The 56,224-nt window shown below is 70.4% G+C and carries 56 protein-coding genes and 5 pseudogenes (2 of these 61 running past the window's edge); 31 read left to right on the plus strand and 30 right to left on the minus strand.

Going from position 1 to position 56,224, the window contains the following annotated elements:
* Positions 1–236 carry the 5' end (the start) of a transposase gene (locus JD77_RS13385; RefSeq protein ID WP_170286440.1) on the minus strand. It extends 778 nt beyond the left edge of the window, so only the first 236 of its 1,014 coding nucleotides appear in the window; the start codon lies at positions 234–236; the stop codon falls past the left edge of the window.
* 115 nt (positions 237–351) lie between these two features.
* On the opposite strand from JD77_RS13385, the pseudogene JD77_RS13390 reads away from it, so the two are divergent.
* The 3 genes and pseudogenes from JD77_RS13390 to istA all read left to right on the plus strand — a co-directional run.
* A pseudogene (locus tag JD77_RS13390) lies at positions 352–639 on the plus strand (transposase); the annotation flags it as partial.
* A gap of 647 nt (positions 640–1,286) precedes the next feature.
* Positions 1,287–2,168: a reverse transcriptase domain-containing protein gene (locus JD77_RS13400; protein WP_145774692.1), complete on the plus strand. Its 882-nt coding sequence runs from the start codon at positions 1,287–1,289 to the stop codon at positions 2,166–2,168.
* Between the two features lie 57 nt (positions 2,169–2,225).
* Positions 2,226–3,017: an IS21 family transposase gene (gene istA, locus JD77_RS13405; protein ID WP_246140622.1), complete on the plus strand. Its 792-nt coding sequence runs from the start codon at positions 2,226–2,228 to the stop codon at positions 3,015–3,017.
* On the opposite strand, the gene JD77_RS13410 is transcribed toward istA, so the two are convergent.
* Entirely contained in the window at positions 3,006–4,412 is a 1,407-nt protein-coding gene (locus JD77_RS13410) for an IS4 family transposase (protein WP_145773096.1), read from the minus strand. The genes istA and JD77_RS13410 overlap by 12 nt on opposite strands.
* A gap of 113 nt (positions 4,413–4,525) precedes the next feature.
* Here JD77_RS13410 and JD77_RS13415 point away from each other — a divergent pair, with 113 nt between their 5' ends.
* From JD77_RS13415 to JD77_RS13435, 5 genes are all read left to right on the plus strand, one after another.
* Positions 4,526–5,191 (plus strand): Mu transposase domain-containing protein, encoded by a 666-nt coding sequence (locus JD77_RS13415; protein ID WP_246140623.1) that lies wholly within the window; start codon positions 4,526–4,528, stop codon positions 5,189–5,191.
* Positions 5,188–5,949: an IS21-like element helper ATPase IstB gene (gene istB, locus JD77_RS13420; protein ID WP_013289162.1), complete on the plus strand. Its 762-nt coding sequence runs from the start codon at positions 5,188–5,190 to the stop codon at positions 5,947–5,949. Before JD77_RS13415 ends, istB begins: the two co-directional genes overlap by 4 nt.
* The gene (locus JD77_RS13425) at positions 5,949–6,209 is read left to right on the plus strand and encodes a hypothetical protein (RefSeq protein WP_145774161.1); all 261 of its coding nucleotides are present in this window, start codon (positions 5,949–5,951) and stop codon (positions 6,207–6,209) included. The genes istB and JD77_RS13425 overlap by 1 nt, the downstream gene beginning before the upstream one ends.
* Positions 6,210–6,341: 132 nt before the next feature.
* Positions 6,342–6,902 (plus strand): group II intron maturase-specific domain-containing protein, encoded by a 561-nt coding sequence (locus JD77_RS13430; RefSeq protein WP_211372554.1) that lies wholly within the window; start codon positions 6,342–6,344, stop codon positions 6,900–6,902.
* A 141-nt stretch (positions 6,903–7,043) separates the two neighbouring features.
* Positions 7,044–8,780 carry an IS1182 family transposase gene (locus JD77_RS13435; protein ID WP_145777570.1) on the plus strand — a complete coding sequence of 579 codons (1,737 nt, stop codon included), beginning with the start codon at positions 7,044–7,046 and terminating at the stop codon, positions 8,778–8,780.
* On the opposite strand, the gene JD77_RS13440 is transcribed toward JD77_RS13435, so the two are convergent.
* Positions 8,709–9,050 carry a hypothetical protein gene (locus JD77_RS13440; protein WP_145774694.1) on the minus strand — a complete coding sequence of 114 codons (342 nt, stop codon included), beginning with the start codon at positions 9,048–9,050 and terminating at the stop codon, positions 8,709–8,711. The two genes, JD77_RS13435 and JD77_RS13440, sit on opposite strands and share 72 nt — an antisense overlap.
* On the opposite strand from JD77_RS13440, the gene JD77_RS13445 reads away from it, so the two are divergent.
* Positions 9,033–9,257: a hypothetical protein gene (locus JD77_RS13445; RefSeq protein WP_145774695.1), complete on the plus strand. Its 225-nt coding sequence runs from the start codon at positions 9,033–9,035 to the stop codon at positions 9,255–9,257. The genes JD77_RS13440 and JD77_RS13445 overlap by 18 nt on opposite strands.
* A 265-nt stretch (positions 9,258–9,522) precedes the next feature.
* Here JD77_RS13445 and JD77_RS13450 read toward each other — a convergent pair whose 3' ends face one another.
* The gene (locus tag JD77_RS13450; protein ID WP_145774696.1) at positions 9,523–9,849 is read right to left on the minus strand and encodes a helix-turn-helix domain-containing protein; all 327 of its coding nucleotides are present in this window, start codon (positions 9,847–9,849) and stop codon (positions 9,523–9,525) included.
* Positions 9,846–10,922 (minus strand): tyrosine-type recombinase/integrase, encoded by a 1,077-nt coding sequence (locus JD77_RS13455; protein WP_145774697.1) that lies wholly within the window; start codon positions 10,920–10,922, stop codon positions 9,846–9,848. The genes JD77_RS13450 and JD77_RS13455 overlap by 4 nt, the downstream gene beginning before the upstream one ends.
* A 281-nt stretch (positions 10,923–11,203) precedes the next feature.
* Between JD77_RS13455 and JD77_RS13460 the strand changes: the two are divergent.
* The 6 genes and pseudogenes from JD77_RS13460 to JD77_RS13485 all read left to right on the plus strand — a co-directional run.
* A pseudogene (locus tag JD77_RS13460) lies at positions 11,204–12,025 on the plus strand (IS5 family transposase); the annotation flags it as partial.
* Between the two features lie 209 nt (positions 12,026–12,234).
* The gene (locus JD77_RS13465) at positions 12,235–13,077 is read left to right on the plus strand and encodes an IS5 family transposase (protein ID WP_145773437.1); all 843 of its coding nucleotides are present in this window, start codon (positions 12,235–12,237) and stop codon (positions 13,075–13,077) included.
* Between the two features lie 515 nt (positions 13,078–13,592).
* On the plus strand, positions 13,593–20,819 hold the full coding sequence (locus tag JD77_RS32840; RefSeq protein ID WP_211372555.1) for a hypothetical protein: 7,227 nt from the start codon (positions 13,593–13,595) through the stop codon (positions 20,817–20,819).
* 758 nt (positions 20,820–21,577) lie between these two features.
* Complete coding sequence (locus JD77_RS32065) at positions 21,578–21,754, plus strand: hypothetical protein (RefSeq protein ID WP_170286309.1); 177 nt, start codon at positions 21,578–21,580, stop codon at positions 21,752–21,754.
* The gene (locus JD77_RS13480) at positions 21,751–21,960 is read left to right on the plus strand and encodes a hypothetical protein (RefSeq protein ID WP_145774698.1); all 210 of its coding nucleotides are present in this window, start codon (positions 21,751–21,753) and stop codon (positions 21,958–21,960) included. Before JD77_RS32065 ends, JD77_RS13480 begins: the two co-directional genes overlap by 4 nt.
* 288 nt (positions 21,961–22,248) lie before the next feature.
* Positions 22,249–23,070 (plus strand): annotated as a pseudogene (locus tag JD77_RS13485) (IS5 family transposase); the annotation flags it as partial.
* A gap of 130 nt (positions 23,071–23,200) precedes the next feature.
* Here the strand turns inward: JD77_RS13485 and JD77_RS13490 are convergent.
* The 6 genes and pseudogenes from JD77_RS13490 to JD77_RS35140 form a co-directional block, all read right to left on the minus strand.
* On the minus strand, positions 23,201–24,043 hold the full coding sequence (locus JD77_RS13490) for an IS5 family transposase (RefSeq protein ID WP_145773437.1): 843 nt from the start codon (positions 24,041–24,043) through the stop codon (positions 23,201–23,203).
* Between the two features lie 40 nt (positions 24,044–24,083).
* A complete protein-coding gene (locus tag JD77_RS33590; protein WP_246140653.1) occupies positions 24,084–24,290 on the minus strand; it encodes a helix-turn-helix domain-containing protein in 207 nt (68 codons plus the stop codon).
* 160 nt (positions 24,291–24,450) lie between these two features.
* On the minus strand, positions 24,451–24,816 hold the full coding sequence (locus JD77_RS13500) for a type II toxin-antitoxin system RelE/ParE family toxin (protein ID WP_211372556.1): 366 nt from the start codon (positions 24,814–24,816) through the stop codon (positions 24,451–24,453).
* A 30-nt stretch (positions 24,817–24,846) separates the two neighbouring features.
* Positions 24,847–25,770, minus strand: a complete 924-nt coding sequence (locus JD77_RS13505) for a nucleotidyl transferase AbiEii/AbiGii toxin family protein (RefSeq protein ID WP_145774699.1) — start codon at positions 25,768–25,770, stop codon at positions 24,847–24,849.
* Positions 25,770–26,417, minus strand: coding sequence for a type IV toxin-antitoxin system AbiEi family antitoxin domain-containing protein (locus tag JD77_RS13510; RefSeq protein ID WP_145774700.1), 648 nt, complete (start codon positions 26,415–26,417; stop codon positions 25,770–25,772). Before JD77_RS13510 ends, JD77_RS13505 begins: the two co-directional genes overlap by 1 nt.
* Before the next feature lie 473 nt (positions 26,418–26,890).
* Positions 26,891–27,269, minus strand: a pseudogene (locus tag JD77_RS35140) (tyrosine-type recombinase/integrase); the annotation flags it as partial.
* A gap of 244 nt (positions 27,270–27,513) precedes the next feature.
* Between JD77_RS35140 and JD77_RS13520 the strand changes: the two are divergent.
* Positions 27,514–29,592: a helicase-associated domain-containing protein gene (locus JD77_RS13520; RefSeq protein ID WP_145774701.1), complete on the plus strand. Its 2,079-nt coding sequence runs from the start codon at positions 27,514–27,516 to the stop codon at positions 29,590–29,592.
* 158 nt (positions 29,593–29,750) lie between these two features.
* On the opposite strand, the gene JD77_RS13525 is transcribed toward JD77_RS13520, so the two are convergent.
* Both JD77_RS13525 and JD77_RS13530 read right to left on the minus strand, forming a co-directional pair.
* Positions 29,751–30,809 (minus strand): DUF2293 domain-containing protein, encoded by a 1,059-nt coding sequence (locus JD77_RS13525; RefSeq protein ID WP_145774702.1) that lies wholly within the window; start codon positions 30,807–30,809, stop codon positions 29,751–29,753.
* Positions 30,810–30,969: 160 nt separating this feature from the next.
* The gene (locus tag JD77_RS13530) at positions 30,970–31,464 is read right to left on the minus strand and encodes a DUF6933 domain-containing protein (protein ID WP_170286441.1); all 495 of its coding nucleotides are present in this window, start codon (positions 31,462–31,464) and stop codon (positions 30,970–30,972) included.
* 285 nt (positions 31,465–31,749) lie between these two features.
* Between JD77_RS13530 and JD77_RS13535 the strand changes: the two genes are divergently transcribed.
* Together JD77_RS13535 and JD77_RS13540 are read left to right on the plus strand one after the other, a co-directional pair.
* Entirely contained in the window at positions 31,750–32,061 is a 312-nt protein-coding gene (locus JD77_RS13535) for a calcium-binding protein (protein ID WP_145774703.1), read from the plus strand.
* Positions 32,062–32,085: 24 nt separating this feature from the next.
* Complete coding sequence (locus JD77_RS13540) at positions 32,086–33,222, plus strand: hypothetical protein (RefSeq protein WP_145774704.1); 1,137 nt, start codon at positions 32,086–32,088, stop codon at positions 33,220–33,222.
* 12 nt (positions 33,223–33,234) lie between these two features.
* Here JD77_RS13540 and JD77_RS13545 read toward each other — a convergent pair whose 3' ends face one another.
* From JD77_RS13545 to JD77_RS13555, 3 genes are all read right to left on the minus strand, one after another.
* Positions 33,235–33,420, minus strand: a complete 186-nt coding sequence (locus JD77_RS13545) for a hypothetical protein (protein ID WP_145774705.1) — start codon at positions 33,418–33,420, stop codon at positions 33,235–33,237.
* 63 nt (positions 33,421–33,483) lie between these two features.
* Entirely contained in the window at positions 33,484–34,629 is a 1,146-nt protein-coding gene (locus JD77_RS13550; RefSeq protein WP_145774706.1) for an RNA polymerase sigma factor, read from the minus strand.
* The gene (locus JD77_RS13555; protein WP_145774707.1) at positions 34,622–35,044 is read right to left on the minus strand and encodes a YciI family protein; all 423 of its coding nucleotides are present in this window, start codon (positions 35,042–35,044) and stop codon (positions 34,622–34,624) included. The genes JD77_RS13550 and JD77_RS13555 overlap by 8 nt, the downstream gene beginning before the upstream one ends.
* 563 nt (positions 35,045–35,607) lie before the next feature.
* On the opposite strand from JD77_RS13555, the gene JD77_RS32070 reads away from it, so the two are divergent.
* A complete protein-coding gene (locus tag JD77_RS32070) occupies positions 35,608–35,772 on the plus strand; it encodes a hypothetical protein (protein WP_170286442.1) in 165 nt (54 codons plus the stop codon).
* Between the two features lie 23 nt (positions 35,773–35,795).
* Here JD77_RS32070 and JD77_RS32075 read toward each other — a convergent pair whose 3' ends face one another.
* Together JD77_RS32075 and JD77_RS13560 are read right to left on the minus strand one after the other, a co-directional pair.
* Positions 35,796–35,936 (minus strand): hypothetical protein, encoded by a 141-nt coding sequence (locus JD77_RS32075; protein ID WP_170286443.1) that lies wholly within the window; start codon positions 35,934–35,936, stop codon positions 35,796–35,798.
* Between the two features lie 195 nt (positions 35,937–36,131).
* Complete coding sequence (locus JD77_RS13560; protein WP_145774708.1) at positions 36,132–37,115, minus strand: NAD(P)-dependent alcohol dehydrogenase; 984 nt, start codon at positions 37,113–37,115, stop codon at positions 36,132–36,134.
* A gap of 189 nt (positions 37,116–37,304) precedes the next feature.
* Between JD77_RS13560 and JD77_RS13565 the strand changes: the two genes are divergently transcribed.
* Positions 37,305–37,610, plus strand: coding sequence for a hypothetical protein (locus JD77_RS13565; RefSeq protein WP_145774709.1), 306 nt, complete (start codon positions 37,305–37,307; stop codon positions 37,608–37,610).
* 45 nt (positions 37,611–37,655) lie between these two features.
* The gene (locus tag JD77_RS13570; protein WP_145774710.1) at positions 37,656–38,738 is read left to right on the plus strand and encodes an NAD-dependent epimerase/dehydratase family protein; all 1,083 of its coding nucleotides are present in this window, start codon (positions 37,656–37,658) and stop codon (positions 38,736–38,738) included.
* 18 nt (positions 38,739–38,756) lie between these two features.
* Here JD77_RS13570 and JD77_RS13575 read toward each other — a convergent pair whose 3' ends face one another.
* The gene (locus JD77_RS13575; RefSeq protein ID WP_342799647.1) at positions 38,757–39,935 is read right to left on the minus strand and encodes a GNAT family N-acetyltransferase; all 1,179 of its coding nucleotides are present in this window, start codon (positions 39,933–39,935) and stop codon (positions 38,757–38,759) included.
* A gap of 273 nt (positions 39,936–40,208) precedes the next feature.
* Positions 40,209–40,928, minus strand: a complete 720-nt coding sequence (locus JD77_RS13580) for a PP2C family protein-serine/threonine phosphatase (RefSeq protein WP_145774712.1) — start codon at positions 40,926–40,928, stop codon at positions 40,209–40,211.
* Between the two features lie 78 nt (positions 40,929–41,006).
* On the opposite strand from JD77_RS13580, the pseudogene JD77_RS33595 reads away from it, so the two are divergent.
* Together JD77_RS33595 and JD77_RS33600 are read left to right on the plus strand one after the other, a co-directional pair.
* Positions 41,007–41,429: pseudogene (locus JD77_RS33595) on the plus strand (ATP-binding protein); the annotation flags it as partial.
* A gap of 433 nt (positions 41,430–41,862) precedes the next feature.
* Entirely contained in the window at positions 41,863–42,015 is a 153-nt protein-coding gene (locus JD77_RS33600) for a response regulator transcription factor (RefSeq protein ID WP_246141280.1), read from the plus strand.
* Between the two features lie 148 nt (positions 42,016–42,163).
* On the opposite strand, the gene JD77_RS13590 is transcribed toward JD77_RS33600, so the two are convergent.
* Positions 42,164–42,724 carry a helix-turn-helix domain-containing protein gene (locus JD77_RS13590; protein ID WP_246140654.1) on the minus strand — a complete coding sequence of 187 codons (561 nt, stop codon included), beginning with the start codon at positions 42,722–42,724 and terminating at the stop codon, positions 42,164–42,166.
* A gap of 58 nt (positions 42,725–42,782) precedes the next feature.
* Here JD77_RS13590 and JD77_RS13595 point away from each other — a divergent pair, with 58 nt between their 5' ends.
* Positions 42,783–44,108: a benzoate/H(+) symporter BenE family transporter gene (locus tag JD77_RS13595; protein ID WP_145774713.1), complete on the plus strand. Its 1,326-nt coding sequence runs from the start codon at positions 42,783–42,785 to the stop codon at positions 44,106–44,108.
* Here the strand turns inward: JD77_RS13595 and JD77_RS13600 are convergent.
* From JD77_RS13600 to JD77_RS13635, 8 genes are all read right to left on the minus strand, one after another.
* Complete coding sequence (locus tag JD77_RS13600; protein ID WP_387228442.1) at positions 44,050–44,424, minus strand: hypothetical protein; 375 nt, start codon at positions 44,422–44,424, stop codon at positions 44,050–44,052. The two genes, JD77_RS13595 and JD77_RS13600, sit on opposite strands and share 59 nt — an antisense overlap.
* 211 nt (positions 44,425–44,635) lie before the next feature.
* On the minus strand, positions 44,636–45,295 hold the full coding sequence (locus tag JD77_RS13605) for a hypothetical protein (RefSeq protein WP_145774714.1): 660 nt from the start codon (positions 45,293–45,295) through the stop codon (positions 44,636–44,638).
* A complete protein-coding gene (locus JD77_RS13610) occupies positions 45,258–46,553 on the minus strand; it encodes a hypothetical protein (protein WP_145774715.1) in 1,296 nt (431 codons plus the stop codon). Before JD77_RS13610 ends, JD77_RS13605 begins: the two co-directional genes overlap by 38 nt.
* Positions 46,550–47,296, minus strand: coding sequence for an ATP-binding cassette domain-containing protein (locus JD77_RS13615; protein ID WP_145774716.1), 747 nt, complete (start codon positions 47,294–47,296; stop codon positions 46,550–46,552). The genes JD77_RS13610 and JD77_RS13615 overlap by 4 nt, the downstream gene beginning before the upstream one ends.
* A gap of 85 nt (positions 47,297–47,381) precedes the next feature.
* Positions 47,382–47,639 (minus strand): hypothetical protein, encoded by a 258-nt coding sequence (locus JD77_RS13620; protein ID WP_145774717.1) that lies wholly within the window; start codon positions 47,637–47,639, stop codon positions 47,382–47,384.
* A gap of 528 nt (positions 47,640–48,167) precedes the next feature.
* On the minus strand, positions 48,168–48,428 hold the full coding sequence (locus tag JD77_RS13625; RefSeq protein WP_145774718.1) for a hypothetical protein: 261 nt from the start codon (positions 48,426–48,428) through the stop codon (positions 48,168–48,170).
* A gap of 79 nt (positions 48,429–48,507) precedes the next feature.
* Positions 48,508–48,969 carry a large conductance mechanosensitive channel protein MscL gene (gene mscL / locus JD77_RS13630; RefSeq protein WP_145774719.1) on the minus strand — a complete coding sequence of 154 codons (462 nt, stop codon included), beginning with the start codon at positions 48,967–48,969 and terminating at the stop codon, positions 48,508–48,510.
* 39 nt (positions 48,970–49,008) lie between these two features.
* Positions 49,009–49,701, minus strand: coding sequence for a FadR/GntR family transcriptional regulator (locus JD77_RS13635; protein ID WP_145774720.1), 693 nt, complete (start codon positions 49,699–49,701; stop codon positions 49,009–49,011).
* A gap of 217 nt (positions 49,702–49,918) precedes the next feature.
* Between JD77_RS13635 and JD77_RS13640 the strand changes: the two genes are divergently transcribed.
* Positions 49,919–51,073, plus strand: a complete 1,155-nt coding sequence (locus JD77_RS13640) for an MFS transporter (RefSeq protein WP_211372805.1) — start codon at positions 49,919–49,921, stop codon at positions 51,071–51,073.
* 7 nt (positions 51,074–51,080) lie between these two features.
* Here the strand turns inward: JD77_RS13640 and JD77_RS13645 are convergent, their stop codons facing one another.
* A complete protein-coding gene (locus JD77_RS13645) occupies positions 51,081–51,437 on the minus strand; it encodes an STAS domain-containing protein (RefSeq protein ID WP_145774722.1) in 357 nt (118 codons plus the stop codon).
* Positions 51,438–51,597: 160 nt separating this feature from the next.
* Between JD77_RS13645 and JD77_RS13650 the strand changes: the two genes are divergently transcribed.
* The 6 genes in view from JD77_RS13650 to JD77_RS13675 are tightly spaced (at most 2 nt apart) and all read left to right on the plus strand, a layout consistent with a single transcriptional unit that may run on beyond the window.
* On the plus strand, positions 51,598–52,470 hold the full coding sequence (locus JD77_RS13650; protein ID WP_145774723.1) for an STAS domain-containing protein: 873 nt from the start codon (positions 51,598–51,600) through the stop codon (positions 52,468–52,470).
* Positions 52,470–52,886, plus strand: a complete 417-nt coding sequence (locus JD77_RS13655; protein WP_145774724.1) for an STAS domain-containing protein — start codon at positions 52,470–52,472, stop codon at positions 52,884–52,886. The genes JD77_RS13650 and JD77_RS13655 overlap by 1 nt, the downstream gene beginning before the upstream one ends.
* Positions 52,883–53,302 (plus strand): ATP-binding protein, encoded by a 420-nt coding sequence (locus tag JD77_RS13660; protein WP_145774725.1) that lies wholly within the window; start codon positions 52,883–52,885, stop codon positions 53,300–53,302. Before JD77_RS13655 ends, JD77_RS13660 begins: the two co-directional genes overlap by 4 nt.
* Positions 53,299–54,315 carry a SpoIIE family protein phosphatase gene (locus JD77_RS13665; RefSeq protein WP_145774726.1) on the plus strand — a complete coding sequence of 339 codons (1,017 nt, stop codon included), beginning with the start codon at positions 53,299–53,301 and terminating at the stop codon, positions 54,313–54,315. Before JD77_RS13660 ends, JD77_RS13665 begins: the two co-directional genes overlap by 4 nt.
* Positions 54,312–55,673 carry a sensor histidine kinase gene (locus JD77_RS13670; protein ID WP_145774727.1) on the plus strand — a complete coding sequence of 454 codons (1,362 nt, stop codon included), beginning with the start codon at positions 54,312–54,314 and terminating at the stop codon, positions 55,671–55,673. Before JD77_RS13665 ends, JD77_RS13670 begins: the two co-directional genes overlap by 4 nt.
* A 2-nt stretch (positions 55,674–55,675) precedes the next feature.
* Positions 55,676–56,224: the beginning of a SpoIIE family protein phosphatase gene (locus tag JD77_RS13675; RefSeq protein ID WP_145777575.1), read on the plus strand. It continues 993 nt past the right edge of the window; 549 of the gene's 1,542 nt are visible here — the first part of the coding sequence; the start codon lies at positions 55,676–55,678; its stop codon lies off the right edge, out of view.

The following is a 56,224-nucleotide window of genomic DNA, read 5'->3' on the forward strand; positions in this document are numbered from 1 at the left end:
GTGTAGGAACCCCGGTCATCATCGCAGGTCTCCGTCAGGTGAACCTTGAATCCGTTCCAGAACAGGTCCTCACCCTTGGCGGCCCACCGGGTATCCGTGTCGTAGGGGGAGGTGATCCGTGATCTGGCGGGCGGGAGACCGTCTGTGTCTGCCTCCCGCCGCCGGATCACCTCCCGCCCTCGCGTGTCGATGGTGATGTAGTAGTTCTGCACCAGCACGATGCGCAGCGTCTGCACGGCGGGCAGTTCACGCAGCCAGGCCGGGGCGCTGGGGGCGAATACCGCGCGGAGCAGGGCTACTGTTCCGCACCGGGTTTGATGGAGACATCGAAACCTGGGAGGAACACCAGCGATGCCCGCACCGAAGAAGTACAACGATGAGCTGCGTGAGCGTGCGACCCGGTTGGCCGTCGAGGCCCGCCGGGATCCGGCGTCCGCGGTCGGAGCGATCCGGCGGATCGCCGGTCAGCTCGGGGTTCATCCGGAGGCGTTGCGCACGTGGGTGAAGAAGGCCGAGACCGACGCCGGTGAGCGGCCGGGCACCACCAGCAGCGACGCCGAACGCCTCGCCGCGTTGGAACGGGAGGTGCGTGAGCTGCGGCGGGCGAACCAGATCCTGAAGTCCGCGGCGTCTTTCTTCGCGGCGGAGTTGTGCGCCATGTAGCGCTGATTGATCGAGGAGGGGTGGGAGACCTTTCCCGCCGGGTCGTCGCAGCGGCCTGGTGAAGCCTGAGGGCAGCCTGATCCGCAGCAGCGGCGGTGAGGGTGGCAAGCGGCCCTGACGGGGGCGGGACGTGCCGGGACTGCCAGACGGTGCGGGCCTGTTCGGCGAGGCCAGACGGTGTAACGCGAGTGAACCAGTGGTTGAAGCTCCGTAACAGCGAAGCCGGCTCGAAACCTGGTGGATCTGGGCCGGTGTGCAGTGCACGACCGCCGCGGTCTTGTGGTGGTCGACTCCGAAGCCGTGTGGCTCCGACGGTGGGGAGGCCGTGGTGAAGGTCTGCGGCGTAGCCGCGGCGATGCTGCCGGAGTAGAGCTGGGCGCCTCGCTGGCCGATCGATCGATAAGTGAACGTGGGAACCGACCGGCTGTCCGCCCGCTGGCTGTCTATCCAGGACGGTTGTGGGCAGGTGAGTTGCCGCTGACGGGTGGCTGGTCGGGGCGGAGGCCTCGTAGTAGTCGCGGGCGTGACGACCCGCCGTCGGGGTCCGGGAGAGCCGGACGCAGGGCGAAGGGGGCCAGCAAGTCGAGCAGTACGGATGCGGGAATGCCAGGAGGTTGTCGCCGGTGAATACCGACGAGCTGGAGTCGGCCCTTCGCCGGGCCGAAGACCGGGTACTGGGGATCCAGGCCACGCTGCATCGTTGGGCTCGTGATGATCCTCGTCGCGTGTTCGATGACCTGTTCAACCTCGTCACCGATCGAGCGTTCCTGTTGGTGGCGTGGGATCGGGTGCGCAGTAACAAGGGCGCCAAGACCGCTGGGGTGGACGGCGCCACGGCGCTGTCCATCGTCGTGCGGGTCGGAGTCGAGGGGTTCCTCGACGGGCTGCGGGCCTCGTTGAAGGATCGCAGTTTCCGGCCGGTGCCGGTGCGGGAGCGGATGATCCCCAAGCCCGGTGGCAAGTTGCGCCGGTTGGGGATCGCGACGATCACCGACCGGGTGGTGCAGGCGTCGATGAAGCTGGTGTTGGAGCCGATCTTCGAGGCGGATTTCCTCCCGTGTTCCTACGGGTTCCGCCCGGGACGCCGGGCCCATGACGCGGTGGCCGAGATCCGTTACCTGGCCACGAGACCACGCAGCTACGAGTGGGTCGTGGAAGGTGACATCAAGGCCTGCTTCGACGAGATCGACCACACCGCCCTGATGGGCCGGGTACGTGGCCGCATCGCCGATAAGCGCGTGTTGGACCTGGTGAAGGCGTTCCTGAAGTCGGGCATCCTCGGCGAGGACCGCCAACTGCGGGAGACCAACGCCGGCACTCCGCAGGGGTCGATCCTGTCCCCGTTGCTGAGCAACATCGCCTTGTCGGTGCTGGACGAGTATGTCGCCCAGCGCCCCGGTGGCCCGGCCACCGGCAGGTGTCGGGGTACGGCCTGGAGTGCAGAGCTAAGTACAGCTGATCTTGCAGAGGTGCGCACTGTTTGTCCGTCGTCAGCGGGTGACTGAGGGTGAGGCTGCTCGGGTCGTGATCGGGCAGACGTGGGGCGGCTGGCGATGGGAGCGATGGATGAGCAGCGGTGGCTGGATGTGCGCCGGTTCCGGGCGTTGCACGAGGCTGGTGCGAGTGTCTCGGAGATCGCTCGTGAGACGGGCCTGAACTGGCGGACGGTGAAGAAGTACCTGGCTGCTGGTAGCGGCGAGGTGGTGCCGCCGGTTCGGGCGCGGCCGGCTCGGGGGCAGTTGATCGACGTGTTCGCGCACGTGGTCGATGCGTGGCTGCGGGCGGAGTTGCTGCTCAAGGGCACGGTGATCCATGAACGCCTTGTCGAGCAGTACGGGTTCACCGGCAACTATCAGCGGGTGAAGCTGTATCTGCAGCAGGCCCGGCCGCGGATCGCTGCGGAGTTGGGGATCAGTCCGGATCAGCTGGCCGGGCTGCACCGCCGGTTCGAGGTCGTTCCGGGCGCCCAGGCGCAGGTGGACTGGGGCGACGAAGGCGGCATCCTGGCCCATGTCGGGATCCCGAAGGTGTACTCGTTTCACATGGTGCTGTCGTACTCGCGGGACCCGTTCTGCTGTTTCACCACCAGCCGGGACCTGGCCGCGTTCTGGGAGTGTCACCGGCGGGCGTTCGCGCACTTCGGCGGGGTTCCCGGGGCGATCGTCTACGACCGGACCAAGACCGTGGTCCGCCGGCATGTCGCCCCGGGCCAGGCGGTGCCGCTGCACCCGGAAGCGGTCGCGTTCGCCGGGCACTACGACTTCGACATCGATGTGCTGGCCGCCTATCGGCCGACCGGCAAAGGGCGGGTCGAACGGCAGGTCACCACAACACCGTTGCGTTTAGCGCCGTGAGCGGGAGGCAAGCCCCTTTTCGAAGATTGTGATGTCGGCGTGGAAGGTGTAGGTCTGCGTGGTTGCGGGGTGCTGTCCGGCGTTCGGGCTGTACTTGCTGGTCGGGTTCTTGCGGGAGCGGGCCTTGATTCGAGGGCGGCGCCAGGCGGGTAGGAGGTCGGCCAGCGCGGCGTGGCCTATCGTGCCGAGGAGGTCGGTTGAGCTGCCGGGAAGGATTCCGCTGGCGGTGGTGATCGTGTCGGCGGCGGCGTCGATGAGGACGGTGAAGCTGATCCGGTCCATGTCCAGGCCGGGCTGGGTGCAGGTGGCGTCTGCTGCCGCGCGGATGAGGGCCTGGTAGGCGGTGAGCAGGGCGTACACCTCCTGCTCGATCCCGGGGATGCTGCGGGAGCGCAGGACGCGGCCGTCGAGCATGGTCGCTTTGATCGAGAAATACGTGGTTTCGGCCTGCCAGCGTTCGTGGTAGAGGTCCACGAGTTCGTGGGCGGGGTAGCGGGTGTGGTCTGTCAGGCTGGTGATCAGCCGCCACTGCTCGCGCCGCAGGCTGCCGTCGGCCAGTGTGACGGTGACCTGCGCTTCGATGACCCGCACCAGGATGAGAGCGGGTAGGCTGCCGTAGCCGATGCGGGCCAGGTAGGAGCCGTCGGGTAGGCGACGCTGGATGGTCGGGCAGCGGCGGGCGGATGAGCGGACCAGGAACTGCGCGCCGGTGGCGCCGACGTCGCGCAGGAATTCCGCGGCGTCGAAGCCGGCGTCGGCCAGCAGCAGCATCGTGCGGTCCAGGACGCCCAGAAGCCGCCGCGCGTAAGCCAGTTCGCCTTCTGTTTCGGGGCCGAAGGCCGCGGCGAGCAGGGCGCGGGTCCCACACTCGATCACCACGAGCAGCCGTAGCAGCGGGTAGCCGAACTCCAGCTTGTCTCCTACGCGTTTGGGGTAGCGCCAGGTGACCCGTTCCTCGTCGGGCACGTGCAGGTGGGTGCCGTCGATGGCCACGGTACGCAGGCCCCGGTAGAACACGCCGGGCTGGCCGAGCAGACCGACGGCACCGGCCAGGGTCTCGAACAGGCGCCGTAGCGGCGCTACTCCGACCCGGCGGCGAGCGCGTGACAGTGAGGAGATACTCGGCCGCGTCAGGCACAAGCCGGCCAGGGCCGCGGTCAGCTTCCCCCACGTCGCTCGGTAGGAACAGCGGTCGAGCAGGGCGAGTGCGAGGACGAAGTACACCACGACCCGAGACGGCAGCAGCCGCAGCCGCTTCTCGCGTGTCCCGGTTTCTTCCAGCACCGCGTCGACCAGGTCGAAGTCGATGATCTGGGTCAACTCGCCCAGATGTCCGGGCGCGTGCACACCCCCGGCTACCTCGATCGACCGGGTGATGACAGACTTCTCCTGCAACGGGACTCCTGAGGCATGATCTTCTTGCTCGACACAAGTTGATCTATCAGAAGTCCCGTTCGCGTCTTCAAAGTCCCCCTTGACTCATCCGCCGATCGCCAAACGCAACGGCGTTGCAGGTCACCATCATCCGCGATCATGTCCTGGCCGGGCGGGCGTTCTCGTCGCTGGCCGAACTCGACGCCACGTTCATGGCCTGGGTGCCACAGCGGCGGGCCGTAAGGCATCGCACCCACGGCGAGATCATCGGCGTGCGGGCGGTCCGCGACCACGCCGCGCTGCGACCGATCCCCGCCCGGCCGTATGTGGTCGCCGACCGGCATCTGCGGCACGTCGGCAAGGACTGCCTGGTCGCCTACGCCGGCAACCTCTACTCCGTGCCGGCCCGACGGGTCCGCCACCGCCAACTCGTGGAGATTCGGGCGACCGCCGCCACGATCACTATTCACGCCATCGTGCCCGGTCTGGACGGCACCACGCTGCTGGCCACGCACCAGCGGGCCGTGGGCCGCGGCGCCCGCGTGGTCGACGAGAGCCACTGGGACGGTCTGCCCGACGGACACACCCGGGCCGTCACCATCGGCGACCCCGACAGCGGGCAGTCGACCGCACGCCGACCGGCCCGTCACGACGGCGGCCAGGGGCCGCTGCAAGCCCTGCTCAACCGGGCCGCCGCCGCCCAGATCGCCGTCGAGGCCCGGCCGCTGTCGGTCTATGAGCAGATCGCTGCGGCCAGCCCGTTCACCAACCGCCCACACCTGAAGGACGTCTCGAAGTGAGTGAGCTGGTCACCAACCGCATCCACGCCAGCGCCACCAAACTCGGCCTGCCTCACCTGGCCAAGACGCTGCGGGAACTCACCGGCCGGGCCGACACCGAAGCCATGGGCTACCTGGAGTTCCTCGACCTCGTCCTGGAAGAGGAACTCGCCGTCCGCGACGAACGCCGCTTCCGCGCCGGGCTACGCCTGTCGAAGCTGCCGCACCACAAGACCCTCGACGACTACGACTTCAGCTTCCAACCCGACCTGGACCCCCGCAAGGTCCGTGACCTCGCGACCCTCGCATTCGTGCAGGCCAAGGCCAACGTCGCTCTCCTCGGCCCACCCGGCGTCGGCAAGACCCACATCGCCGTGTCCCTCGCGGTCGCCGCCTGCCGAGCCGGATTCACCGTCTACTTCACCACCCTCGACGACATGGTCCGCCACCTCACCGCCGCCGACGCGATCGGCCGCCTGGCCCGCAAGCTGCAAACCTACCTACGCCCCACCGTCCTGGTCATCGACGAAGTGGGCTACCAACCCCTCGAACGACCCGAGGCCAACCTCGTCTTCCAAGTGATCTCGAAACGCTACGAGAAGGGCTCCACCCTGCTGACCTCGAACAAAGGCTTCGGCGAATGGGGCCAAGTCTTCGGCGACGAGGTCCTGGCCACCGCCATCCTCGACCGGCTCCTGCACCACTGCGACGTCGTCCCCATCAACGGCCCCAGCTACCGACTCAAGAACCGCCTCACCGCCATCGAGAACGTCGCCTGATGCCCACCCCGGCCACCCCGGACGACCCCGCAGCCACCAGCGACACCAACCGCGGCGACCTGCTGCAACTCCTGCTCCAGATCTGCGAGGACTTCCTCGCCCGCACCACTCCGGCGACCCACCACGAGGTCGACACCCTCCTACGCGCCCGCGGCATCACCGGCGGACCCGGATGGCTGATCGACATGCTCGGCCTCACCCGCCTGCGCCTGCAAGACGCAACCCACCGTGACGAACAAGGCGCCCACCGCGACACCTGACCTCTGCAAGATCAGCCGTACTCACCTCTGCACTCCAACGAGTACCCCGACAGCAGGGTTGAGAAGGCCAGACGGCTTCGGCGCGGTCTGCCGAACTTCAAGCTGGTCCGGTATGCCGACGACTGGTGCCTGATGATCAAGGGCAGCCGGGCGGATGCCGAAGCGCTGCGGGACGAGATCGCCGGGGTCCTGGCCACGATGGGCCTGCGCCTGTCGGAGGCCAAGACTCTGATCACCCATATCGACGAGGGGATGGACTTCCTCGGGTGGCGCATCCAGCGTCACCGCAAGAGGGGCACCAATCGGCACTACATCTACACCTATCCGGCCAAGAAGTCGCTCAAGGCGGTGATGGCCAAGGTGAAGACCCTATGCCGGCAGGTCGAGGTGAACCAGCCGCTGGATGACCTGATCCGCAGGCTCAACCAGGCGGTACGGGGCTGGTGTGCCTACTTCCGGCCCGGTGTGTCGTCGGCGACCTTCGCCTACCTCAGCCACTACCTGTGGCAGACGGTCTGGCGATGGCTCCGGCGCAAACACCGCCGGAGCACCTGGAAGGAACTGCGCCGCCGCTACTGCGACGGCGGATGGTGGCCCCACGGCCAACGGGAACTGTTCGACCCGGAGAAACTGAGCACCACTCGGTACCTCTACCGCGGCGCGAACATCCCCACGCCCTGGCCAGCCACCTGACGACGAGACACGACGACTCTGCTGCCGAATTCGTGACACGCCGTCGGGATCGTTCTGGCTGGCTGGTTCTGGGGTGATGATCTCTGTTCGCGGTCGTGTTCTCCTCGTTGGCGGCCGCGGGATGGGGGTGTACGGGTGTCGATGCAGCCGCGGTCGCGGGTGGAGATTCCGGAGCAGACGGTGCTGGTGGCCCGGGCGGCGTTCCCGCAGGGCAGCGTGGCGATGTTTGCCCGTGACGAGCTGGGTCAGGTGTTCGCCGATGAACAGTTCGCTGCCGCGTTCGGCGTTCGGGGCGCCCCAGCCGAGTCCCCGGGTGTGCTGGCGTTAGTGACCGCCCTGCAGTACGCGGAGAACCTGACCGACCGGCAAGCCGCGCAGATGGTGGCCCGGGCCATCGACTGGAAGTACGCCCTCGCGCTGGAACTGACCGATCCCGGGTTCGATGCCAGCGTGTTGAGCAAGTTCCGGGCCCGGCTGGTCGAACACGGCCTGGAGGAACAGGTCTTCATCAGGATGCTCGCGGTGCTGGCCGACAAGGGCCTGGTCAGTGCCGGCGGTAAGCAGCGCACCGATTCCACCCACGTGATCAGCGCGGTCCGCGACCTCAACCGTCTGGAACTGGCCGGCGAGTCGGTACGTGCCTGCCTGGAAGCGTTGACGGTGGCCGCCGGGTCCTGGCTCGCTACGGTGATCGACGTCGGCGAGTGGGCGCACCGGTACGGACCCCGCGTGGATTCCTGGCGGCTACCCGCCTCGGCGGCCAAGCGGGACCGCCTCGCGCAGGTCTACGGCGCCGACGCGGTAGCCCTGCTCCGCGCGGTATTCGCCCCCAGCGCCCCGGCCTGGCTGCGTGAACTGCCCGCCGTGCAGACGCTGCGCATCGTGCTGGTGCAGAACTACTACATCACCATCGACACGCGAGGGCGGGAGGTGATCCGGCGGCGGGAGGCAGACACAGACGGTCTCCCGCCCGCCAGATCACGGATCACCTCCCCCTACGACACGGATACCCGGTGGGCCGCCAAGGGTGAGGACCTGTTCTGGAACGGATTCAAGGTTCACCTGACGGAGACCTGCGATGATGACCGGGGTTCCTACACACCCGCCGGCCAGGACGAACGAGCCGAGCCCGCTGACCGCAAGCCACGGACCCCGAACCTGATCACGAACGTGGCCACCACCGCGGCCACCGTCCCCGATGTGAAGGCCACCACCGGCATCCACCAGCAGCTACACGAACGTGAACTGCTGCCCGCCGAGCATTACCTCGACTCCGGCTACCCCTCGGCCGAGGTCATCGCCACCGCCGCGACCACCTACGGAGTCACCCTCGTGACCCCCGCCCTGCTCGACCAGTCAGCCCAGGCCCGCGCCGGCACCGGATACGACAAGACCGCCTTCACCATCGACTTCGACACCCGGCAGGTCACCTGCCCGCAAGGGCGCACCAGTTCCTGCTGGAGCCCGGCCACCCAACGCGGCACCGAAGTCATCGTGGTGAAGTTCGCCGGCACCACCTGCCGGCCCTGCCCCGCACAGGCACAGTGCACCACCGCGAAACGCGGCGGCCGACAGCTCACGTTCTACCCCCGCGACCTGCACCACGCCCTGGCCCAGGCCCGCGCCCGGCAGACCACCGAAGACTGGCCAGACAAGTACAAGCTGCGCGCCGGAATCGAAAGCACAATCAGCCAGGCCCTCGCAATCACCGGCATCCGCCACGCCCGCTACCGCGGCACCGCGAAAACCCACCTCCAACACGTGTTCTCCGCGACCGCCCTCAACCTCATCCGGCTCCACGCCTGGTCAACCGGACACCCCCTCCAACCAGGCCGGACCAGCAACCTCCAACGCCTCGACCTCGCCCTCGCCGCCTGAACCGAATTCGGCAGCAGAGTCCAGCCAGGCGTCGAACTGGGAGGGCCGGTCATCGTCGAGCAGTCCGACGAGGGTGAGGATCTCGGCGGTGCGTCCGACGCTGAGGCCGTGGGCGCGTAGCGCGGGGATGATCTGGCTGTAGCGGACCTTCTCGCCAGCGGTGTGGTGGGAGAGCAGGATGACCAGGGCGCGGTCGACATCATTGGCGATCCAGTGGGTCCAGCCGTGGGCCTCGCCCCACCTCCTGGCCTCGTGCTGGGCACGCAGCAACCACGGGTTGGCGAGGTCGGCGTGGCGGCGCGGTCGAACGCGGTGAAGTCGCGGTGCGCCTCGAACATCGGCGGCTGTGTCCAGCCGCAGACCGGCGCCGACGTGATCGGTTTCGATGTGGACTTGCGGGGTTGCCGGCCGCGTTTGCCTAATCGTTGCTGGCCGTTGCGGGCTTTCTGGCGCTGCATCTTCGCGAAGAACAGCTGATGGTGGTGGACCCGTTGGAGATAGGGCAGCAGGGTCGGCGTCCACACGCCCTTGGCGTCGGCGCTGGCCTGGCACCAGCACAGGCGGCAGTAGTCGTTCTTCAGGGGCACGGTCCGGCCGCAGCCGGCGCACTGGGCGTCGTCGGGGTGCTGTTGTCGGAAGCTGCGGCAGGCCACGCAGCGGCGGCTGGGTAGTACGCCCCAGGCGAAGCACTCGGCGCAGCCGATCGCCAGCGCGCCAGCGCCGCGTGGCCGTCGTGGGATGCTCACGCGGGCGGTAGTGACCGGCCGTCGCGTCGTTGCGGCACCACCGCTGTCGTGGCGCCGCCGACAGCAACAACGGGTTTCCCTTGTCCCGCAACGGGTTTGGTGACCCTCTCCGGTTCGGCGACGAGGAGGTCGGCGACGGTGCAGCCGATCGTGACGCAGATGACGTCCAGGTCATCGAGTTTGATACTGGCCGGCTGCCCGGACCACAGGCCCGACATCTTCCCGGCGGAGATGACCAGGCCGTGCTCGGCCAGCATCCGCTGCAGGTCGCTGGCCTTCCAGATCCCACGCTGAGCGGCGGCCAGCCGCAGGTTCCACTTCACGCCAGCAGCCCCTTCAATCGTTGCGCGGCACGCTCGTGCCCCGCGGCCCAGGCATCCTCGACATGGGTGCGGTGAACATGGACATATCTCATAGTTGTGGCGATCCAGGAATGGCCGAGGACCTCCTGGATCGAGATCAGATCAAGGCCGCCCTGATAGAGCCGCGAGGCCGCATAGTGGCGCAGCACGTGCGGAGTGAGCGTGTCCGCCCAGCCCGGCAAGTGCTTGGCGGCGGCCTCGGCCAGCCCCGCGCGCAGCGCGTCGTCACCGACCCGACGGCAGGTGCCGTCGGCGTGCTTACGCTCGGAGGGGAACAGTGGCGCGCCGGGCCGGACGTGGTCGTCGTCGAAGTGGCCCCACACGTCGGCGACGAACCAGGCGAGGGTCCGCCGCGCGTTGTTGATCAGCGGCACGATCCGCTCCCGCGGCCCGGAACCCCGCGCGCCCTTGCCGTGACGCACGTGCAACTTGCCGAACCGGCCCAGGTCCCACTTGACGTCGTGCAGGTCCAGCCGACACGCCTCGTCGACCCGTAAGCCCACCTCGGCCATCAGCCGGGCCGCGGCGTAGTTGCGGGCGGTGGGCGCGAACTTCCGGCAGGTCGCCAGCTCTTCCCGCCACCCCGCGAACAGCACCTCGACTTCCGCGTCGGTCGGTGGGATACGCAGCATCGCCTCGGTGCCACCGCGCGGCCGGTTGAGCTCGTCGATCGGGCACTCGACCACCCGACCGGTCAGGTTGTGGATCTCGACCTTGTGACGCAGTTCCAGGAACAGGAAGTACGTCTTGAGCGCCTGCGCCCGCGCCAGCCGGGTGCCCTTGGCCGTCTCGCGCAGCACCCGACCGAAGTAGGCGTCCGCGTCGGCCGGCTCCATCTCCCACAGCGGCCGGCCGAACCAGGTCCGTACCTGCTCCAGGTGCCCGACGTCGCCGCGGATCGTCGCGTCCGCCAACCCGGCCGACGCGCGGGCCAGCACGAACCCGGCCAGCACGTCGGTCTCGAATTCGGCGATGTCCTCCGGCCCCGGCTCGGCCCGGACCACCCGCAGATCCCGCACGACCGCCAGTCCCAACCCGAGCCTCCTCGCCTTCACCGGCGACATCAATCAGTCACCGACGACGACAACGACTCAGAATTTCTGAAGTGACGTCAACCCCATTCAGTCGCGCGGAAGACCCGCAGACTCCCGCCCTGGCCAGGGGAAACAGGATCAGACCTCAGACCACCACGTGAGGAACTGGCGGGTTGTTTCTTAGAGACCGTCGGGTAACCAGCTCCGAGCGTTCTGTTACGGGGAGACACGTCGATGCCGGGTGCTCGACAAATAGATCATCCCCGCCATGATCGCGTTGTGTGCGCAACTGCAACTGTGGCGGGGATGACGCCCGTTCATGCTATCCGTCGAGCTTGACCGATGCGATGTGGGCGATCCTCGCGCCCTTGATGCCGGTACGCGACCTGCGTAAAGGCGGCCGGCCGCGCAAGTGGGGAGATCGGCTGATCCTGGATTCGATCTTCTATGTGCTGCGGTCGGGCTGTCCGTGGCGGATGATGCCGCGGGATCTGGCGCCACCGGACGCGGCACATCGCTGGTTCACGACGTGGCGGAAGAACGGAACGTGGGACGCGATCCACGACGAGCTTCGCCGGCAGGTGCGGGTAGCGGCCGGTCGTGAGCCGGAGCCGACAGCGGCGGTGCTGGACGCCCAGTCCATCAAATCCAGTGAGGGCGGCGAATGCCGTGGGTTCGACATGGGCAAGAAGACCACCGGCCGCAAGCGGCACCTGGTCGTGGACACGATGGGGCTGATCCTGGTCGTGATGGTCACCTCCGCCTCGGTCAACGACCGTCCCGGTGGCCGGCGGATCCTGGCGCGGCTGGCCGAGGCGTTCACCACCATCGCCCTCGTGTGGGCCGACGGCGGCTACGCCAACAGCATCGACTCCACTCTGCTGACCTGGGCGAAAGAGCAGCTCGGCATCCTGGTGGAGATCGTCAAGCGCAACGACGACGTCAAGGGCTTCAAGGTCCTACCGCGCCGGTGGGTGGTAGAGAGGACGCTGGGTTGGCTGGTCCGTAACCGACGCCTGGCCCGGGACTACGAACGGCTGACCGTCAACTCAGAGGCCATGATCAAGGTAGCGATGATTCGACTCATGACGATACGCCTGGCCGGTCAAACGATCCGCTGGGCCAACGCCACCGAGCGCGAAGCCGCCCAACGCATCAACGTTGAGCGACTTCTCGCCACGTAGTCACCCGGTTACCCGACGGTCTCTTAGAGCCCGCGCAAATAGGTCAGACGCGCTGCCCCAGATACGAGGCGGGCACGGACATCCATGATCATGAAGGTGCTTACGCCTCGTGATCGCCAGGAGTGTCCGTGCCCGTTGTTCCATCATGGCTGATGACCCCGCTGTGGGACCAGTTCGCCGCGCTGTTGCCCGAGCGGCCGCGGGTTGATCCGTCGCATCCGCTGGGGTGTCACCGGCCGCGGGTGGCGGATCGGCTGATATTCGAGAAGTTGTTGCAGGTGCTGCGGTTCGGGTGTGCGTACGAGTCGATCGCGGACAGTGGTTGTTCGGCGACGACGATCCGGAACCGGCGTGACGAGTGGATCACGCTGGGCGTGTTCGAACAATTGAAGGCCATCGTATTGGACACCTATGACCGGATTGTCGGACTGATTCTGGACGATATCTCGGTGGACGGGTGTATCACCAAGGCTCCCGGTGGCGGTGAGGTCGCCGGCCGGTCTCCGGTCGACCGGGGCAAGCAGGGGATGAAACGCTCCAGCATGGTCGAGGCCCGGGGGATCCCTCTCGACCGGGTTCTGGCCGGCGCGAACCGTCATGATTCACCACTACTGGCGTCTACTCTGGACAAGCTGGACGTGTTCGGTCCGCTGCCGGAGAAGGTGACAGTACACCTGGACGCCGGCTACGACTCGGCGGTCACCCGCGAGCTTCTGGCCGGCCGTAACCTGCACGCCGAAATAGCCCATAAGGGCGACAAAGCACCCATCCAGGCGGGCCGCAGGTGGCATGTCGAGCGGACGAACGCCTGGCACAACGCCTTCAACCGCCTGCAACGCTGCTACGAACGCCGAGAACGCGTCATCGACGCGTTCTTCGACCTCGCCGACGCGATCATCACTCTACGTAGCCTGATCCGGCAGGCATGGACCCTCTACCGCTGGGACAACCGTCCCACCCGGCGCCCATGATCTTGACCTATCTGCGCGACCTCTTATGCACGGCGTGGCACCGACCACCAGGTGAGGTGGGCGGCGCGGGTGAGCGCGCCGGTTTCGCGGAGGGCTGGCATGACGGGCCCCGACGCCTCGGAGTACCGCTGCGGGTTGGCTCGGGTCGGGGGTCAGGCCCCCGTCCGGGGCCCGGCGTGGGGTGTGGGTGTGGGGTGGCGCACGTGTGGGTGGGGATGGCTGGTGTCGCCGGTGTCGACTACCGTCACTTTGCGGTGAGGGGTGCGTGGCTCTCGGCGATCAACACTGTCGGTGGTGGTGGGCGTCGGTCGGGTCGTGGGGTGAGGTGTGGGGGTTTTGGCCGGCGGGTGGGCGACGGGGTGGTGAGGTTGTCGCCGGCGAGGTGGTCGGGGCTGGGGTGGGCGGTCCGCGGGGCTGGCTGATCCGTACTGGGTGTCCTTGGTTCGGGGGCGGGGAGGGAGCGTTGCGCGTTGGTCGCCGCTGCTTTTTCGACTGTTGAGCTCAGTGAGAGTTCGTTGCGGGTTTTGGAAGGGTTCACCGGGGTGCGGGTGTCCCGGGCGAAGTTGCCGTTGTTGTGGGATGACATCGGCACGCTGGAGATGCTGGCGGGTCGGGTGCGTACGGTGCTGGGTCCGTTGCTGGAGCAGACGGTCAGGGCGGTCCGGCAGGCGGGGGAGGGTGAGGCCTTCGACCGGTTCGTGGCGCAGACCGCTCCGTTCGTGGGGAAGATGGCCGAGACGGCCGATCTGATGCTCGCCGTGGTGGAGGCGGAGAAGAAGTTCTTCCTGGAGACGGAGACCGGCAAGCGTACGACGGTGGCGATGTTCTCCTTCATGCAGGCCGAGTTCGCCGCCGCCGCCGCGATGTGGTTCTGGAATCCCGTGGGGGCGGCGGCGCACCTCGCCCAGGCGCGGACGATCATTCAGGTGGTCCTGCGTTCGGCGTTGGTGCGGTCGGCGGCGAGTAGCACGGCGATGCAGATGCTGACGATGCCGGGTTCTGCGTTGTTGGCGCAGGTGTCGATGATGACCGACGGTCTGCAGTCGGGGGTGAACTGGTCGGCGGTCGGTAAGCAGGCGGCGTACGCGGGGGCGGTGGCGTTCCTGAGCACGGTGGGCGGGCCGGCGTTGGGCAAGGTCGCTGGCGCTGTCGCCGCCGCGGTCAGCAAGCTCGGCCTGTCGGACACGACCAAGATGCTGTTGACCGATCTGCTGACGCGGCCGGTGTTGGAGACCGGCACGGAGGGAATCTTCGGTATCGGTGCCAGCCTGATGGTCGACGGGTACTACGACACCGGCAATCTCGGTGCCGATCTTCTGTCCGGGGCGCTGTCGGGGGCGGGCGGGTCGGCCGCGAGCGGGCTCGGGCTCGTCGTGAGTCGCGCCATGAATGGGCCCCGGGTGCGGGTGCCGCATATCGCGTTCACGCCCGACGGTAGGCCGGTCCTGCCGGTGGCGTCGACACCGGTTGGTGTGGACTCGTCCACGGGCTACCAGAGCGGGGTCGACGATCCGAAGGCTGTGGCTGCCGGCACGCAGGCCCCGCCGCCCACCCCGCCGCCGCCGCTGCCGGCATCGAACATGCCCACGCCGAAGCTGAACCTGCCCACGCCGAACGACCCGTCGGTGCCGTCGTGGTCGGTGCCGTCGTGGTCGATGCCGGCCGTGCCGGCGCCGCAGTGGGTTGTGGCAGCGGGTGGGCCGGTGGTCGAGCGGTGGCATCGGTTCCAGCAGGATCTGGTGGACCGTTACGGTGGGCTGCTGGCCGGGGTGGCTCGGGCGGGCAAGAGCATGGCCGCGCTCGCCATTCCCATCGAGCGGGTTTTCGCCGGGTGGGTCGACGCCCGACAGGGTGATCGGGTTGTTGCGGGTTTCCTGTCCGCGGTCGGTCTGCCCGCTGCCGCGCTGACCGAGGGGTATCTGACGGGTGTCCGGCAGCGGGCGGTGGCCCGGATGGCCGAGGCGTTGGCGTCCGCGGGTGGGCAGTTCCCGGCCGAGGTGCGGGCGCAGCAGCTGGTCGCCGCGCTGCCGGCGGCGTTCGACCTGGAGGCGCTGCGCGCGATCGCGCACCTGGCCGCCGAACACCACATCGACCAGTACCTCACCGCCGGCCTACCCACAGGCGCCAGCACGCCGACAGGCCCTGGCACGTCGTCGGCCGCTGGCGTGCCGGGGGGCGCTGGGGCGGCGGTGCCGTCCGCCGCCGTGCTCGAGGCGGTCGTGGGCGGCGTGCGGAGCCAGGTGGACCGAAGGGTCGATGCGATCCTCGGTGCCCCCGCCGTGCTGCCGGCCGTGCTGCCCGCTGTGGTGGCCGGTCCCGACGCCGCGCAGGTCAGTGCCGTGGCGGATGCGGTCCGGCAGGTGGTCGTCGACCTGCCCGCCCGTTTCTCGGCCGCGGCCGTTCCCGGCGTCACCGGAGCGGCCGCCGGTGTGGCTACCCTCGACGTTGAAGAAAGCGGGCGTACCGGCGCGCCGACAGTGCCGGTAACGTCCGAGCAGCACACCGCGGCGGCGGCCGGCCTGGCGCGGGCCCAGTTCACCGCGCTGGCCCACCGGTACGGCCTGGATCCGGCCGGTCACGACATCCTCGCCGGGTCGTTCCAACAGGAATGGAAGGACCGGTACCAGCAGGTCCTCGCCGAGGCCGCCGGCAGCGCCACGTCCGGCGCGCCCGGCACGGCGGGGACGCCTGGCACCCCGGACGCGGCCAGCGCCGGTAGTACAGTGCCGGCTGGCGGCCGTGACATCGCCAGCGCCGGCGGCCGTGACAACGCCACCGCCAGTGACATGTCTGTGTCCAGCGATGACGTGTTCAGCAACCTCGACACCAGCGACACCATGTCGATCAGTGACGTGTCCTTGCCGGACGAGTCGCTTGGCGGGGTGCCCGGCAAGCACGGCCTCAGCGACGCGGGTTCGTTCAGCGACGCGGGTTCGTGGCGGGATGTGTCGTTGCGGGACGGACCGGTCAGTGGCGGCCCCGGCAGGCACGGCGAGCCGGCTGCGGCGGCGACTGAACAGGATCTCACGCCGTTCGGGTCCGGGCAGCGGGTCGCTAACTGGGCCGCTGCGGAGCAGGTACGTCCCGGCAGCGGTGACCTGTGGTTGTGTGTGGCGGCCACTCTCGATGTGTTCCACACCGTGTACAAGCGGTTGGGCAACCGGGCGGTGTTCGACGACCGGATCATCGGGCCGGACGGCCGGCTCGCGCCCACCATGGGCTGGCCGCAACTGTTGGAGGTCCTCGACGCGGTGCCCGAGCGGGTCGCCCACCCGGACGGGGTCGCGGGAGGGGACGTGCTGGCCGCGTTGCGGGCGGTGCCGGGGTCGATGGTGGTGGTCAGGGCCGCGCCACCGAACGAACCGCAGCACGTGTTCGCCCTCCACAGCCGGCCGCAGGATTCCGGGCCGCCGAGGATCCGGGTGCGGGACCCTCTGCTGCCCGGCGCCGTCGACCGACCCGAGCCGGACGATCCGATACGTGATCCGTGGCTGCGACACCTGTTCGCATCCAGCACCCGGGTGGCCGCGTTCGACGGAGACGGGCGGCCCGCCACCATCACCGATCTCCTCGGCCCGACCGCCCGCCACCCGCAGCCGATCACCACGACCGGCACCGACACCAGCGCGTTCCTGCTCGCCTCCACCAGCCCGCCACGCGGCCCGTCCCACGCCATGCGGGCAGACACCACCGCCCCCGACCCGGCCGACTCCCCCCACTCCGATCCACTGGTGGACCCGGCCGATCTGCTCTATCTGCTTGTTGAGGCCGTGGGCACGGAACCCGACCCCGAGCCGCAACCGATGGATCCGCGCAAGGACGACCCGTCTGGTACCGGCCCGGCGTCCGGTGATCAGGAATTCCAGAACGTACGGGACCCGGATCTTGACGGGATGAATCTGGACACACCACACCTCGACGGCGCGTGGGGGCCGCCGCGGAACACCGGACAGATCGAGTCCCCGGACGGGGTGAGCGATCCGGGTCAGCCCCAACAAGCACCATTGCCGGACCCTCCCGCGGGCAGCCAGTGGGTGCTCAACCAGGAGGAGGCCCGGACGCTGTTCGACCAGCACGCCAAAAACATCGCCACCACACCACAGCACCGGGGTGATCTGCAGGAGTTGTGGAACGCCCTGATCGACTGTATGGACAACAACGGGACCATCACCGCCAGCCAGCCAGCCCTCGCCAAGGCGACAAAGGCAGTGAAGTTGACGGTGCGTGACCGGATCGGGGTATTGCTCCGCAGTGGTCTGCTGCAGCTGGTCCAGGAAAGTCACGGTCCCTGGGCAACGCGGTACAGGGTGAGCGATCCGGGCCAGCCCCAGCAAGCACCTTTGCCGGAGCCTCCTGCGGGCAGCAAGTGGGTGCTCGACCAGGATGAGGCCCGGACGCTGTTCGCCCGGCACGTCGACCACATCGGCACCACAACACGGCAGCGGGATGGTCTGCGGCGGTTGTGGGACGCCCTGATCGACGGTATGGACAACGACGGGAAAATCACCGCCAGCCAGGAAGACCTCGCCAAGGCGACAGACGCACACCAGACGACGGTGCGTGGCCGGATCGAGGTATTGCTCGACAGTGGTCTGCTGCAGCTGGTCCAGAAAGGTCACGCTCGCGGGGCGGCGGCGCAGTACAGGGTGAGCGATCCGGGTCAGCCACGCGGCCCGTCCCACGCCATGCGGGCAGACACCACCGCCCCCGACCCGGCCGACTCCCCGGTTCGCCGCCGAGACCGGACGGCTCGTCGAGGCGTGGGCCGACCCCGCCGCCGAGGAGGGCGTGTCGCCCGGCATGGGGCTGCCGCAGCGGACACCGGACAGGTCGAGTTCCCGTACGGGGTGAGCAACCCGGGTCAGCCCCAGCAAGCACCGTTGCCGGACCCTCCCGCGGGCAGCCAGTGGGTGCTCGACAAGTCGGACGCCCTGACGCTGTTCGCCCAGCACGCCAGAAACATGCCCACCACAACTCAGCGGCAGCAGGATGGTCTGCGAAAGTTGTGGGACGCCCTGATCCACCTTATGGACGAGGCCGGGATCATCACCGCCAGCCGGGAAATCCTCGCCAAGGCGACAACCCCCTCCACGGCGCCGAAGACGGTGGAGCACCGGATCGGGGTATTGCTCCGCAGTGGTCTGCTGCGGCTGGTCCGGGAAGGTCACGGTGGCGTGGCGGCGCGGTACGCGGTGAGCGCTCCGGGTCAGCCCCAGCAAGCATCGGTGCCGGGCCCTGCCCTCGGACCGGACCGCCCGCAGGGTGAGGACCTGTCCCGGCTGGACCACGGGGGCACGTTGCCGATTTCCGGGCCGGTACCTGCCTCCTCGACGGACACGGGTCCGCCCTGGCCGCTGGGCGACCCGGCCGCCCCCACGGCATCGCCCTGGCCGGAGGCGTGGGTTCCGGACATTGCTGTGCCCGACCGGCACGGTGCTGCGATACCCGCCGACTTCGGCCACATGGACAATCAGCCCGACGACGGCAACGAAAACCTCGACGACTGGGCCTACCAGGGGGACCTAGCCGATCTGCTCGATCCGTTTGATCCGCTCCATCCGGGGCGGATCAGCCCGCCCACGGCCATGGACACGGAACCCGACCCCGGGCCGCAACCGACGTATCCGCCCCAGCCGCAGGCCCCGCCCGGCCCGACATCGTGGTCGCAGCCCAGCGGCGACCAGCCCAGCCAGTTGCCAGGGACGCCGTCGTTCCCAACGCCCGGACTGGACGTGCAGGATCCCGGACCTCAGTTGCCGATGCCCGGGCCGGTACCTGCCTCCTCGACGGACACGGGTCCGCCCTGGCCGCCCGAGCCGCCCTGGCCGCTGGGCGACCCGGCCGCCCCCACGGCATCGCCCTGGCCGGAGGCGTGGGTTCCGGACATTGCTGTGCCCGACCGGCACGGTGCTGCGATACCCGCCGACTTCGGCCACATGGACAATCAGCCCGACGACGGCAACGAAAACCTCGACGACTGGGCCTACCAGGGGGACCTAGCCGATCTGCTCGATCCGTTTGATCCGCTCCATCCGGGGCGGATCAGCCCGTCCACGGCCATGGACACGGAACCCGACCCCGGGCCGCAACCGACGTATCCGCCCCAGCCGCAGGCCCCGCCCGGCCCGACATCGTGGTCGCAGCCCAGCGGCGACCAGCCCAGCCAGTTGCCAGGGACGCCGTCGTTCCCAACGCCCGGACTGGACGTGCAGGATCCCGGACCTCAGTTGCCGATGCCCGGGCCGGTACCTGCCTCCTCGACGGACACGGGTCCGCCCTGGCCGCCCGAGCCGCCCTGGCCGCTGGGCGACCCGGCCGCCCCCACGGCATCGCCCTGGCCGGAGGCGTGGGTTCCGGACATTGCTGTGCCCGACCGGCACGGTGCTGCGATACCCGCCGACTTCGGCCACATGGACAATCAGCCCGACGACGGCAACGAGAATCTTGACGACTGGGCCTACCAGGGGATGCGGGCAGACACCACCGTCCCCGACCCGGCCGACTCCCCCCACTCCGATCCGGCGGGCAAGGACGACCCGTCTGGTCCTGGCCCGGCGTCCGGTGATCAGGAATTCCAGAACGTATGGGACCCGGATCTTGACGGGATGAATCTGGACACACCACACCTCGACGGCGCGTGGGGGCCGCCGCGGAACACCGGACAGGTCGAGTCCCCGGACGGGGTGAGCGATCCGGGTCAGCCCCAACAAGCACCGTTCCCGGGCCCTCCCGCGGGCAGCCAGTGGGTGCTCGACCAGGAGAAGGCCCGGACGCTGTTCGACCAGCACGCCAACCACATCGCCACCACAACACGGCAGCGGGATGATCTGCGGCGGTTGTGGGACGCCCTGATCGACCGTATGGGCACCAACGGGAGAATCACCGCCAGGCAGGAAGACCTCGCCAAGGCGACAGACGTACGGCAGTCGACGGTGCAAAACCGGATCCAGGTATTGCTCCGCAGTGGTCTGCTGCAGCTGGTCCAGAAAGGTAGCGGTCATGGGGCGACGCAGTACGGGGTGAGCAGTCCGGGTAAAGCACCGTTGCCGGAGCCTCCCGCGGGCAGCAAGTGGGTGCTCAACAAGAAGGACGCCTGGGCGCTGTTCCGCCAGCACGCCGACCACATCGCCACCACAACGCAGCAGCAGCGGGATGGTCTGCCGCCGTTGTGGAACGCCCTGATCGACCGTATGGACAACAACGGGACCATCACCGCCAGCCTGGAAGACCTCGCCAAGGCGACAACCCCCCACACAGCAAAGGGCACGGTGCAAGACCGGATCAAGGCATTGCTCGGCAGTGGTCTGCTGCGGGTCGAGAAAGGTCACGGTCGCGTGGCGGCGCGGTACAGGGTGACCGATCCGGGTCGGCCCTGGCAAGCACCGGTGCCGGGCCCTGCCCCCGAACCGGACCGCCGCCCGCAGGGTAGTGAGGATCTGTCCTGGCTGGACCACGGGGATACGTCGCCGATGCCCGGGCCGGTACCTGCCCCGCCGGCGGGCACGGGTCTGCCTGGGCTGCCCGGGCCGTTGGACGACCCGGACGCCCTCACGGCGTCGTCCTGGCCGGCGGGGCCGGCCGCGTCGTCCTGGCCGGTGGAGGGGGCGGGACCGGCGGGGCGGGTTTCCGGCAGTGGTGTGACCGACGGGCACGGTGCTGCGATACCCGCCAACGTCGACCCGCCCATCGGCAATCAGCCCGGCGACGGCCGCAGGAACCGCGGCGACTGGGCCACCGGGTAGGGGCCGGACATGAGGTTTTCCTAACGCTCATGTCACCGGGAATCATCTAGTTGATCTTCAGGGCGCGGGGTTGAGCGTCTGGCCAGGCATGCGGCATTCGTCCCGGATGTCCCTGTCGGCAGAGGACCATTTGACGACAGGGTGCGAAACGGCGTCAATGGACCACTCCCGACCACGGAAATCCGACCCGCCGATCCAATGCAGGCCGATCCGAGTTGACGACAGCGTTATGACAGTTGGATCAGACGGACATCATCCCGGCCGAACCGGCCCCAAGGCCATTCGCGCCGGAGCACTGGATAGTGCAAGAGGTGTGTCCTGCTCGGGCAGGGACGCGCTGCGCGCGTCGATGGCGTCGACGTCGACGTCGCTCAGGGGGGGGGGAGAGAGAAGGAGTTCCCTCCTTACGGGAGGGAGTCTGGCTTTCGCGGCCTGGTTGGCTGGGTCTGTCGAACGGCCGTTGACCTGCGCTGTGAGCCGTCTGGGCGGGGGCCGTGGTGTGCTGCTCCGGGGTGCGCGGTGGTGAAGCCCTGGCGGAAGGGGCGGGAGCGGCTGGCGGTCAGATGGTCGCCGCCGGGCCGGCCGGTTCTGTCGCGGCGGCGGGGTGTGCTGACAGAACCGGCCGTGACCTGCGTGGTGAGCCGCTGTGAGTGGTGTGGTGAGCGGCCAGGCGGCGCGCGGGCCTCTGGGTGCGTGGGGGGCAGCGGCGCGGAGCGTGGGAGAGGCCGGGGCCGGTTCGTGTGCCGTACGCTGGTGGCGTGACCCGGCCGGACCAGGATGCCCACGTCGAGACCGAGCGCATGCTCGCGCAGGCGGGCATCGCGGTGACCGATGAGGGTAAGGCGCGGGCGAGGGCCAAGCTGCGGGCCGCTGAGCGGCGGATGACGCCGGAGGCGTGGGCGCGGCTGGCTGAGCGCTTCGGCCGCGCCGCGTGAGCGATCTGGTCATCCGGGCGGTTCTGGACGCGAGCGCCATCGTCGCGTACTGCTCTGGCAGCGTCAGTGTCGGCGAGGTCATCGCCGAGATCACCGATGAGGGTGCCGGGTTCGCTGTGCCCGACGTCTGCCTGATCGAGGCCGCCCGTCGGCTGGATGTCGACCAGTGGCCGGCGCTGGACCTGCTGGTCGCCCACTCCCAGTAACGCGGCTGGAGCTGCCGGCCGACTGGCGGGACGTCGCCGCGGCGGCCCGGTTGCTCGGCGGCGTCGGCCGGGCCGCGCCGATGCTCGCCGCCGTCGACCACCGGGCCTATCTGCTCACCACGGAGCCGGACGCGTACGGCGACGACGCCCTGCCGGTCATCGAGGTCTAGCGCCAACGCCGCTCGGTTAAGAGACCGTCGGGTAACCAGCTCCGAGCGTTCTGTTACGGGGAGACACGTCGATGCCAGGTGCTCGACAAATAGATCATCCCCGCCATGATCGCGTTGTGTGCGCAACTGCAACTGTGGCGGGGATGACGCCCGTTCATGCTATCCGTCGAGCTTGACCGATGCGATGTGGGCGATCCTCGCGCCCTTGATGCCGGTACGCGACCTGCGTAAAGGCGGCCGGCCGCGCAAGTGGGGAGATCGGCTGATCCTGGATTCGATCTTCTATGTGCTGCGGTCGGGCTGTCCGTGGCGGATGATGCCGCGGGATCTGGCGCCACCGGACGCGGCACATCGCTGGTTCACGACGTGGCGGAAGAACGGAACGTGGGACGCGATCCACGACGAGCTTCGCCGGCAGGTGCGGGTAGCGGCCGGTCGTGAGCCGGAGCCGACAGCGGCGGTGCTGGACGCCCAGTCCATCAAATCCAGTGAGGGCGGCGAATGCCGTGGGTTCGACATGGGCAAGAAGACCACCGGCCGCAAGCGGCACCTGGTCGTGGACACGATGGGGCTGATCCTGGTCGTGATGGTCACCTCCGCCTCGGTCAACGACCGTCCCGGTGGCCGGCGGATCCTGGCGCGGCTGGCCGAGGCGTTCACCACCATCGCCCTCGTGTGGGCCGACGGCGGCTACGCCAACAGCATCGACTCCACTCTGCTGACCTGGGCGAAAGAGCAGCTCGGCATCCTGGTGGAGATCGTCAAGCGCAACGACGACGTCAAGGGCTTCAAGGTCCTACCGCGCCGGTGGGTGGTAGAGAGGACGCTGGGTTGGCTGGTCCGTAACCGACGCCTGGCCCGGGACTACGAACGGCTGACCGTCAACTCAGAGGCCATGATCAAGGTAGCGATGATTCGACTCATGACGATACGCCTGGCCGGTCAAACGATCCGCTGGGCCAACGCCACCGAGCGCGAAGCCGCCCAACGCATCAACGTCGAGCGACTTCTCGCCACGTAGTCACCCGGTTACCCGACGGTCTCTAAGAGGTCGCGCAGATAGGTCAAGATCATGGGCGCCGGGTGGGACGGTTGTCCCAGCGGTAGAGGGTCCATGCCTGCCGGATCAGGCTACGTAGAGTGATGATCGCGTCGGCGAGGTCGAAGAACGCGTCGATGACGCGTTCTCGGCGTTCGTAGCAGCGTTGCAGGCGGTTGAAGGCGTTGTGCCAGGCGTTCGTCCGCTCGACATGCCACCTGCGGCCCGCCTGGATGGGTGCTTTGTCGCCCTTATGGGCTATTTCGGCGTGCAGGTTACGGCCGGCCAGAAGCTCGCGGGTGACCGCCGAGTCGTAGCCGGCGTCCAGGTGTACTGTCACCTTCTCCGGCAGCGGACCGAACACATCCAGCTTGTCCAGAGTAGACGCCAGTAGTGGTGAATCATGACGGTTCGCGCCGGCCAGAACCCGGTCGAGAGGGATCCCCCGGGCCTCGACCATGCTGGAGCGTTTCATCCCCTGCTTGCCCCGGTCGACCGGAGACCGGCCGGCGACCTCACCGCCACCGGGAGCCTTGGTGATACACCCGTCCACCGAGATATCGTCCAGAATCAGTCCGACAATCCGGTCATAGGTGTCCAATACGATGGCCTTCAATTGTTCGAACACGCCCAGCGTGATCCACTCGTCACGCCGGTTCCGGATCGTCGTCGCCGAACAACCACTGTCCGCGATCGACTCGTACGCACACCCGAACCGCAGCACCTGCAACAACTTCTCGAATATCAGCCGATCCGCCACCCGCGGCCGGTGACACCCCAGCGGATGCGACGGATCAACCCGCGGCCGCTCGGGCAACAGCGCGGCGAACTGGTCCCACAGCGGGGTCATCAGCCATGATGGAACAACGGGCACGGACACTCCTGGCGATCACGAGGCGTAAGCACCTTCATGATCATGGATGTCCGTGCCCGCCTCGTATCTGGGGCAGCGCGTCTGACCTATTTGCGCGGGCTCTAAGGGTCACACGTTCGCCATCGAATTCGGCAACGAACTCAGCCTTGCCGCCAAGGGCAGCGATGTACCGGGCGACCGTGCCGACCTCAGCCTTCGGCAGTTCGCCGCTCTCGATGGCGGCGACGCGCGGCTGGGAAACGTTCATGCGGTCGGCAACCTGCTGCTGAGTCAGGCCGCGCCCTCTCCTCCGCGCATCTCACGCAGTCGCGCTGCGCGTACCTCGCCGCGCATGCGCTCCTTGTGCTGCTCAACCTTGGCCTCGTCGAGGTTCATGCGGGAGCGGACATCCCGCCAGCTACGCGCCATCAGTGCGGTCCCTTCAGCTCTCGCAGATGCTCGGCGAACTTCTTGTCGGCTTCGAGAATGCAGGTTTCGTACCAGCCCTTCCAGTTACCGCTCTTGTCACCCGCCACCAGCAGGATGGCTTCCCGCTGAGGGTCGAAGGCGAACAGGATACGGATCTCGGTCCCCCTGCCGAGCCGGGCCGCAATTCCTTCAATCTTGTAGTTCGAGCCCTTGACTCGGTCGACGAACGGTCGACCGAGCGCCGGGCCCTCGGCGGCGAGCAGATCTATGGCCGCAGCGACCTGCTCAGCCGAGTCGGGCTCAGACGCCACCGGGCATTCAGGCCGATCCATCCGGACGAAGCAGCAGACGAGCGCGGGACGCACCGGCGGCGGGCGCTCGCTCCCACAGCGAGATCACTGCGGGATCCAGGTTCGCGCCGACGGGTTCCAGACGCCGATCGCTGTTGCATCGAGCACGGGGTCGAAAATCTGGCTCGCGAGGCTTATGGCGGTGTCGTAGTCAGGGACTGTGCCGGGTGCCTCTGCTGCGACTCTCGGGTAGCGTGCGGCCCAGCCGACGGCGTCGGGCACGACGAATCGTTCGGGAAGTTCGATCTTGCGCATCGCCGCGTTGCTGACGACAGCGGTGCGCAGCGTATCGGCGCTGATGGCGTGTGTGATGGCGATGATGGCGATGTCGACGAGGTCCTTGACCCGGGTGCTGCTCGCGGGCTGCCCGTCTCGGGCGTAGGTACCGATGGTCGCGCAGAGCTTGTCGGCCAGGTGGTCGGCGATCGGAAAGACGCGATAGTTCGGCCGAACGAGTCCCTCGATGTTCAGTGGCGTCAGCGGAGCGACGACGTCTGGTGTGCCTGTCATGACGGTGCCGACAACAACATCGATGTGGAAGGCGGCAAACGACGCCGGGCCGAGTCGGGCGTTGACGTGTACGCGGGCTCCTTTGGCTTCCTCTTGGAGGGGAGCGACGCGTGTGACGTCGAAGGCGAAGTGATCGCCGAGGTCGATCCGGAGCGCGGCGCGCAGTGCGTCGACGGCGTCATCGACATCGGCGTCGGTAGCGTTGAAGAACACGTCGACGTCCTTGCTGTGCCGGGCCGTGGCGAGCCGGGCCAACAGCGCCCCAGCGCCCTTGAGCACCCACCGGTCGGCGTCATCGGATCTGAACAACCGGGCGAGTGCCCGGTCGTAGGCGAACTGACGCTGGAGTTCGTCGAGTCGATAGCGCCGGTCAGCTCGCGCGATCTGCCCGAAGCGTTCCTTGAGTGCTGTCCGGAACGCCGAAGGCGTCTCATACCGGAACGTGGGCCGGCCGTTCATCAACGCGTCCCCTCGCCGACGAGCACCCGGAAGAAATCTGCCGGGTCGGAGTGGCCGTAGGCGACCGCGTGTGGCGCGACGATGGCCTTGAGCGCGTCTTTGTGCAGAAGGCCCAGAGCGAGGGCGTCCTGCACGACCTGTGCCACCGCGGACTCGTCCTCCCCGTCGGTGAGCAGATCATCGATGATCGCTGACACGGTCCGTACCGGCAGGCCACCCCAGACCTCCCAACTATCCGGGGCGATCTGCGAACGTACGCGGAGCTTGATGTCGTTGCGGCGAGGTCGCAGCCGAGTGGTGGCGTAGAACTCGTGCTCGTGTGGAATCAGGTCACCGAGGTCGCGCAGATGTGCGGCGCTGCGGTGGCTGACGATGGCATCGGGGACGGCCGCGCGTTCGTGCCACGACTTGGCGCCCCCGAGTTGCAGCCAGGCCGCGCGTAGCGGATCCAGCTCCGGGTCTTCGGGCACGCCCGTGAGCCGATACACGCGCGCAGCCTGATCCACGATGGCAAGCGTGCCGTCATCGACGAGTCGTTTCAGATCCTGCCGGGACACACCAAGACCGCGAGCCTGTCCCGCGGTGATCATGCCCCACTGCTCGCTGACCACCGGGCTGATCGCAGCCAACGCCGTACGCCTCGACATGGAGCAATCGTAACAGTATTGCGACGATCGCTCCATCCGGCAATTGCGGTGGTGGCGAACCCCCGGGGTCACGCCTGAACGGGCAACGAGCGGCCCGTATCGGCATCACGGGTGCTCCACGGGTGCTCGGATGTTCCGATGCCGGACGGATTCACCGCGCGGTTCCTGGATTCGCACCTCGACAGGCCACATTTCGCGACATCACGCTACGGAGACGCGGCGCGGACCAGCGCAAACGCGGCCGGACCACGCGCCCGGAACCCGGACAGCAGAGCATTGCGACACTTTGTCTCGTTCTAGCCTACTTTTAATCCTTAGGTTCTGGGTTCGAGTCCCAGGCGGCCCACCTTTGAACTGGGAAAATAGCCCACCATCACCACCTTTGCCTCTTCCTGTCGGGGTATTTGTCGGGTTTTTGGCTTTAGTATGCGAGCGCCACCGAGCACCCAACCCTGGAATGACGCTTGGCGACATCACGCGTCGCCGCTGGTCAGGGGCGCGTCCCGGCGCCGCGAGGCGACACAGTCCCCCGTGTAGATCTCCATGGTGATGGCGAACTGAGCGTGTCGAGAGGATCTGCATCGCCACCCGGGGATGGGCGTCCAGGTCTGCAAGGAGCGAGGCGCAGGTACGCCGGGCATCCCGGACGGTGATCCGCCGGGCTCCCGCCACATCGCAGCGCCGGTCCCTGAAGCGGTTGAAGTTGCGCGGCTCGACCGGCCGACCGTTGCGGGTGGCGAAGACGAGGTCCGACGGCTGCCAGGTCGGGCCGGTGGCGTCCCGGGCGGCGGTCTGTGCGGCGCGGCGGCTGTCGAGCGCCACGGTGGAGATGTCCGGCAGGGGCAGGGTGGCGTAGTCCCCGTCAGGCGACCCGCCTGGCTACCGGTGAAACCGTCACGACTGGCCCCTGAGCTGCGGAATGCGGTTCGGGTTCTGGCACATTGAGTCCACCCAAAACGGATACTCAAACGGAGGGGGTCAAACCGGCAGCACGCGCCACAAGCCGGGTCGCGCTGATGATCCACACCTTGCGGCACGGTCCCCCGCATGGCGTACCTGTCGCGTCCGGCGGGGAGGGGCGTCGTATGTTGGCGGGGTGCAGTCCCTCGCCGTTCACCTTCGCGCCCTGACCCAGGAGCAGCTCACCGCTCTGGTCGCGAAACGTCGCGACACGACCATCGAGCCTGCGCCGCAGACCGCCGACCAGCTCGCCGTACGGCTGCTTCACCCGTCGTCGATGGTGGCTGCCTGTGCGTCGCTTACCCTGCCGCAGCTCCAGGTGGGCGAGGCCGCCGCGGCGCTGGGCGATGGGTGCACCACTGCGCGGCTGGCGGCGCTGTTGGGCGTACCGGAGGGCGACGCGGACCTGGCCGCGGCGCTGCGCCGGCTCACCGGGCTCGCTCTGATCTGGCCGTACGCCGACGGCTTCGCGGCGGCACATCTGAGCCCGATGTGGCCGCACCCGCTGGGCCTCGGACCCGGTGCCGCCGAGCTGCTCGCCGGACGGAACATGAACGAGCTGCGCAGGCTGGCGAAGGTGTACGGCATCCCCGTAGCGGGCCGCGGCAAGGACGAGTTGATCGTTGCGCTGGTCGGCTGGCTGGCGCGGCCGGAGAACGTGCGCCGACTCGTGGCGCAGGCCCCCGCCGATGTTCGCGCCCGGCTCGCCGCGCTCGCCTCGCGGCCGGCACCGTCCTTCCATGTGCGAGGGATCATGTTCGGGTCGGCCGGGGTGGGGCTGCCGTGGGCCGCCGAGCGTGGTCTCGTCGTCGGCTCCGCATGGGGCGTCGAGGAGATGCCCCGCGAGGTCGCGCTCGCGCTGCGGGAGGGCTACGTCGCTGCGTTCGACCCGCAGCCGCCGGCCCTGCCTACCACTCCCGTCGAGCCCAGGGACGCCGAACGGGAGGCCGCAGCCGCCGCCTCGCAGACCCTCGCCGCCATCACCGCGATCGCCGGAACCATGAGCGGCCGCCCGGTGCCGCTGCTCAAGACCGGCGGTCTGGGCGTACGCGAGGTCCGCCGAATCGCCAAGTCGTCCGGCCTGGACGAGGACCATGTCCGCCTGATCATCGAACTGCTCGCCGCGGGCGGCCTCACCGAGGCCTCGGGCACCGGTCTGGCCCTCTCGGCGGCCTATGACGAGTTCGCCGCCGCCGAACCCGCGGACCAGCTGCTGGACCTCGTCGACACCTGGCTGACGATGCCCGCGTGCCCGCTCGCCCCCGCCGACTCCACCGCGGTCTCCTCCCGTGTCCTCTACTGGAACGAGGGCGAGGAGATGATTTTGACGGGTCTGCGTGCCCTGGCCTTGCGTACGCTCGCCGATGTCTTACCCGAAGGGCATGCCACCGACCCCGGCGCGCTCGCCGACCGGCTGGCCTGGCAGAGCCCCGTCCTGACCGACCAGGCCGACGAGGATCTGCACCGATATGTCACCGGCATCTGGCGGGAAGCCCACCGGCTCGGCCTGCTTGCTCACGGAACAGCGACGAGGCTCTGCCGTAGCCTGCTGACCGGTGACGCCGACGCGACTCATCGGCACGCTCAGGCCATGCTGCCCCGGTCCCGCAGCACGGTCCTGTTGCAGAACGACCTCACCGCGGTGGTGACCGGCACCCCGTCGGCCAACCTGCTGGCGCTGCTGGACGGCGCGGCCCGGCCGGAGTCCCGCAGCGGCGCCTGGACCTGGCGCTTCTCGCCGGCCAGCGTCCGCGGCGCACTCGACGCCGGAAGCACCCCGGCGGATCTGCTGGCCCGGATCACCGAGGTGGCCGAAGGCGGCCGGGTGCCGCAGACACTCACGTACCTGATCAACGACGTAGCCCGCCGATACGGCCGCGTTCAGGTACGCCCAGCCGGCTGCTGCCTGTGCAGCGACGACGAAACACTGCTCACCGAAATCCTCAACACCCGCTCGCTGCAGGCCCTGCACCTGGTCCGGCTCGCCCCGACCGTGCTCGCCACCGCAAAATCGCAGGCCGAAACCCTGGCCGCACTGCGCGCCGCCGGCCACGCCCCGGCCGGCCTCCGCCTCGACGGCAGGCCAGCGATCGAGATCCCGCAACGACGCCGCGCCGATCCATCACCCACCGAGCCGGACAGTGGTGACAGCTTTCCGCTGCCACGCCTGAGCGACCCGGCCGACGTCGCACGGGCCCTGCTCGGCAACCGCTGATTCCCTGCCACCCGGACTACCTTGAGCGGGCCGAGCCGTTTCCCGGCCGCCTAGCTGTAACCAGGTGCCACCTCCGGTTCACAACGCGTCCGACCTGCTGTTTCTCAGCAGAACTGTGAGCCGACCAGCGAGGTTCGGGGCGGGACGGGGTCTGGCGCTCAGGCCGGGCGCCGCCACCGTTCGAGGACCCGATCGATGTCGTCCCGGACCCGTTCCCGGGCCTGCTCCCGGGGCACACCGGCCATCAGCAGCTCGTCGTACGCGGTGTCCTCGTGCCGCACGGAGGCGACCACGGCCCGGGTCACGGCGTCCGGGTCAAGGGCCCGACCGGCTGCGCTGCGCCCCACCCGGCCGCTGCCGCGGGTGCCGGTGTGTCGGCTGATCGCCGCCGCCCGCATCGGCGGACATCTGGGGAACAGCCGGCCGATCCGTTCGGCCAGATCCTGCTGGAACCGCTCGTCCGCGGCCGCTCGCCGCTGCCGGTCCCGCTCGCGGCGGCGGGCACGGGCCTCCTCGTCGGAGAGACACTGGCGCTCGGCCTGCTCGACCGCGGCCTCCTCGACCAGCAGTCCCTGCCGCTCGTGGCGCTTCCGGGAGCGGCTGAACCGCACCACCACCGCCGAGAGCCGGCTGGCCTGTTTGGCCCGACGGGTCAGCGCCGCGTCGCCGGCTGGCAGGAACACCAGGTGATCGAGGTCAGCGCAGGTGAGACACGCCGGCCCGGCGTCCTCCATCATCAGCATGTCGGCGTCCGTGCGCCCGCAGCCGACGCAGGTGAACGCCTTCAGCGGCTGCACCACCACCAGGTCCGGCGGCTTGCTCTGCCGGCCAGCCAGCCGCTCCTGCTGCCGCTCCGGCAGGTCCGCCGGCGTCCAGTGCGTGCGGTACGTCAATTCCAGCGTGAGATCGCCAGCGGCGGTGAAGCGCAGCGGCCGCCGGTCGCGGGTGGCGGCGAGATACTCGACCTGGCTGGGGCGCAGGCCACGACTGGCTACCCAGCGGCGGAACACCTGCAGCGCGTCAGCGAGCCGGTCCGCCGACACCGCCGCGACCGCTTCCAGGTGCGGCGCCCGGCCCTGCCGCCAGTCCGTCACCAGCCCGAGCGGCACCCAGCCCATCCCGGTCAGCACGTCGAGCGGGCTCACGTAACGCTTGTGCCGCAATGCCTGCTCGGCAGCGGTCACCACCCGGCGCTCCAGCTTCGAGGCGGGCTGCATGGACGGCAGCTTACCCGGGGCGACGCTCCGCCGGTCGGCAGCGCCGCCCGTGGGCAGTCTCTCAGCCGGCCCGCTGTTCTGCCGTCAGACTCTGTACAGGGCTACCCCGACGGAGCGTCGGACGAGGGCTTGGTGACCGTCACCGGCATCCCCATGATCCTCACGAGCTGATCTGCTGCACGATGGCCGCGAGCTCCCGGTCGGGGCTCACATGGCGCTGGTAGAGCGGGCTGCACGGTGTCGCGGCCAGCCGCACGGCGAGATCGAGGAGGTTCGGCTTGGCGGCGTTGCGCCAGGTGTCGGCGAGGAAGGCGAAGTCGTTCATGATGCCGACGATGCTGCGGTTGGCCGTCGGCGCGATCCGCCACTGGCGCATCTGGTCGACCTCGCCTCGGATCACCAGGTCGGGCACGCCGTGGGCGGTGAGCACCGCGCCGACCTGGTCGGAGGCCCGGGCTGGCATGGTGACGGCCGGAGCGAGGGGCATGAGCGCCGGCAGCAATGTGCGTTCGTTGACGAGCAGCGCGACCTGCGGTCGCCACGGAAGCACGGTGGCGTACCAGTCGCCGAGCACCGTCGTGGCCCGCTCGCCGTCATGCGGGGCGAGCGGGCCGATGCGTTGCCGTAGCTTCGCGGTCGCGCGCAGGATGAACATGCGCCCATCCTGCCGCCTGCGCGCGTCCGCCTCCCGATGCCGTCCGTGTCACGCGACGGTTTACAGCACGCCGTCGGGTGTGCGTCGGTACCAGGCGGCTTCGATGTGAGGACGCAGGCTGGGGCTGCGGGCGACGAACCGCGCCATCGCGATGTTGGCCGGACACTTCGTGCTGATAAGCAGCATGTCGGGCCGGCCGCCCTCTGGCAGGCCGCTCCGAGTAGCGACCGGCTCGGTGGACACAGTGGTTCAGGACGAGATGCGGGGCTGTCGTAGGGTGCTGCGGTGGGTTCACTCAGCCGGGCCGAGTTGGACGCGTTGGTCGGCGAGGCGACGGTCGACGCCTATAACGACGATGAGCAGCTGACCGGCCTCTACACGATGATCGAGGACAATCTGGCGGTGCCCTTCACGACGCAGGTTCTGGGTGTCGAGGTGACGGTGCGGCGGGTTGACCTGCGCCACGGCGAAGTGGTCGCGATCTGCCATCGCGGTCGGATCCGTCAGGCGATCGGGATTCTGGATCTTCCGTTGCCGGAGCCGCCGCCGCGCGGCGCGGAGTGGATCGAGGCGTACCGGCACTGGGCGGTCGGATGATCATCATGGCGGATGGGGCTGGCGGTGAGTGAGTACCAGTACTACGAGTTCGTGGCGGTCGATCGGCCGTTGACGGTGACGCAGCAGCGTGAGCTGCGGTCGTTGTCGACGCGGGCGCGGATCACGTCGTCGAGTTTCGTCAACGACTATCAGTGGGGTGACCTGAAGGGTGACCCGCGGGAGTGGATGCAGCGGTACTTCGACGCGTTCCTGTACCTGGCGAACTGGCGAACCCACCGGGTCGCGCTGCGGCTACCGATCGCGGTGCTCGATCCGCGCACGGCCGCCCAGTACTGCGTCGGGGAGTCGGCCTGTTCGTGGGCGACCCGCACACACGTGATCCTCGACCTGTACAGCGAGGACGAGGACGGCGACGACGTCTACGAGGGCGGGGGTCACCTCGCCGCGATCCTTCCCGCTCGGGCCGAGTTGGCCGCCGGAGATCGGCGGCTGCTGTACCTGGCGTGGCTGCTGTGCGTACAGGGCCGCGAGGTGAACGACGACGAACCGGAGCCACCCGTCCCGCCCGGCCTCGGGGAGCTGTCTGGGCCGCTGGGCGCCCTGGTCGACTTCTTGCGGCTGGATCCGGATCTGCTCGCCGTGGCAGCCGAGACCAGCATGCCGCTGAAGGAGAAGACGCCGTCGATGGCGGCGCTGTCCCGCTGGGTGAAGTCGCTGCCCGAGGCGGAGAAGGACGACGTTGTCGTACGGCTGTTGCGCGGCGGCGACGCTCACCTGCGGTCGGAGCTGCTGGCTCGCTTCCACGGCACGACCCCGAACGAGAGCACCGGCGGTCGCCGCACGGTCGGGGAGCTGTTGGCCGCCGCGGGGGAGCGCTGGTTGGAACGGCAGCGGCTGGCCCGCGAGCGTGAGGCGGCCGAGCGGGAGCGTCGGGAGCGGGCGGCCGCCGCCGCCCGCGAGCAACACCTGAACGCGCTCGCCGGGCGTCAGGAGCAGGCGTGGCAGCGGGTGGCCACGATGATCGAGACGAAGAAGCCGAAGGAGTACGACGCCGCCGTCGCCCTGATGTCCGACCTGAAGGCGCTGGCCGAACGGGACGGCGACACCGAGGCGTTCCACCGGCGGGTGCGGCAGCTGCGGGAGCGGCATGCCCGTAAGCCGAGCCTGCTGGACCGCCTCGACCGGGCCGGGCTCCGCTGACTCGACAGCCGATCAACCGCCGCCGTCGACCGCGGTGAAGCCGAGTTGGGCGTAGGAGCGGGATCGCTTGCGCCACATGGCGGCGAGCACGCCGACGTGTTCGTCGACGTAGTCGTGGACCTCGGCGGTGGTCCGTCGGCGGGCGGGTCGGCAAGGGAGGCAAGGACCTTCTTGAGATGTCGCCTGACTCGTGGCCATCGGCGTCCACGCCGCGGCGGTCGCCCCGGTCCGCCTCTCTGGCGACCGCCGGGCAGCGATCCGTCAGCGACGCTGGTGGGTGTTGAGTCGGGCGGCCTGGCGAGTCAGGTGGTCGCGTTCGGCGAGGTTGGGGGCCTTGTGAGCGGCTTCGGCGTACAGGCGTGCCGCCGTGGTCAGGTTGCCGTCGCGTTCGTGCAGGTACGCCGCCGCCGCGGTGTGGCGGGGCAGTGTGTCGTCGAGCGCGGCGAGGGCCGCCAGGCCGGCGCGTGGCCCGTCGGCCTCGCCGACGGCCACCGCGCGGTTGAGCCGCACGACCGGGTTGTCGGTCAGGCGGGCCAGTTCGTCGTACCACTCGACGATCTGCACCCAGTCGGTCTCCGCGGCGGTGGGCGCGTCGGCGTGCAGTGCCGCGATGGCGGCCTGGGCCTGGTACTCGCCCAGTCGGTCGCGGGCCAGGGCTGCCTGCAGGATCTCGACGCCCTCGGCGATCATCATCGTGTCCCACCGGCCGCGGTCCTGCTCCGCGAGGGGCACCAGGCTGCCGTCGGGCGCGGTCCGGGCGGCGCGCCGGGCGTGGTGCAGCAGCATGAGGGCGAGCAGCCCTGCCACCTCGGGGTGGTCGAACGTGGCCGCGAGTTGCCGGGTGAGCCGGATGGCCTCGGCGGCCAGATCTATGTCACCGGAGTAGCCCTCGTTGAAGACCAGGTAGAGGACGCGCAGCACGGTGGCGACGTCGCCGGGCTGGTCGAACCGCACCCCAGAGACGGTGCGCTTGGCCCGGCTGATGCGCTGCGCCATGGTCGCCTCGGGCACCAGGTAGGCCTGGGCGATCTGGTGGGTGGTCAACCCGCCGACGGCGCGCAGCGTGAGCGCGACCGCCGACGACGGCGTCAGCGACGGGTGGGCGCACAAAAAGTACAGCTGGAGCGTGTCGTCCACCGCCGGCGTGGGCCCGGACGCCGGCTCGGCGTCGACGAGGTCCTCACGCCGGCGGCGGGCGGCATCCGACCGGGCCGCGTCGAGGAACCGGCGCCAGGCCACGGCGACCAGCCAACCCTTCGCATCCCGCGGCGGGTCGGTCGGCCAGACGCGGACCGCCTCCACCAGCGCGTCCTGCACGGCGTCCTCGGCCGCCGCGAAGTCGGCTCCGCGGCGGACGAGGACTCCGAGCACGCTCGGCGTGAGGCTCCGCAGCAGAGCCTCATCCATGGAAGAGGCACTCCGTGGTGGTGGGCGGCGCGGCCAGGAAGGGGCGCACCTCGAGCCACTCGTGGATCGGCTTCCCACCCGCCCCAGGAGCGGCCGACAGTTCCCCGGCCAGCTCGATGGCCCGCTCGTAGCTGTCGACGTCGATCACCATCCAACCGGCGATCAGGTCCTTCGTCTCGGCGAACGGGCCGTCGGTCACCGGCGGGCGCCCCTCACCGTCGTACCGGACGAACGTCCCCTCCGGGGAGAGCGCCTGACCATCGACGAACTCGCCGGTCCCCTCCAGCCGGGCCGCGAAGTCGTTCATGTACTGCACGTGCGCCGAGATCTCCTCCGGCGTCCACCGGTCCATCGGCACGTCGTTGACCGCAGCCGGAGCGCCCCGGTAGTGCTTCAGCAGCAGATACTTCGCCATCGTGGTTCTCCTCGATGCTGGTGCGACCCATTCTGGTCACTCTCACCACGGGGACGGAGCCAGCCACCGGTTCTCGACATCACGACCCGGATTTTTTTTGGGCTCTCGTAGGTAGCCGGGGGGATCTTGCCGCAGGCGCAATCTCACCCGCGGGAGGGCGACCAGGGCGAGGCCAGCGGCACGCCACGGGGAACCGGGCGTGCCGCTGGCGCTCCTACCTGGCCGCCCCTGGTCGGGCGATGGTGGCCTGCACGGCCACGCCGGCACGGGAGGTGGCCGCCAGAAGCACCGGTGTCGGTTGGCGTTGGGCGAGCGTGCCACCGTCACCGGTCGCCGCGCCGCCGCAGTTCGGCTACCTGGCCGGGAGCGCCCTGACCCCGGACGGAGCCGCGGACACGCTGCCAGGCGCCAGGCTCTCCTCGGCAGGCTGACCCTGCAACAGGTCAGTACCGGCACCCCCGACCGCCCCAGGGGTCAGCTGAGGAGCCAGTTCTGTGGCCAGATACGAGCCCAGGTCCAGGTCGACGTCGACATCGCTGACGCAGAGGATGAAGGCTTGTTCGTTGGCGTTCTCCGCGCTGGCCGATGCGCTCTGGGTGATGTTGACCACGCTGTTCTTGAAGGTGTTGCCGCTGATGACGCTGGCGGCGAGAACCTCGTTCGCCTGGTCGTTGGTCGCGCAGATGATCTCGTTGCCCTCCTTGTCGTGCAGCTTGAACGTCTTGTAGCTGTCGGCGGAGTCCTTCTTCGACTACTGCTTCTGGGTCGAGCTCGTGGGCTCCTTGGTCGGTTCGTAGGTCGCGGCGAACGCGGTGGCGGGCGCACCGAACAGCAGGGCGGCGCTCCCGAGCGCTACCCCGCCGGCGAGCCTGGTCAGAAACGTCTTCGACATGGTCCTCACTCCTTCTCGTCGGCTCAGGAGGATGAGCCACGACGAACGTTAGTGTCGTTCATGTCTGATTGAGAGTATTTTCTATGTTTCTGACGTGAGCGAGTTTTCGGCTGCTATTAGTAGTTGTTCCACGTTTGCGGCAGGTGGGCCAGGCTGGGGCTGTCTGCGGCCGACCATGCTGTGTGCTGGGGCGTGTCACATGGTGATGACCACTTTCGCCCGCGCGTGTTCACCTTCGAGGTACCGGATGGCTTGGGGCACCTTGTGGAGCGGATAGGTGCGGTCGATGACCGGGGTGAGGCGCCCGGTCTCGGCGTAGGCGCGGAGCGTGTCGAGGTGTTGTCGGCTGGGTGCTGTTGTGAGTGTGACGATGCGGTGCCGGACGAAGGGTGCCAGCAGCCGCCCGCGCGCGAGGAGCCAGACCGGCCCGATGAGGCTGCCGCCGCGGTACACGCCGCCGCCGGAGAGCACCAGCGTCCCGGTCGGGGTCAGCGCCCGCCGGAGCGCGGTGAGTGAGCGGTTGCCGACCAGGTCGAGTACGACGTCGTGCCGGCCGGCGTCGTGGGTGAAGTCGTCTCGGGTGTAGTCGACGACGTGGTCGGCGCCGAGGGAGCGGGCCAGGTCGATGTTGCGGGTGCTGCACACTGCGGTCACGGTCGCGCCGAGCGCCTTGGCCAGTTGGACGGCCAGCGTGCCGACCCCGCCGGAGGCGCCGTTGACGAGGACGCGGTGCCCAGGCTCGACCTGCCCGACGTCGCACAGTCCCATGAGCGCGGTGACGCCGGCCAGCGGCAGGGCGGCCGCCTGCTGCGGCGTCAGGTTCGCCGGCTTCGGCGCGACCAGAGCCGCGGGCGCGCAGACGTACTCGGCGAACGCGCTGTTGGCGTCGCCGAGGTCGCCGAAGACGGCGTCGCCGGGGCGTACCCGTCGAACGTCGGGGCCAACGGCCTCGACCCGGCCGGCGAAGTCGCGGCCACGGATGCGTGCGCGGGGCCCTGACCGGCCCATGGACAACCGCGCCATCCGTGGATCGCCACGCATGGCGTGCCAGTCGTACGCGTTGAGCGCGGCGGCCTCGACCCGCACGAGGACCTCGTCGGCGGCAGGCGCCGGCGCGTCGACGTACGCGAGCTTGAGCGTCTCCGGGGGACCGTATCGGTCTTGGACGATCGCTTTCACTTCCCCTCCCATTAGGTGTACGACGTACACCCTCCTGAACGCAACGTAGGTGTACGTCGTACACCTGTCAAGGTGGTCACGATTTCAAACCCTCGGTGGGTGCCGGCGGCGAGGGACGGCACGGCTCACCCGGAGTGCGGGACGGCGCGGGGAGGGATACGCCGGACGTCCTCGGGGAACGGTGGCGGCATGAGGATGACCAGCACCCCGGCCGTGGCGGCGTCGAGCGAGGAGACCGGCCCCGACGGGGTACGCCAGCCCGGGGGCGAGGTGCACGCCTGGCTGCCCGGCCAGAACCAGACGCTGTGCGGGCTGCCCCTGAGCCGGACCCGGCTGCGCCGGTTTCCGCACGTGCGGTTCGAGCACTCCTCGACCGACATGCTCACCGAGGCGGACCCGGTCGGGTGGATCTGCCCGCGCTGCCTGGCCGCCACCGGGGGCCGCCGGGACCGGAAGCAGAAGCGGGGTTGGGCACCCACCTCGCCGCGTCCCTGACCGTTGCGGGGGTTTGCTTCCGGCCCAGCGGGTACCGGGCCTGGCATGCGGATCGTGGTGGTGGGGGCCAGCGGCAACGTCGGGACGGCCCTGGTGCGTCGGCTGCGCCGGGAACGGGGCGTCGAGCTGGTCGGGGTGGCACGGCGGCTGCCCGGGCCGGACGCCGGGGAGCCGTACGACTCGGTGGAGTGGCACTCGTGCGACATCGGGGCGCCCGGCGCCCCCGAGCAGCTCGGGATGGTCTTCGCCGGGGCGGACGCGGTGGTGCACCTGGCCTGGCAGATCCAGCCCAGCCACGACCAGCGGACGCTGCGCCGGACCAACGTCGACGGCAGCAGGGCGGTCGTCGAGGCGGTGCTGAGCGCCCAGGTGCCCGCCCTGGTGTACGCGTCGTCCGTGGGCACGTACGCCGCCGGCCCGAAGGACCACCCGGTCAGCGAGCGGTGGCCGGCGACGGGGGTGCCCGGCTCGTCGTACAGCGCGCACAAGGCGGAGGTGGAGGCGCTGCTCGACGAGGTGGAGCGGGAGCACCCGGGGCTGCGGGTGGCGCGGATGCGGCCGGGGCTGACGTTCCAGCGCGCCGCCGGCACGCAGATCACCCGGTACTTCCTCGGGCCGCTGGCCCCGGTGCGCCTGCTCCGGTACGGCCGCATCCCCCTGGTGCCCACCAACCGCCGGCTGCGGATGCAGGCGGTCCACGCCGACGACGTGGCCGACGCGTACGCCAGGGCGGTGCTCGGCGACGCGCGTGGCGCGTTCAACCTCGCGGCCGACCCGGTGCTCACGCCGGAGCTGGTGGCCCGGCACTTCCACGGCTGGACCGTGCCGGTGACCGCCCCGCTGCTGCGCGGCGCGGCGGCGCTGACGTGGCTGGCCCGCCTGCAGCCGGTAGACGCCGGCTGGGTGAAGCTGGCCCTGGAGGCGCCGCTGATGTCCAGCGAGCGGGCAGAGGCCGAGCTGGACTGGCGGCCCGCGGTGGACGCGGTGAAGGCGCTGCGCGACCTCTTCGCCGGGATGGCCGACCGTGCCCACACCGACAGCCCGCCGCTGTCCGCCGCCCCCGACCTCCCCGGCCGCCCCGCCGGCCTGCTGAGGGCCCGCCCCGCCGGCCAGGGCAACCCGTACTGACCGCCCCGCGGCTAGTAACTAGAAGCTCGCGTACAGGTAGGGCAGGTGACGGGGGAAGAGGCGGCGGAGCTCCGCGGCGGCGTCCGGCGGCACCCGGCCCAGGCCCCGGACGTCCACCTCGGCCGGGTCCAGCACCCCGTACGCCAGGGCGGACAGCCCCGCGGCGGTGAGCGTGGCCGCCGGCGCGTCACCCCCGGCCGTCCCGGCCACCAGCTCCAGCCGGCCGGTCGCGCCGTCGAGGAGGTGGCTGCCGCCCAGCCAGCGGTCCCCGGTCAGCTCCACCCGGGCCCGGCCCGGCCCCGCCGGCAGGCCGGCCAGCGCGTCCAGGGAGAGCAGCCGGGCCATCGGCGCCGACGAGCCGGGCCGGGCGACGCGGGCCTCGACGTGCACGTCCAGGTCGGTCAGCCACAGCTCGGGCAGCTCGTCGGCCGGCACCCGCAGGCGCACCCGGTCCACCTGGTCGACGTGCCGGGCGAGGAACTGCAACAGCAGGGCACGGGCGTACGGGTCGGCGCACAGGAGATCGTCGGCGGCCAGCTCGCCGCCGAAGTCGTCGATCGTGTACGTCAGCACGCCGACCGTCGTACCGTCGCGCCGGGCGCTGACCAGCCACCGCTCGTCGTCGTCGCGTAGCGACACCGCCCGGGTCTCGGGGAAGAGGACGAAGCCGTGCCGCTCGGCCAGGCAGCGCTCGGTGAACGCCCGGTGCTCGGCGTACCCCGTGCCGATCCGCTCCCAGCCCAGCTCGCCGGGCAGCTCGGCGCGCAGCAGCGGGGCCAGGCCGGCCGGGGAGAACGCGACGCCACGCGACTTGGGCAGCCCGACGTAGCCGAACTGCTCGTAGAACGAGGCGCGAAACGGGTACAGCGCGCTCAGCAGATGCCCCTCGTCGCGCATGTCGTCGAGGAGCCGGTGCAGCAGGGCGCGGACGTGCCCGCGCCGGCGGGCCAGGGGATGGCTGGCCACCCCGGCGATGCCGGCCATCGGCAGCACGGAACCGCGCAGGTTCTGCCGCATGGGGATGGCCGAGGCCGTGGCGAGCGGCTCGCCGTCCTCCTCGACGACCAGCGTTCGGCTGGCCGCCACGTACGGCAGGTAGCGGCGGAACTCCTCGGCCCGTTCGGGCCGCTTCGGGGACGCCTCGAAGGCGTACGCCTGGAGCGGGAAGGAGGTGGCCTGCCGTTCCTCGTCGGTCACCCGGCGGATGGTCACCCACCCATATCAACCCGCCCGCCGGGCCGGCGCAACCGCAATCGCCGACCCGCCCGCCTGCGCCGGCGGCCCCGACCGGTCAGCCGAGCGGCAGGTGGCGCAGGTGCCGGCGGCGGCGCAGCCGGAGGCTGAACACCGCCGCCACGACGACCACCATCCCGACGGTGACCGCCAGCCCGTGCAGCGGGTGTGGCGATGGCGCGGGCGCCTTCGTGCGGCGGGGGTGCGGGCGTTTTCGTGTGGCGGGGGTCGGGCGCGTCAGAGCGCGGTGACGTCGGAGACGACGACGGTCACGTTGTCCGGCGCGCCGGCCTGGTGGGCGAGCTTCACCAGCTGCTCGCCGCACTGCTGGCGGTCGCCGTACAGGGTCAGGGTGGCGGCGATGGCCGCGTCCTCCACGTAGTCGGAGAGGCCGTCGCTGCAGAGCAGCAGCCGGTCGCCGGCCAGGACGGTGATCGTGCCCACCGCCGGCGGCGCGTCGGCGCCCTGCACGGCCCGGGTCACCAGCGACCGCTGCGGGTGGTGCCGCGCCTGGTCGGGGGAGAGCGCACCCTGGTCGACGAGCGCCTGGACGAACGTGTCGTCCCGGGTCAGCTGGGTGAGCTGGTTGTCGCGCAGCAGATAGCAGCGGGAGTCGCCGACCTGGGCGAGGACGAGGACGTCCCCGGCGAGCAGGCCGGCGGTGAGCGTCGTACCCATGCCCTCGCGGGCCGGGTCGGCGGAGATGGCGGCCCGGATGCGCTGGTTGGCGGTGCTCACCACCGCCCGCAGCGCGTTGGCGGCCTCCTCCGGAGCGGTCGGCGGGTGCAGCTCGTCCAGGATGCGGATGACGATCTCGCTCGCCAGCTCCCCGGCGGGCAGGCCGCCCATGCCGTCGGCCACCGCGACCAGGCGTTCACCGGCGAGGGCGGAGTCCTCGTTGTTGCTGCGGACGAGGCCGACGTCGTTGAGGATGGCCGCGCGAAGGATCATCGTCATGGGTCAAGCTTGCCAAGATCACCCTCCCGCCGTCTCTACGCACTAGTGCGTAGGGTGGCAAGAATGATGCCGGTGTCCATGGTCGGGCGCGCCGGAGAGCTGGCGGAGCTCGACCGGGCATGGGCCACACTGGCGGCCGACGGCCGGCGCGGCCCGGTCGTCGCGGTGCTCACGGGCGCCGCGGGCATCGGCAAGAGCCTGCTGGTCGCGGCGGCCCTGGAGGCGTTCCGCCCGCGGCCGGCGGTGCTGCTCAGCGGCGCTGCCCGGCTGCACAGCCCCGCCCCGTACGACTGGCTCGCCGCGGTACTCAGCGGGCGCGACACCAGCGGCCTGGACCTGCCGCCCGACGCCCTGGCCTGGCTGGCGCAGCAGCCCACGGCGCCGCGCGAGCGCTACGCGCCGGGCACGCTGCTGCGGCTCGCCGTGCGCACGGTCCGCCTGCTGGTGGGGGTCGGCCCCGCGGTGCTGGTCGTGGAGCACCTGCACGCCCTGGACCCGGCCAGCCTCAACCTGCTCGGCGAGCTGGCCGCCGCGCGGGACCTGCCGGCGCTGCTGCTGGTGGCGAGCCGGCCCGCCGTGGACGCGGTCGCGCCGGACCTCGCGGCCCGCGTCCTGTCCCGCCTCTGCGGGGTACGCGGCGCCGTCCGCCAGCACCTGGGCCCGCTCGGCCCGGCCGAGGTCGCCGAGGTGCTGGCCCAGGTGTACGCGGGAAGCCGCCCCTCGCGCCGCCTGGTGGACGGGGTCTGGCAGCGCACCGGAGGCAACCCGTACCGAACTGCTCGCCGCGCACGCCGGACAGGGGCCGGACGCGCTGCTGCGCCAGCCGCCGCCGGAGCACCCGCGCGTCCCGGTGCCCCGGCCGGCGCTCACGCCCCCGCCCGACGCCGAGCTGACCGGCCGGGAGATCGAGGTGCTCGGCTGCCTGGTCGCGGGGATGTCCAACAAGCAGGCCGCCCGGGCGCTCGGCATCTCGGTGCGGACGGTCACCGTGCACGTGTCGAACCTGCTGCGCAAGACCGGGTCGGCGTCGCGTACGGAGGCGGCGCTGTGGGCGGTGCGGCACCGGCTGCCGGCGCGGCAGGGCTGAGACAGGGTCGGTTCACCCTGACCGGCAGGGCTGAGACAGGGTCGGTTCACCCTGACCGGCGGGGCTGAGACAGGGTCGGCTCACCCTGACCGGCAGGGCTGAGACAGGGTCGGTTCACCCGGCGCGGCAGGGCTGAGCCGGCGGCGGCTCACCGGCGCGGGTAGCGCAGCAGGAGGCTCGCCGACACCTCCTCGTCGCCGACGGCCGCGTAGCTGTGCGGCACGTCGGACGTCCAGCGCAGGTGGCCGCCCACCCCGGCGGTCAGCGGGGCGTCCGCCGGCCCGGCGCGGAGCACCCCGGCGAAGACCGTGACGTGCTCGGTGACCCCGGGCTGGTGCGCGGGGGAGAGCTGCCCCGGCCCCGGGGCGACCCGCATGCGGTACAGCTCGTACGTCGCGTCCGCCTCGGTGAACACCTCCAACAGGGTCGCGCTCACCGCCGCGCCGGTCACGGTCGGGCTGGTGGCCGGCCCGGCGAGCACGGCGGTCAGCGGCACCCCGAGCTGGGCGGTGACCGCGTACAGGGTCTCCAGGGTCGGGTTGCGGGTGCCGTTCTCCAGCCCGGAGAGCGTCGCCTTCCCCACCCCGGCCAGCCGGGCCAGGGTGGACAGGGAGATCCCCCGCTCCTCGCGCAGTTCGCGTACGCGGCGGCCGACCGGGCCGGCGCCGGTGTCGATGGCCCGTCCCCGGGCTGGTGCAGGCAGCTCCACGCAGCTATGGTGCTACACGCTTGCCGTTCCGTAAACGGAACGGTCGGAAGGGGGAGACGTGCGCGGCCTGCTGCAACCCGTGCTCGCCGGGGTGGTGACCGCGCTCGTCGGCTTCGCCAGCTCGTTCACCGTCGTGCTGGCCGGGCTGCGGGCCGTCGGCGCCAGCGAGGCGCAGGCCGCCTCGGGGCTGCTCACGGTCTGCGTCGCGTCCGGCGCCTGCGCCGCGTGGCTGGGGCTGCGGCACCGGCTGCCCATGGCCGTCGCCTGGTCCACGCCCGGCGCCGCCCTGCTGGTGGCCACCGGCCCGGTGCCCGGCGGCTGGCCGGCGGCCGTCGGCGCGTTCGTCGTCTGCGGGGCGCTGATCGTCGCCGCCGGGCTGTTCCCGCCGCTGTCCCGGGCGGTGGCCGCCATTCCCGGCCCGGTCGCCAGCGCGATGCTGGCCGGCGTGCTGCTGCCGCTGTGCACCGCCCCGGTCCGGGCGCTGGTCGAGGTGCCGCGGCTGGCCGCGCCCGTGGTCGTCACCTGGCTGGTGCTGCACCGGTTCGCGCGGCGCTGGGCCGTGCCCGCCGCGCTCGTCGTGGCGGCGGTCGCCATCGCGCTGACCGCGTCCGGCGGGATCGGCGCGCACGGCCTGCGGCCGGTGGTTGCCCTCACCGTGCCCGAGTGGACCGTGCCGGCCGTCGTGGGGCTGGCGCTGCCGCTGTTCCTGGTCACCATGGCCGCGCAGAACGTCCCCGGCATGGCGGTGCTCGCCGGGTACGGCTACCGTCCGCCGCTCGGCTCGGCGCTGCGGGTCACCGGGCTGGCCAGCGCCCTCGGCGCCCCGGTCGGCGGGCACGCGGTCAACCTCGCCGCGATCACCGCCGCGCTGGCGGCCGGCCCGGACGCCCACCCCGACCCGGAGCGCCGCTGGGTCGCCTCGGTCACCGCCGGCATCGGCCTGGCCCTGCTGGGCCTCACGGCCGGCGTCGCCACGACGCTGGTGCTGCTGTCCCCGCCCGTGCTCATCGAGGCGGTGGCCGGGCTCGCGCTGCTCGCCGCGCTGGCCGGGACGGTGGCCTCGGCGGTCGCCGACCCGGACGCCCGGGAGGCCGCCGTGGTGACCTTCGTGGTCACCGCCTCCGGGGTGAGCCTGTTCGGCGTCGGTGGCGCGTTCTGGGGACTGGTCGCCGGCTGGGTCGTGCTGCTGCTCTTCCGCCGCCGCGCGAACCCGGCGCGCCATGTCGGCGACATGGCGGTGTCCGGACCGCCCGGACACCGCGATGACGGCGATCTGGAGTCGATCAACGCCGCGCCGACCGCCGGGGCCTCGGCGTCGTGGTGGCTCACTCCTCGCGGGGCAGGCTCGCGGCGGGGACGTCGAGGCGTACCCGGCCGTCGGTGACGGCGGTGATCTGGTCCGCGAGCACGTACACGGCGCCCGTCGGGGCGAGGTCGGTGGAGACCTTCAGGTAGCCCGTACGCAGCAGGCGGGCCGCCAGGTCGGCCGGGACGTCCGGCTCCTCGACGGCCGTCGCCCCGATCAACTCGTCCAGGCTGCCGCCCGGGTCGACGGTCGGCGCCTGCACGGTCACCGCGTTCGGGTCGCCCCGCTGGACGAGGTCGACCGTGCCGATCTCGGCGCCGGTCACGTCGACCACCGGCATTCCCGTGGTGACGCGGGAGATGCCCGCCTGCTGATCGATGCCGCGCTGCTTCATCCAGGCGCGGTTCCCGACGCGCCGCCCGGCTAAACGCCTCAGCCCGTACGTCAGCCCGTGGAAGCTAAACGCCTCAGCCCGTACGTCAGCCCGTGGAAGTGCCGGCCCATTGACGAGTTTTGCCTGCCGGGTGGCGCTATGGGTGGAGTATCGGGGGGTGGTGGTGCGTGGCGGCGCTCGGGGCAAAGAAGCTCGGGCCTCGCCGTAGGCGTCAGGTCCAGCGGCGACGGCGCCACGGGGTCGCCGCATAGGCTGCGATGCCCGCCGCGAGAAGTGAGGCGCTGAGGAAGAGGCTGGGCAGGTCATCGTGGGGGCGTGCGCTGAACTCCCACCAGCGGTACTGCTGGTGTCCACCGTATCCCCAATACCACAACACGACGGCGGTTGCCGTAGGCAGGGTCCAGGCCAGTCGCCATCCGAGGATTGCTCCTGCGATCAGAGCAAGCCCGAACCAGGCGACCCAGGAACGAGCAGTGATTGCGAGCACCGCTGGGTGCAGCACGATCGCGCAAATGGCCAGGTAGATCGCTGCGCAGCCGAGACTCAGGCCGGCCAGATAGCGACGCTGCATCGACATCAGGCGCTGGGTTGCGACCACTTCCAGGTCGGCGAGCGGGCTGGTCAACGCGAGGACAGGTAGCACGGCGGCGCCCATGGCGATCATGCGCCACAGAGGAATTGTCGCCTTGCTCTCTTCGACGGCTGTGGGGATCGGTGTCTGCACCAAGCCGAACGCAGCGGCAAGAACGCCCAGCAGGACCGTGACGGCCAGGACTGACCGAGCCGGTCTGACAGCGAGAAAGAGCCGGAGCCCGCTCGTTGCCACGGGCACATCAGTGTCCGGGCCGACAGTAACGCCCACGGAGATCATTCACCTCTTCTTCAGCCCAGCGGAACTGATCGGTGCGAGAGAGATCTGCGGCGACGGCCCGTCCCTTCGTCCACGCCTGCTGCAATGCCTCTGGGGCGTTCGTGTGGTAGTCGGGGCTCCCTCCGCCAGCCAGATAGGCCTCCAGCCACTTGTCGATGGCTGCAAGTTGGCTCTGGTCCGGCTCGGTGATCTCCATCCAGTCGCACGTCCGGAGGTCCTGGAAGGCAAAAGTCGCGCTGGTAATCGCCTTGCCGATGTCACCGGCGTAAGACCACCGGCTTCCTTCCAAGATGTGAAAGACCGGCGATTCGGCCTCGTAGTCGAGGTGTTTCGTTCCGTCGGGTCCGATGTAACTGCTCTTCACCAGTCCGATTTCGCTGATTAGCGGTGGACGCTTGAAGGCGCCAGGGAGATCGTCGATGCGTGCGTTGATCTCCCGCAACTCCGGAAGATACTTCTCGTGCTCGGGCCAGATACACAGCCTCGTCGAACCGTCAAGGCAGAGCACCTGGTCACCCGGCGGTTCCCGGTCGGCGACCACGGCAGTAGCGCCCATGACCACCAGGAGGGACAGCGCTACCGGGAGCAGTGCGGCGGCTCTGCGTCGACGCTGCCGCAGCGCCTCCGAACCGGCCAGCCATAGGGTAACCAGCAGCAGGGCCACAACGAGGCCCAGGCGGAGGGCCAACGGCACCGGAGCGACCGCTACCTCCGGCCGGCCAGACACCACGACGAATCCCACCCGGTCCAGTAACACCGTCAGAAACAGGAAGCCCATCGCCGCCGCGAAAGCAGAGAAGACGGGGCCGAGCAGCCGGCCGCACGCCCAGCCGAGAGCGACCGCCAACAGGATTGCGAACAAACCGAGCAGAACGTAGCCCAGCCAGAGATGAACGCCGGGCGGAAAGGTGCGAGCGGTCACCGCGAAGGCCACCACTTGGCCGATCAGGTAAGGAACCAGCAGCACGGCGAGGGCCGCGGTGAGCCGGTGGGCCTCAACGCGTGCCGGATGGACGCGCGCTGCCCTCAGTTGCTCCTCGACCCTCTGCCGCCTGGGCGCGCTCGCCGACCATGCGGCCGCGCCGGCTCCAAACACCCCCAACAGGTACGCGGGTACCTGCCCGGCTGCGCCGGTCTCCGGCCAGACGCCGATCCAGTGGCGATCACGCAGGAACAACACCGCCAGGTCGAGTACGACGAGTACGGGGAAGGCCCAGCGGATCGGGGAGTTCCGCACGTGCAGCCAGAACCCGCTCACAACTGCTGCTCCCCCTCGGGAAGTAGGTGCATGTATGCCCGCTCTAGTCTCGAGTGCCCTGGGAGGTCGTCGCGGCCCAGCAATTCAAGTTCCGCGACTGTACCGTCAAAGCGGGCGGCCCCACCGTGCATCACGATCACCCGGTCGCAGACCGCTCCGACATCATCGATGAGGTGCGTGCTCAGCACCACGACCGTCTCGCCGAGCCCCGAAATGATTTTTCGGAACTGCAGCCGCTGCCGCGGGTCCAGCCCGACCGTTGGCTCGTCCAGCAGCACAAGCCGGGGCTGCCCGACAACCGCCCAGGCAATACCGGCACGTCTGCGCATGCCGCCGGAGAGGCTGCCCATCTTCGACCGCCTGCGGTCGGTGAGGTCGACCATCTCCAGCGCCTCGCCGACCGACCGTCGCCACCGCTTGGCTGGGAGCCCTCGCATCCAGGCCGCATAGGTCACGAAGTCGGTGACTGTCATCTTCGGGTCGAAGCCGAACTCTTGTGGCAAATAGCCGATCCGGTTGCGAACGAACCGAGCGGACTTCTCCCCCGAGACCTGGATGCCGTCGATGTATATCCGGCCGTTCCGCGGTGGCATGACGGTCGCGAGTGTGCGGAGCAACGTGGTCTTACCTGCCCCGTTCGGGCCTAGGAGGGCAGTGATCCCTGGTTGCAGTGCGGCGCTCAGGTTGTCGATGACAGTCGACGTTTCATAGCCCTGGGAAAGTGCGTCGAGTACTACGCTCATGCAAACGACTCTCTCGTTTCAGGTGACACGCGAATGAAGGAGTGTGGCTGACGAGCCACACTCCTTCACGCATCACCAGCAGTTACTACACGTAGGTGATCCAGCCGTTACTGGCGCCGAACGTGCAGTCGGTGCCGCTGACGGTGGCGGTGCTGCCCTGGACCCGACCAATGCTCATGCTCTTGTCCGCCTGCGCCGAGCATGCCACACCGGACACGTACGTTCCGGCGTACTTTGCGCCGGGCGAGTCACACTTCTGCGCCCAAGCCGTGTTCCACCACTGCGTGTAGCAGTTGAAAACCGGGCTTGACGTGCCGGCGGCGAAGGCGGGACTCGTTACCATCACACCGGCGGTGCCAGCGGCAAGCAGGCCGAGCGTAGCTGCCTGCGCTGCTCGCTTTCCAAGGCGACGGGATCGCATCGGGTGCTGAGGGTTGCTCCCTAACCTCCATGGATCGGCGCTGGTGGGGAGCCACACCATTGCACGATCCAATGGGCGCCATCCCCGTCTTGGCGAGAACCGATAATAGTGATCGATCGACGTCACGGCAAGTGGTGGCGCCGGTACCTTCGGTTGCGTGGTGCTGGTGTATGGTCGCATGTGGACAGTGCGCCCCTGGTGCTTGTTCTAAGCGGCAGGGCGGTCCGCGGGCTGGGGCTGGGGCTGGGCCGGCCGGGTCGGCGACTCCGTGCGGCCGAACGCGTCGTCCAGACTTCCGCCGGGTCCAACGGTTGGAGTCTTGACCGTCGCCGCGTTCGGGCCGCCCGCGCTGTTCATCCACGTGCCGTTTCCGACCCCGCCGCCCACCTGAGCGCTCGCCGGCCAGGCCTGCGTCACCTCGTCGAGCCGAAGCCGCTTGCCGCCGGTCGGTCAGGCGGGCCCATCCGGCGTCGGGGTCCATGCGCCCGGCGGACGGGGGGACAGCTCTCGCCAGCCGTCCGTTCCGGCGAGCAGCGCGCGCACGGTCTCCTCCGCCTCCTCCACGCTGTCGTACTCGTAGAAGCGGGAGACCCCCTCGGCGCCGCCGGCCCGCTGCTCGACGTGCCACCGGTCGGCGTCCACCCGGAGGAAGACGTCCCGCCGGGCCAGCCGCCCCCACCTGCCGTTCCACCAGTGCCTGCGCTGCTCCATGCCCGGACTCTATCGAACAGGTGTACGACGCGGAGCGGCCCCCGCGGGAATCCCACAGGGGCCACTGTGCCGGGGCGCGTCAGCGCGGGGCGGGCGGCTCCGCACGGCGGCCGAGCACGTCGTCCAGCGCGCCGCGCTGCTGGCCGGGGGTGGCGTGACCGGCGGCGACCAGGGCGTCCCGGATCTCGGTCAGCAGCTTGACCTCCTCGCTCGGCGCCTTCGGCGGCGGCTCCTCGCCCCGCTGCCGCCGCTCGGCCAGCTTGTTCATCGGGAAGACCACCAGGAAATAGAGCACCGCGGCGGTGAGCAGGAAGGTCACCAGCGCATTGAGGAACTGCCCCCATTCGAGATAGTTGCCCGTGCTCAGCTTGACGCGTGCTCCGGGGCCCGCAGGGGTGGCGCCAACCAGCTTGATCACTGGCTGCAGGAACGAATTTGTGAACGCCGTGACCACCCCCGTGAACGCGGCGCCGATGACGACGCCGACCGCGAGGTCGACGACGTTCCCGCGCATGATGAAGTCCTTGAAGCCCTTGAGCATCCGTACTCCCGTGCTGTCCGGTTTACCGTCCCGAGCAACCTATGCCCGGGAGGCCGGCTCCAGGAAAGCACCGGCCTCCCGGGCCGCCCCGGCCGGGTCGCCGGCGCGGATCGCGGCGATCAGCCGGTCGTGGTCGACGTACCGCTCGGGTTCCAGCGCGTCGCCCATCGCGTGCGCGACCGTGCTGCGCAGCGCCGCGCCGACCGAGGCGTACAGCTCGGCGAGCATGCCGTTGTGCGCGGCGGCCACCACGGCCGTGTGCAGCGCCGCGTCGACCTCGACGAACTCGTCGACCCGGCCGGCGCGCCAGGCGGCCTCCCGGGCATCGAGCGCGGCGTCGAGCGCCGCCAGGTCCTCGGGCGTACGCCGCAGCGCCGCCAGCCGGGCCGCCTCCACCTCGAACGCCCGGCGGACCTCGATCACCTCGGCCATCCGGTCGTCGATGAGCCGGCGGGCCACCACGGGGGCCAGCTCGTCGGTCGACACCACGTACGTCCCGGAGCCCTGACGGCACTCCAGCACCCCGGCGTGCACCAGGGCGCGCACCGCCTCCCGGACGGTGTTGCGCCCGACGCCGAGCGCGGCGACGAGCTGCGGCTCGGTCGGGATGCGCCCGCCGACCGGCCACTCGCCGCCGAGGATGCGGGCCCGGAGCTGCTCGATGGTCTGCCGGACCCGGTGGCCGCGGGGCGGCACGGGGGCGGAACCCACGGAATCCACGGACGGTGTCACTGGTTACATCTCCTGACCAAAATTCATCCCATGATTGTAGGTTCGAGGTCATGACCCCGCCACCGACAGCCTTCGTCGACCCCGCCACCGCCACCGACCGTCCCGTGCCCACCGCCGACGTGACCCCCGGCCCGGCCCCGAGGCCACCCCCGCCCCGGTGGCGGGGGCGACGCCGGCAGCCGCGCCCGTCCGGGGTGGCCTGCTCGTGCTCGTCGGCATGCTGCTGGTCGCGCTGAACCTGCGCGCGGCCGTCACCAGCCTCGGCGCCCTGCTCGACGAGGTGCGTACCGGGCTGGCGCTGTCGGGGACGGTGGCCGGGTTCGTCACCACCCTGCCGACGATCGCGTTCGCCGGCCTGGGCGCGCTCACCCCGTGGCTGGTCCGCCGGTTCGCCCCGGCCCGGGTGCTGGTGGTCGCCATGCTGGCACTGGCCGCCGGGCAGGCGCTGCGGGTGGCCACCGACTCGGCGGCGGTCTTCCTGATCACCAGCGCGCTCGCGCTGGCCGGCATCGCGGTGGCGAACATCCTGCTGCCGATGCTGGTCAAGCAGTACTTCCCGCACCGCACCGGGCTGGTCACCGGGGCGTACACGATGGCCCTGACCCTGGGGACGGCGGTGGCCGCCGCGTCGGCGGTGCCGGTGGCGCACGCGTTCGGCTCGTGGCGGGCCGGGCTCGGGGTCTGGGCCGGGCTGGCCGCGCTGGCCGTACTGCCGTGGGTGCCGCTGGCGCTGCGGGCCCGCGCCGCGCGGCGTAGCCGGGCCCGGACGGAGGCCGCCGCCGCGCCGGCCCGGATCCGGCCGGGACGGACCCGGCTCGGCTGGGCGATGGCGGTCTACTTCGGCGCGCAGTCGCTGAGCGGGTACGCGATCATGGGCTGGCTGGCGCAGCTCTTCCGGGACGCCGGCTTCCAGCCGCAGACGGCGGGGCTGCTCCTCGCCGGGGTGACGGCCCTCGGCGTGCCGGTGGCGCTGCTGATGCCGGCGCTCGCCGGCCGGCTGCGCACGCTGAGCCCGCTCGTGCTCGGGCTGACCGCCGCCTCCACGGTGTCCTACCTCGGGCTGGCGCTCGCGCCGCACGACGCGGCGCTGCTCTGGGTCGCCCTGCTCGCCCTCGGTCAGGGTGCGTTCCCGCTGGTCCTCACCACCATCGGGCTGCGGGCCCGGACGGCGGAGGGGACGGTGGCGCTGTCCGCCTTCGCGCAGAGCACCGGGTATCTGATCGCGGCGCTCGGCCCGCTGCTCGTCGGCGTCCTCTACGAGGCCACCGGCGGCTGGACGGCGCCGATCGGGTTCCTGCTCGCCGCCCTCGCCGTGCAGACGGCGGCGGGGCTGGTGATCGCCCGTCCCCGGTTCGTCGAGGACGAGCGCTGAGCGTGGGTCAGGAGGAGGCCGGCGTGGGGTCGCCCGCGACGGCCTGCTCGACCGTCGGGTACGTCTGCAGCACCTCGACCAGCCCGCTGACCTCGAGGATGCGCAGCACGCCGCGCTGCGGGGCGGCCAGCCGGACGACGCCGCCGGCCTCGTCGCAGCTGTTCTTGGCCCGCACGAACACGGACAGCCCGGTCGAGTCGCAGAACGAGACGTCCGACAGGTCGAAGACGAGGCGGCTGCGACCCTTGTCGAGCAGATCCGTGATCTGGTCCTGTAGCTGCGGTGCCGTCGCCATGTCGAGCTCGCCCGCGACCGACACGACGACCACGTCGCCGCGCTGTTCCGTGTGCACCGTCAGGGACATTCGGACCTCCTGTTATTCGGAGGAACCGTATCCCACAACGGGGGTGTGCCGCAGAACGGGCGCGGTACCGGTGCTCGACGCCATGCCGTTGCCGCATGACAAGTAGTTGGCCGCTACCCGGTGGTAGAGTCCGGCCGATCCAGGTCCGAGGAGGTTTGCCGTGGCGTTGAGCACGGAGGAAAGTAGCCGGCTCACCAGGCTGCTCAACGAGCACGCCGAGCGGATCACGCAGCGCTGGACGGAGCTCGTCGCCGCGTCCCTGCGCGGCCGGCTGAGCCAGGGGGAGCTGCGCCGCCAGGTGCAGGAGCTGCACCGGAGCATGGTCGACACCGGCGAGAGCGGCGCGTTCGACCTGGACGCGGAGTCCGGCGGGGAGCTGCGCGCGGTGCTGGCCGAGCTGTCCCGGGGCCGGGCCCGGCAGGGGTTCAGCGCCACGGAGACGGCCGTCAGCGTGTACGCCCTCAAGGACGTCCTCCGCGAGCTGCTGGAGGTCGGGACGAACCGTGACACCCTCCGCGACTACGTGGCCTTCTCCTCGCTCATCGACCAGATGGGCCTGTTCACCTTCGAGAGCTACGTGCGGGCCCGGGAGGGCCTGATCGCCGACCAGGCCGAGCAGCTGCTCGAACTCTCCACCCCGGTCGTCAAGATCTGGGAGGGGGTGGTGGCCGTCCCGCTGGTCGGCACGCTCGACTCGGCCCGCGCCCAGGTCGTGATGGAGCGGCTGCTCCAGACCCTGGTCGACACCAGCTCGCCGTACGCGATCATCGACATCACCGGCGTGCCGGCGGTGGACACCCAGGTGGCCCAGCACATCCTGAAGACGGTGGTGGCGGCCCGGCTGATGGGCGCCGACTGCATCATCTCCGGCATCCGGCCGCAGATCGCCCAGACCATCGTGGCGCTCGGCATCGAGTTCGGGGACATCGCGACCAAGGCCAGCCTCGCCGACGCGCTGCGGCACGTGTTGCGGCTGAACGGCGTGGAGACCACCCGCGCCGCCGCCCGCCGCCAGCCGCGGCGGGAGTCCTGATGGAGCGCGTGCCGGTCCTGAAGATCGGTGACATCCTGCTCGTCTCGATCCAGGTCGACATGTCCGACCAGACGGCCCTCCAGCTCCAGGAGGACCTGGCCGAGCGGATCGTCGCCACCGGCTGCGACGGCGTGATCATCGACATCACCGCGCTGGACATCGTCGACTCGTTCGTCGGCCGGATGCTGTCCACCATCGCGTCGATCTCCAGGGTCCTGGACGCCGAGACGGTCGTGGTCGGGATGCGTCCCGCCGTCGCCATCACGCTGGTCGAGCTCGGCCTGTCGCTGAACGGCATCCGTACGGCCCTGAACGTCGAGCGGGGCATGGAGCTGCTCGCGGCGGCGCGGGCCGACGAGTACGGCCACGACGACGAGGCGGACGAACCGGACGACGAGACGACGGCCACGAGATGACCGCCGGAGTCGACCTGGGCCACCCGCAGGCGCAGGCGATCCAGAGTGACGAGGACGTGGTGCGGGTCCGTCAGCTGGTGCGGACGGTGGCGGTGGCGGCCCGGCTCTCCCTGGTCGACCAGACCAAGCTGGTCACCGCCGCCAGCGAGCTGGCCCGCAACACCCTGGTCTACGGCGGGGGCGGCACCGCCGAGGTGACGACCGTGGACAACGGGCTGCGGCGCGGGGTGCGCATCGTCTTCGCCGACGCCGGCCCCGGCATCGCCGACCTCGACCTTGCCCTCACCGACGGCTACACCACCGGCGGCGGGCTGGGACTCGGGCTCAGCGGCGCCCGTCGGCTGGTCGACGAGTTCGAGATCGACACCGAGCCGGGCCGGGGCACCCGGGTCACCGTCACCAAGTGGTCGCGATGACCGCCGACCCCGTGTCCGACCACGGGCTCTGGTTCCGGGTCGAGAGCGGCAGCGCGGCGAGCGCCGTACGACGGGCCGCCGAGCGGCTGGGCCGGCAGCTCGACATCGGTGATCCCCGCATCGCCGACCTGGCCATCGTCGCGGCCGAGCTGACCAGCAACCTGGTCAAGTACGCCGAGGACGGGACGCTGTTGCTGCGCCCGGTGCGCCGGGCCGGCCGGGCCGGCGTGGAGCTGGTGACGATCGACTCCGGGCCGGGCATGGCCGACCTCACCCTCTCCTCCCGGGACGGGCACTCCACCGCCGGCACGCTCGGCATCGGGCTCGGCTCGATCATGCGGCAGACCGACTGGTTCGACGGCTACTCGACGCCGGGCCGGGGAACCGTCCTCGCCGTGCGGGTCTGGCCGAGGGGCGCTCACCCGGCGTCGTCCTGGGCCGAGGGGCTGAGCCGGCCGCTCACCGGCGAGTCGGTCAGCGGCGACGGGTACGCCGTCCGGGTGGCCGAGGGACGGCACCAGGTGCTGGTCTGCGACGGCCTGGGCCACGGCCCGCTCGCCGCGCTCGCCACGGAGGCGGCGCAGGCCGCCTTCCGGGCCGCCCCGGCCGCGCCGCCGGACGAGGTGGTGCGCCACCTGCACCGCTCGATGTCGCACACCCGGGGCGCCGCGCTCGCGGTAGCCGAACTGGACGTGTACGCCGGGCTGCTCCGGTACGCCGGCCTCGGCAACATCGCCGCCTCCGTCGTCGCCGTTGGCGAGCGGCGGCGCCGCCTGGTCTCCCTGCCCGGGATCGCCGGCCACCAGCGCCCGACCGTGCGCGCGTACGACTACCCGTTCCCGCCTGGCGCGTCCCTCGTGATGCACAGTGACGGGGTGTCGGACCGCTGGCAGCTCGACGACTACCCGGGGTTGGCGGGGCGCGGCGCGCTGGTGGTGGCCGCGACCCTGTTGCGCGACGCCGGGCTGCGCCGCGACGACGCCTGCGTCCTGGTCGCCCGAGCGCCGTCATGACCACGCCCGTCCCCGTCGACCCGCTGCTGCTGCGCATGACGCTGCGGATCGAGCACGACATCTTCCTCGTCCGGCAGCGGGGCCGGGAGGTCGCCGCAGCGGTCGGGCTGGAGCACCAGGACCAGGTCCGGCTGGCCACCGCCCTCAGCGAGGTGGCCCGGGACCTGCTGGGCGTCGCCGGCGGGGCGGACGTGACCTTCGTTGCCGTCCTCCACCAGCCCGGGCCGCCCAGCCTGCGGGTGGACCTGGCCCCGCTGCGCCCGTTGCCCGACGGCCGGTACGAGCCGCGGTCGGGCGCGGTGGCGCGACTGGTGGACATGCTGGGCGTCGTGGACCGGAGGGGCGATACGGTCGTGAGGATGTCCCGCCGTGTCCCGCCCAGCGCGTCGGCGCTGACCCCGGAGCGACTCGCCGAGCTGCGTGCCCAGCTCGGCAGGACCGCCCCGGGCAGCGCCCTGGACGAGCTGGCCCTCCAGAACCAGCAGCTCGTCGCCGCCCTCGACGAGGTGCGCAGCCAGCGGGACGAGTTGGCCGTGCTCAACGAGGAACTCCAGGAGACCAACCGGGGCGTGCTGGCCCTCTACAACCAGCTCACCGAGGAGCTGGAGGAGACCAACCGGGGCGTGGTGGCCCTCTACGCGGAGCTGGACGAGAAGTCCGCCCAGCTCCGGTCGGCCAGCGAGGCGAAGAGCCGGTTCCTGGCCAACGTCAGCCACGAGCTGCGCGCCCCGGTGACCGCGATCATCGGGCTGACCCGGCTGCTGGCCGACTCCGCGTCCGATCCGCTCACGGCCGAGCAGACCCGCCAGGTCGGGCTCGTCCGATCCTCGGCCACCGACCTGCTCAGCCTGGTCAACGAGCTGCTCGACCTGACCAAGGCCGAGTCCGGGCGGCTTGAGCCAGACTGGGCCGAGGTGGACCTGCGGGCCGTGTTCGGCCAGCTCCGCGGCACGTTGCGGGCGCTGGCCAAGCCGGGCGTGGAACTGGTCGTCGAGGAGCCGCCGGCGCCGGGGACGCTCCGTTCCGACGAGGTGCTGCTCGCCCAGGTGCTGCGCAACCTGCTGCACAACGGGCTGAAGTTCACCGAGCGCGGGGAGGTCCGGCTGCGGGCGGAGGTCCGCGAGGGGTGGTGGCGACTGTCGGTCTCCGACACCGGTATCGGCATCGACCCGGAGCAGCACGAGCGGATCTTCGAGGAGTTCTACCAGGTGCCGGGGAGCAGCCGACCCGGTGGCACGGGCCTGGGCCTGCCGTACGCCCGGCGGGTGGTACGCCTGCTCGGCGGCACCCTTGAGCTGGACAGCGAGCCGGGCCGGGGCAGCACCTTCAGGGCGATCCTGCCGACAGGCGGAGCGTGACGGTGGAGGGCCGCGCGGCGACCGTGCTGGTGGTCGACGACAGCAGCGCCAAGCGGTACCTGCTGGTGAGCTGGCTCGGCCGGGCGGGGTTCGCGACGCTGGAGGCGGAGACCGGCGGCGAGGCGCTGGCCCGGATCGGGGTGGACCCGATCGACCTGGTCGTGCTCGACGTACGGCTGCCCGACCTGAGCGGGTACGAGGTCTGCGAGCGGATCAAGACGGACCACCCCGCGACCCCGGTGATCCACGTCTCCGCGCACGCCGTCGACGCGGCGGACCGCACCCAGGGGCTGACCCGGGGCGCGGACGCGTACCTGGCCGAGCCGATCGAGCCGGAGGAACTAATCGCCACCGTCGGGGCGGTGCTGCGCTACTACCAGGCTCGGCAGCGGGCCGAGCTGCTCGCCGACCGGCTCACCAAACTTGCCCGGACCACCCTGGCGGTCAACTCGGCGCCGAGCTTCCCGCAGCTGATGACCGCCGCGGCGACCGGCGCCGCCGACATGTTCGGCACGCCGGCCGTGGTGTTGGCCGAGACGATCGACGGCATG

The sequence above is a fragment of the Micromonospora olivasterospora genome, assembly GCF_007830265.1.
Lineage (GTDB): Bacteria > Actinomycetota > Actinomycetes > Mycobacteriales > Micromonosporaceae > Micromonospora > Micromonospora olivasterospora.

Excerpts from the sequence above, each read along its gene's own strand:
- JD77_RS13565 (WP_145774709.1), top strand. The coding sequence starts at position 37,305 with ATGAGGATGACCAGCACCCCGGCCGTGGCGGCGTCGAGCGAGGAGACC.
- JD77_RS13620 (WP_145774717.1), bottom strand. The coding sequence starts at position 47,639 with ATGGTAACGAGTCCCGCCTTCGCCGCCGGCACGTCAAGCCCGGTTTTC.
- JD77_RS13525 (WP_145774702.1), bottom strand. The coding sequence starts at position 30,809 with ATGCAGCCCGCCTCGAAGCTGGAGCGCCGGGTGGTGACCGCTGCCGAG.
- JD77_RS13625 (WP_145774718.1), bottom strand. The coding sequence starts at position 48,428 with ATGGAGCAGCGCAGGCACTGGTGGAACGGCAGGTGGGGGCGGCTGGCC.
- JD77_RS13655 (WP_145774724.1), top strand. The coding sequence starts at position 52,470 with ATGGAGCGCGTGCCGGTCCTGAAGATCGGTGACATCCTGCTCGTCTCG.
- JD77_RS13505 (WP_145774699.1), bottom strand. The coding sequence starts at position 25,770 with ATGAACGGCCGGCCCACGTTCCGGTATGAGACGCCTTCGGCGTTCCGG.
- JD77_RS13570 (WP_145774710.1), top strand. The coding sequence starts at position 37,656 with ATGCGGATCGTGGTGGTGGGGGCCAGCGGCAACGTCGGGACGGCCCTG.
- JD77_RS13545 (WP_145774705.1), bottom strand. The coding sequence starts at position 33,420 with ATGGCCACGAGTCAGGCGACATCTCAAGAAGGTCCTTGCCTCCCTTGC.
- JD77_RS32075 (WP_170286443.1), bottom strand. The coding sequence starts at position 35,936 with ATGTCGAAGACGTTTCTGACCAGGCTCGCCGGCGGGGTAGCGCTCGGG.
- JD77_RS13645 (WP_145774722.1), bottom strand. The coding sequence starts at position 51,437 with ATGTCCCTGACGGTGCACACGGAACAGCGCGGCGACGTGGTCGTCGTG.
- JD77_RS13510 (WP_145774700.1), bottom strand. The coding sequence starts at position 26,417 with ATGTCGAGGCGTACGGCGTTGGCTGCGATCAGCCCGGTGGTCAGCGAG.
- JD77_RS33600 (WP_246141280.1), top strand. The coding sequence starts at position 41,863 with ATGTCCAACAAGCAGGCCGCCCGGGCGCTCGGCATCTCGGTGCGGACG.
- JD77_RS13580 (WP_145774712.1), bottom strand. The coding sequence starts at position 40,928 with ATGACGATGATCCTTCGCGCGGCCATCCTCAACGACGTCGGCCTCGTC.
- JD77_RS33590 (WP_246140653.1), bottom strand. The coding sequence starts at position 24,290 with ATGAACGTTTCCCAGCCGCGCGTCGCCGCCATCGAGAGCGGCGAACTG.
- JD77_RS13665 (WP_145774726.1), top strand. The coding sequence starts at position 53,299 with ATGACCGCCGACCCCGTGTCCGACCACGGGCTCTGGTTCCGGGTCGAG.
- istA (WP_246140622.1), top strand. The coding sequence starts at position 2,226 with ATGGATGAGCAGCGGTGGCTGGATGTGCGCCGGTTCCGGGCGTTGCAC.
- mscL (WP_145774719.1), bottom strand. The coding sequence starts at position 48,969 with ATGCTCAAGGGCTTCAAGGACTTCATCATGCGCGGGAACGTCGTCGAC.
- JD77_RS13430 (WP_211372554.1), top strand. The coding sequence starts at position 6,342 with ATGATCAAGGGCAGCCGGGCGGATGCCGAAGCGCTGCGGGACGAGATC.
- JD77_RS13530 (WP_170286441.1), bottom strand. The coding sequence starts at position 31,464 with ATGTTCATCCTGCGCGCGACCGCGAAGCTACGGCAACGCATCGGCCCG.
- JD77_RS13425 (WP_145774161.1), top strand. The coding sequence starts at position 5,949 with ATGCCCACCCCGGCCACCCCGGACGACCCCGCAGCCACCAGCGACACC.
- JD77_RS13550 (WP_145774706.1), bottom strand. The coding sequence starts at position 34,629 with ATGGATGAGGCTCTGCTGCGGAGCCTCACGCCGAGCGTGCTCGGAGTC.
- JD77_RS13640 (WP_211372805.1), top strand. The coding sequence starts at position 49,919 with ATGCTGCTGGTCGCGCTGAACCTGCGCGCGGCCGTCACCAGCCTCGGC.
- JD77_RS13615 (WP_145774716.1), bottom strand. The coding sequence starts at position 47,296 with ATGAGCGTAGTACTCGACGCACTTTCCCAGGGCTATGAAACGTCGACT.
- JD77_RS13435 (WP_145777570.1), top strand. The coding sequence starts at position 7,044 with ATGCAGCCGCGGTCGCGGGTGGAGATTCCGGAGCAGACGGTGCTGGTG.
- JD77_RS13600 (WP_387228442.1), bottom strand. The coding sequence starts at position 44,424 with ATGAAGCAGCGCGGCATCGATCAGCAGGCGGGCATCTCCCGCGTCACC.
- JD77_RS13605 (WP_145774714.1), bottom strand. The coding sequence starts at position 45,295 with ATGATCTCCGTGGGCGTTACTGTCGGCCCGGACACTGATGTGCCCGTG.
- JD77_RS13670 (WP_145774727.1), top strand. The coding sequence starts at position 54,312 with ATGACCACGCCCGTCCCCGTCGACCCGCTGCTGCTGCGCATGACGCTG.
- JD77_RS13660 (WP_145774725.1), top strand. The coding sequence starts at position 52,883 with ATGACCGCCGGAGTCGACCTGGGCCACCCGCAGGCGCAGGCGATCCAG.
- JD77_RS13555 (WP_145774707.1), bottom strand. The coding sequence starts at position 35,044 with ATGGCGAAGTATCTGCTGCTGAAGCACTACCGGGGCGCTCCGGCTGCG.